This window comes from Paenibacillus sp. GYB003, from assembly GCF_036577625.1.
In the GTDB taxonomy this organism is placed as follows: Bacteria; Bacillota; Bacilli; order Paenibacillales; family NBRC-103111; genus Paenibacillus_AB.
Map to the genome: position 1 here is coordinate 1 of NZ_JARBDC010000051.1, position 44001 is coordinate 44001.

Here is a 44001-nt window from a genome sequence, read left to right on the forward strand (position 1 = left end):
CGGAACCGCGGCCAGCGGCGGCGAGCGAGCGGGAAGCCGCGCGCGGCGGGACGCCGCAGGCGAGGGCGTCCGGCGACCACTGGATTGCCCGCTTGTTTCAAGCGGTCGGCATCGACAATGAGCGCCAGCTGTCGCGCGCGCTTGCGGCCGAAGGGCTTCGTACGCAAACGGCGCTCGCGGGCGCCGACGGTTCCGCGGCGCCTGCGGCCGCTTTGCCGGAACAGCCGCCCGCCGCGGCGGACGTGCACCGTCACCCCGCCGCGGACAGCCTGAAAAGCGTGCTGCTCCAGCTGAGCGCCTCCGACGCGGTGCCGGAGCCGCTTCGCGAAATGGCGCAGCAGACGCTGCAGCACATTACCGGGCAGCAGCTGCTGCTGTCGCCCGATCGCGGGGCGGTGCTGACGCATTTGACGTTGATGCTGCCGATACGCCACGACGGGCACGAGCAGACGTGCGCCGTGCACGTACAGTCCCGCCGGGGCAAGCGGGGCGAGCTCGATGCCCGCAATTGCCGGCTGCTGTTCGATTTGAACATGCGGACGATCGGCTTGACGCTGGTCGACGTGCAGGTGTTCGACCGAAAGGTGCATGTCCAGGTCCACAACGATTTGCCCATTCTCGGCGATCTGCTGGAGCGTTATCGCAGCGAAATCGAAGAAGGGCTTCGCCATAACGGATACGAATGCGTGGCGCTGAAATGCGGTCCGTATCCGCACCCGACAGTGCCCGTGGGGGCGGCGGAAGGGGGCGAAGCGGCGGGCGCGGGCATGTCCGCAGCCGCAACCGCTGCCGCCTATCGCGCGGAGCCGTACAAGGGCGTGGATGTGCGCGTATGAGCAAAGCGGCGGATAACGGCGGCAAAGCCGCAATCAAACGAGCGGTCGCGCTGCGCTACGCTCCCGAGCAAAACGCTTCGCCCCACGTGGTCGCCAAAGGCAAAGGCCGTGTGGCCGAGACGATTATCGAACGGGCGAAGGAGCACGGCGTGCCGCTTCAGGAAGACCCGTCGCTCGTCGAGGTGCTGTCCAAGCTGGACGTGAAGCAGCAAATACCGCCGGAGCTGTACCAGCTCGTCGCGGAAATATTAAGCTTCGTCTATCGGACCGACTCGCGGGCGAAGCCGGGAGGGGACGGCGACCGATGAGCGATCGCAAACGAACGGACGGCCGCGTCAAGCTCGGACGTCAAGGAGAGGATGCGGCCGCGGAGCATCTGCTTGCCCAAGGCTACCGGATCGTGGAGCGCAATTGGCGCTGCCCGACCGGGGAGCTCGATCTGATCGCCGAGCATGGCGGCGTCACCGTATTCGTCGAGGTGCGCTCCCGTCGCGATACGGGCACGTTCGGCAGCCCGGAGGAGTCGATCGACGCCCGCAAAAGGAAAAAAGTCCGGGAGACGGCTCACTATTACTTGTATCGCAATCGTTCCGCAAACGGTCCGTCGCGCTTCGACGTCATTACCGTGACGTTTACGCCGTCGGGGGCGTTTTTGAAGCTGAACCATCTGATCAACGCCTTTTGACCGCGCGGAGCGGAGCGGATCATGCTCCTCTTAAGGCGCGATGCCGAAATGCATGCATTGAAAGCTGTCAAGCCTCGCGCAGACTTGGCGGCTTTTTTTGTCGACAAACATGCTGTACGCATCGATCGGAAGCTTTTTTGGGCATCGCTCGGCAGCGGGGATCCGTTTCGGGAGACGGAACGAATCGCAGTATGCGTATCGGCGGAAAAACGATCGCTTTTTCAGGCTAACGAACCCGGATATCGCTACCCAGCCAAAACATGGAAGAAATCGATCCGAATTGCCGGCAATAGCGATACTGGAGTTCGCAACCAATTTCGAACCTCCGCCTTTTGCTCCAATAACGATTGCTGAGTTCGTCAGCCGTATGTCCGAAAACCGGTAGAAGCGAAGGAAAGTCGAAAGCACCTCGCAGGACCTTAAAGGGGATGCACTCTCGCGGAACGATCACTGCACCTCGGTTTCGTTTGCGCATAAAAATGCCGCCGGAGCTTTATTCCCCGGCGGTATTTCCGACGTTACAATCCAATATTTCCGGGCCTCCCCGTAAAGGCACGTAACGACCGCCCTCGATACCCGCACCGTTATACGGGGCACTACTGTTTTGGGCGGCGGGAATCAGCCTTCGCCCGGAATGGAGCATTTGTTCCGGATAAACCGGATTTGGTTTTCGATCCGGTTCAGCCGTTCTTCGTCTTCTTTCGCCCCGCTCGATTGCGCGCGCAGCTGCTCGGCTTCCTGCAGCAGCTCGTGCAGGTCGTCTCCGGCATTGGCGCAATTATAGTCGCTTTCCAAACGTTCGAGCATCGCATGTCCCTCCGTAACTGCCTTGATTTGCGTTTTGACGCCCGATTATTGTACGCAACTTGCCGGAGCGGTAAACGAACGGTCCCGGTTTTTCGCGAAAAAGGTCCGTCCCGGGTTGACCGTGAAATGCACCTGCAGTCCCTGTGCCGCCGCCGCTAACGCCGATATAATGAATAGATGCATGCAAAAAATGGGAAAAGGAGAGAAAACGCTTTGCACCTGGAGAAATCGATGTCGAACGCCAGGCTCGCCTGCCTGATCGGCGCCTTGCTCGCTTTGCTTCTTGTGGTCGGCACGCGGCCGCAGCAAGCCATGGCTCAAGCCGAGGCGCCGATCAAAGTGTTTGTCGATACGAACCGGATCGGATTTTCCGTCGATCCGCTGCTCGAGGACGGCACGACGCTCGTGCAGCTCAGGCCGCTGTTCGAAGCGATGGGCATCGAGCTGCAATGGGATAACGACAACCGAATCGTGACCGGCAAAACAACCGGGCTCGTCTTCGCCCTGCCGATCGACGGGACGAAAGCGACCGTAAACGGCTCCGAGGTCGCGCTGGAACAAGCGGCGCGCATCGTGGACGGCAACACGCTCGTGCCGCTGCGATTCGTCGGGGAAGCGACCGGGGCGCTCGTCGTCTGGGATGGCGATCGTCGCGAAATCACGTTGTTTACCGAGAAATGGATCCGATCGCTCGGATTGACGAGAAAACAGGCCGAGGATATTCTGGCGAAATGGCAGGCGGAAGGGGCCGGAAGACAGCCGGACGAAACCCCGGCTCCGGTTGACGGTTCGGACGGCGACGATCGAGCCGAACCCGATGAAGACGACGAGGAAACGCCGGCCGCCGTTCCCGCCGATTTGGACCGTTTGCGCGGCATGTATTACGGACTGCGCGAGGATATAGGCGGATTCGAGTGCGGCGGCGTTTGCTGGGACTTTTACACGTTTTTGCCGGACGGGAAAATCGTCGTCGGCGAGCCCGAGCGGGGCGGACCGGAAACGATCGATTGCTCCACGCAAGCGTGCGCCGATTACCGGATCGAAAACGGCAGCCTGATCGTCGACGGTGCCGATACGCATACGATCCGCGTTTCCGAGAAGGGGAACTTGTTCGTCGACGACGTCCTTCTGTCGCCCGTTCCCGCGGCGCAGGACGGTTTGAAGCTGCAGGGCGAATACGTGTACCGGGGATATTCCGGCATGATCGGCATCCATACGTTTTCGAGCGCATGGGAGGAAAAAATCACGTTCCGCAGCGACGGCACGTTCGAGAGCGACGATCTGCAGCTGGGAACGCTGAATACCGGTTCGTCGACGACGAATTCCTCCGCCTCGTCGAAACGTTCGGGGACGTACGCCGTTAAAGGCCATACGATCGCGCTCCATTTCAAAGACGGCCAGGAAGAGGAGCAAGCCTATTTGTTTTTCGTCCATCCCGGCAAAGACGGCAAACCGAACGCGGAAGACGTGCAAATCGGCAGCCGCAACTTTTACGTGGACCGCGACGAATAAATCGGATATCGAGTGAAGAAACCGCCCGGAACCCAGCACGAAGCCGGGCGGTTTGCCGTCTGTTCTGGAACGGGCATCCGTCACGCCTTCCGGTCCAGACACCGGTACTGCAGCGCCTCCGCCAAATGCTCCGTTTCGATCGACTCGCTTTCGGCCAAGTCGGCGATCGTGCGGGCCAGACGCAAGATGCGGTCATGGGCGCGGACGCTCAAACCGAGCGCTTCGAACGAAGCGGCGAGCAGCTTTTCGCCATCCGGCGGCAGCCGGCAATGCCGGCGCAGCAGACGGCCGGTCAATTCGCCGTTGAAGCGGACGGCGGTTCCGGCGTACCGCCGCGCCTGCCGTTCCAGCGTCCGTTCGACCAAGCGGCGCAAGTCGGACGACGATACGGCGCCGCTGTCCGCCGTTTGAAGCGATTCGTATTCGATGCGCGGCACTTCGACGTGCATGTCGATTCGCTCGAGCAGGGGTCCGGATATTTTGGAGCGGTACTGCTGCACTTTAAGCGGAGGGCACGTGCAGGAATACGTCGCCGTGGAAAAGCCCCAATAGCCGCACGGACACGGGTTCATCGACGCCGCGAGCATAAAATGGGTCGGAAACGTAAATACCGCTTTCGCCCGCCCGATCGTGACGCGCCGGTCCTCGATCGGCTGGCGCAGCACCTCGAGCACGCCGCGCGGAAATTCGGGCAGCTCGTCGAGAAACAGCACGCCGCGGTGTGCCAGGCTTACCTCGCCCGGCTTCGGATAGCTGCCCGCCCCGACGAGACCGCCCATCGAGACGGTATGGTGCGGATTGCGAAACGGCCGGCGGCGGATGAGCTTCGTCCGGTTCGGGATCAAGCCGGCCGCGCTGTATATTTTCGTCACTTCGAGCGACTCCTCGTCCGTAAGCGCGGGCAATATCGACGGCAGGCGGCGGATGAGCATCGTTTTGCCCGAGCCGGGCGGGCCGATAAAGAGCAAATTATGGAACCCGGCCGCGGCGATCGTCAGCGCCCGTTTCGCTTGAAATTGTCCGAAAACGTCGGCGAAATCGTCGGCCAGCGCGTCGTCCGGCTCCGTCTCGTCCAATGACAGGCGGGCGCCCTGCGAAACGGCCGCGGAACGAAACAGATCGGTTCCGCTAACGGCGAGCAGCTGCCCCAGGCTTTCGATGCCGACGACGCGCATCCCTTCGATCAGCTGCGCTTCGCGTACGTTTTCGGCGGGCAGCAGCACGTTGCTTAGGCCGCGCTTTTTCGCCGCGTCCACCATGGACAGCACGCCGCGCACGGGGCGCAGCCGGCCGTCGAGCGAAAGCTCGCCGATCGTGAGGCACCGGTCGAGCCCGGGCAGCGCCAGCTGTCCGCTCGCGCAAAGCACGCCAACGGCGACGGGCAAGTCGAACGAGGAGCCTTCCTTGCGCACGTCGGCGGGGGCCAAATTGACCGTAATGCGTTCGAGCGGAAACGCGGCCCCGCTGTTTTTGATCGCGGAACGGACCCGCTCCGCGGATTCCTTGACCGACGAATCGGGCAAGCCCACGATTTGAAACAGGGGAAGTCCGTTGCTGATGTCGATTTCCACGTCGACGATCGTTCCGTCGATGCCGTGCAGGCAAGCGCCGTTCATTCTATCGTACATGCGAAAAAAAGCACCTCTCTTCGTGTCGAATAGTCCGGCGGACGGGCCGGTCGCGCGAAAAAAGGTGCTTCCTTATTTTCTACGGCAACGTATTCGCCATCGCCGCTCCGAAATCCTGCATAAACCGACAAAAAATAATAATGCAAGCGGCAACTGGGGATACTGGAAACGAAAGAGGTGAATGCACATGCAGGATAAACCGTACTTTTGCCCGAATTGCCGGTCGAATCGGACCAAATTCCGGGTGCTGTCCACCGCCTCGCAATCGTTTATGAAAGAAGCGGTAAGCGGGGCGGTTACGGAAATGTCGGAGCCGGTCATGGTCGACGAAGCCGAGCCGACGATCGGCTGCCAAGTTTGCGGCTTTATCGGCAACGAAATGCGCTTCGTGAAGCAGGCGGAACGCGAGCCGCGCGTCATGACGCCGACCGACCCGGTATACCGGTAACGCTCCGGCACGCAGCGCTTCTATAAGTGCGATAGCGCAAGCTTTCCGTCCGGAAGCTGCGCTATTTTTACGTAACCGGCTTCTTTCGGGGCGAAGGGCGCCGCGTTCGATCATTTGTCTTTATAGCGTCCATAACAGAAATCGATAGGAAGTTCACAAAAATTTCAGGAATCTGTCGAAAAAACGTGGTACAATAAATAAGGCATTTTTTCGGCTAACCGCGGGCGGGTTCCGTACCGCTCGACGGGACGGGCATGATGCCTGTATATCCTTTTTTTTGGGGCTCCCGCGCAAAGGTTGACAATCGCTTTGTTGTAAAGCATTCGACGACGAACGTTACCGTTCGGCGAAAGCCGCCGCTTGCGCGGCGGGACGCCGAGGGGGATTTCCGCGTCGCTTTGCGGGGTTTTTTGTATACAACATCACCCAAGACAGTTCGATAGGAGGATTCGGTCAATGAATATCCATGAGTATCAAGGGAAAGAGGTCCTGAGACAGTATGGTGTAGCGGTACCTCAGGGCAAAGTGGCGTTTTCCGTCGACGAAGCCGTCGAAGCGGCCAAATCGCTCGGCACGCCGGTAGTGGTCGTGAAAGCGCAAATTCATGCGGGCGGCCGCGGTAAAGCGGGCGGCGTCAAAGTCGCCAAAAATCTGGACGAAGTGCGTACATACGCCGAGCAAATTCTTGGCAAAGTGCTCGTTACGCACCAAACCGGACCGGAAGGCAAAGAAGTGAAACGCCTCCTCATCGAGCAAGGCTGCGATATCAAGAAAGAGTACTACGTCGGCGTCGTCGTCGACCGCGGAACGGGCCGCGTCGTCATGATGGCATCGGAAGAGGGCGGCACCGAAATCGAAGAAGTGGCTGCCAAAACCCCGGAGAAAATTTTCAAAGAAGTGATCGATCCGGCCGTCGGCCTGCGTCCGTTCCAGGCCCGCAAGCTCGCTTACGCGATCAACATTCCGGCGGAACTCGTGAACAAAGCCGTACAATTCATGACGGCTCTTTATAATGCGTTTGTGGACAAAGACTGCTCGATCGCGGAAATCAATCCGCTCGTCGTTACCGGCGACGGCAGCGTCATGGCGCTCGACGCCAAGCTGAACTTCGACTCCAACGCGCTGTTCCGCCATCCGGACATTTTGGAGCTTCGCGACCTGGACGAAGAGGACGAAAAGGAAATCCAGGCGTCCAAGTTCGATTTGAGCTACATCGCGCTCGACGGCAACATCGGCTGTATGGTTAACGGCGCGGGCCTGGCCATGTCGACGATGGACATTATCAAATATTACGGCGGCGAACCGGCCAACTTCCTCGACGTTGGCGGCGGCGCGACGACCGAAAAAGTAACCGAAGCGTTCAAAATCATTTTGTCCGACCCGAAAGTGAAAGGCATTTTCGTAAACATTTTCGGCGGCATCATGCGCTGCGACGTCATCGCCGACGGCGTAATCGAAGCGGCCCGCCAGCTCGGCCTCGACCGTCCGCTCGTCGTCCGTCTGGAAGGAACGAACGTGGAGCTCGGCAAGAAAAAATTGAACGAATCCGGTCTGAACATCGTGGCCGCCGACTCGATGGCGGACGGCGCGCAAAAAATCGTTTCGCTGGTGAAGTAATTCGAGAGGAGCTGAACATGCGATGAGCATTTTGATCGATAAAAATACGAAAGTCATCACGCAAAACATGACCGGCAAAACCGGTATGTTCCATACGAAGGGCGGCCTCGAATACGGCACGCAAATGGTCGCGGGCGCAACGCCGGGCAAAGGCGGCACGACGGTCGATTTCGCTTTGGAAAACGGCACGAACGTTACGCTTCCGGTTTACAACACCGTCGCCGAAGCCAAAAACGCGACGGGCGCCAACGCTTCCGTCATCTACGTTCCTCCTGTGGGAGCCGCCGATGCGATCATGGAAGCGGTCGACGCGGATCTCGATCTCGTCATCTGCATTACCGAAGGCATCCCGGTCCTCGACATGGTGAAAGTGAAACGGTACATGGAAGGCAAAAGAACGCGCCTGATCGGACCGAACTGCCCGGGCGTCATTACGCCGGGACAAAGCAAAATCGGCATTATGCCGGGCTACATCCATTTGCCGGGCCATGTCGGCGTCGTTTCGCGCAGCGGCACGCTGACGTACGAAGCGGTTCATCAGCTGACGACCCGCGGCATCGGCCAATCGACGGCCGTAGGCATCGGCGGCGACCCGGTCAAAGGCTCCGAGTTCATCGACATTTTGAAGCTGTTTAACGAAGATCCGGACACGTACGCGGTCATCATGATCGGCGAAATCGGCGGAACGGCCGAGGAAGAAGCGGCCGAGTGGATCAAGGCGAACATGAAAAAGCCGGTCGTCGGCTTCATCGGCGGTCAAACGGCCCCTCCGGGAAAACGGATGGGACATGCCGGCGCGATCATTTCCGGCGGCAAAGGAACGGCTGCGGAGAAAGTCGCGACGCTGGAAGCTTGCGGCATCAAAGTCGCTCCGACGCCTTCCGAAATGGGCTCCACGCTCGTCAGCGTGCTCGAGGAAAAAGGTCTGCTCGACAAATGCACCGTCAAAAAATAAGCGAAGCTCCGAAGGTAAGCAACCTTCCGCATCCCGGTTACGGGTACGGAAGGTTTTTTGTTTGCAGGGCGTTTCGGGACACATAAAGAAATCGCGGTTCGGAGCCGGAACGGGGGGGGAATGAGGGAAGTAAGAGAACCATACACACACTATTGGATAAACGGGGGTATAAAGGGGAATAGCGGACTCCAAAGACCGCTATCCCTGCAACGTACGGCAATAGGGGTGCCGACTTCCCGGGAAAATCGGGGGCTCCGAAACGCGCTGCAACGCTACGCCTCACTTTTGGGGGATATTTTATAAAGGGGTGCTTTACTTGATAAACGACCGTAATGTATTATTTGGATTACATGAACTTGCCGGCGTCGGCTGGAAAACGATCGAACGGCTCGTGACCGGCGCGGCCGGCGCGCTGACGGGGCTGCTGGACGCGGAGCCGGCCGATTTCGTCCGCTTCGGCGTAAAGCCGCCTATCGCCGCCGCGATCGGGGAGAGGCTGACCGCCGATTTTATCGCCGAACGGCTGGAGGTGTACGCCCGTGCCGGCGTCTCGTTCGTCGCCGAAACCGACATGCATTACCCGCCGCTGCTTCGGGAAATCGCGCAGCCGCCCTGGGTGCTGTATTACAAGGGCGATTTGCGCGCGCTCGAACGGCCTTGCATCGCCATGGTCGGCACCCGGTCCCCTACCGCGTACGGCCGAAAAGTCGCCTTCGAGCTGGCCCGGGACTTGGCGGCGAGCGGCGTATGCGTCGTCAGCGGCCTCGCCCGAGGTATCGACGCTTGCGCGCATCGCGGCGCTCTCGTCCGGCAAGGAAGCACGGCGGCCGTGCTCGGCTGCGGGGCTGACTTCGCCTATCCGCTTGAAAACGCTTCCCTTTACACGGATATTGCGGAGAAAGGGGTTCTCGTAACGGAATATCCGCTCGGAACGGAACCGAGGCCCGGTCTGTTTCCGCAGCGCAACCGAATCATCTCGGGCCTCAGCCTCGGCACGGTCGTCGTGGAGGCGGCAAGCCGAAGCGGGTCGCTTATAACGGCCGATCAGGCGCTCGAGCAATCGCGAGACGTGTTCGCCGTACCGGGGCCGATTACGTCGCCGAAAAGCTCCGGAACGCTGGAATTGATCCGGCAGGGGGCCAAAATGGTCGCGTCCGCCGACCATATTTTGGAGGAATATCGCGGACTCGCGCATATGGGCGCTTCGAAGGCGGAAACCGCCGCGGCGCAGGCCGAGCCGGCGTCCGGAGACGAGCGCCGGCTGCTCGATCTGCTGTCGGGCGCACCGGTCACGTTCGACGAATTGCTGGCGCTTACCGGTATGGAGTTTGGACATTTGCATTCAGTTCTGTTAAATTTAATTTTGAAAAAAAACATTGCGCCATTACCCGGCTCAGCGTATATGCGAATTTGACGTGTACATCGACCTTAAGCGATACGTATACAAAGGAAACCATTGAATTTGAACCGAAGGGAGGACGGCGAGCCTATGGCAGATTCTTTAGTCATCGTGGAGTCACCCGCGAAAGCGAAAACGATCGGCAAATATTTGGGCAGCAAATTTATCGTCAAGGCGTCCATGGGGCATATCCGGGACCTTCCGAAAAGCCAGATCGGCGTGGAAGTCGAAAACCATTTCGAACCGAAATATATAACGATACGGGGCAAAGGAGCCGTCTTGAAAGAGCTGAAGGACGCCAGCCGCAAAGTGAAAAACGTCTATCTCGCGGCCGACCCCGATCGCGAAGGCGAGGCGATCGCCTGGCATTTGGCGCATTACCTCGAGCTGAGCGAGAAGGAGCCGTGCCGCGTCGTTTTTAACGAAATTACGAAGCAGGCGGTAAAAGACGCGTTCAAGCAGCCTCGGCCGATCGATATGGACCTGGTGAACGCGCAGCAGGCGCGCCGCATTTTGGACCGTCTTGTCGGCTACAAAATCAGCCCGCTGCTGTGGAAAAAAGTAAAGAAAGGGTTGTCGGCCGGCCGCGTCCAGTCCGTCGCCGTCAAGCTCATTATCGACCGCGAGAACGAGATCCGCTCGTTCGTCCCGGAGGAATACTGGTCGATTACGGCGAAGCTGGCTATCAAGGGATCGGAGTTCGACGCCAAATTTTACGGCAAGGACGGAGAAAAGCTGGAGCTGCACCGCGAAGCGGACGTGCAGGACATTTTGAAGCGGATCGAGAAATCGCCGTTCGTCGTCAGCGACGTCAAGGAGAAGGAGCGTCAGCGCAACCCGGCGCCGCCGTTCATTACGAGCTCCTTGCAGCAGGAAGCGGCGCGCAAGCTGAACTTCCGCGCGGCGAAGACGATGCAGATCGCCCAGCAGCTGTACGAAGGGATCGATCTCGGTAAGGAAGGGACGGTCGGCTTGATCACGTACATGCGTACCGACTCGACCCGGATTTCGCCGGTCGCCCAAGAGGAAGCGAAGCAGTATATCGTGGAAGCTTTCGGCCCGGACTATTATCCGGAAGTTCCGCGGGTATATTTGAAGAAAAACGCGAACGCCCAGGACGCGCACGAAGGCATTCGGCCGACCGCTGTCGGAAAGACGCCGGAAGAGCTGAAGCCGTATTTGAGCAGAGACCAGCACCGGCTTTACAAGCTCATTTGGGAGCGGTTCGTCGCCAGCCAGATGGCTTCGGCCGTGCTCGATACGATGACGGTCGACATTCGCGCGGCGGATACGGTATTCCGGGCGGTCGGCTCGAAGGTGAAGTTCCCCGGATTCATGAAGGTGTACGTGGAAGGCAACGACGACGGAACGACCGAGGACGATAAATTTTTGCCGGTGCTGACGCAGGGCGACGAGCTGGAAAACCGCGGCATCGAGCCGAAGCAGCATTTCACCCAGCCGCCTCCCCGCTATTCGGAGGCGCGTCTCGTCCGCGCCCTGGAGGAGATGGGGATCGGACGCCCGAGCACGTACGCGCCGACGCTGGAAACGATCCAGAAGCGCGGCTATGTGGCCATGGAAGAGAAACGGTTCGTGCCGACCGAGCTCGGCGATCTCGTCATCCAGCTGATGGCCGAATTTTTCCCGGAAATATTGAACGTGGAATTTACGGCGCATATGGAGGAAGAGCTCGATTTCGTCGAGGAAGGCAAAGTCGACTGGGTCAAAGTGCTCGACGAGTTTTACGCGACGTTCGAGAAACGGCTCGAGGTCGCCGAGGAAGAAATGAAGGAAGTCGAAATCCAGGACGAAGTGACCGACATCATGTGCGAGAAGTGCGGCAGCCCGATGGTGATCAAAATGGGCCGGTTCGGCAAATTTCTCGCCTGCTCGGGCTTCCCGGATTGCCGCAACGCGAAGCCGATCGTCAAGGAAATCGGCGTCACGTGCCCGAAATGCAAAGAAGGGCACATCGTCGAGCGGCGTAGCAAAAAAGGGCGCATTTTTTACGGCTGCGACAAATATCCGGATTGCGACTACGTTTCCTGGGATAAACCGTCCGGCAAATTATGCCCGAATTGCGACGCGATGCTCGTCGAGAAAAATACGAAAGCCGGCCAGTTTTTGCAATGTCCGGATTGCGGATATAAAGAAGAAAACAATCAGGCGGACGCCGAGGGCGACGCGGATTGACGTCCGCGCCGCGGCGCCGCGCGTTTCGCCCGCCGCAGCGAAGACGGCGCGGGCGTACGATGGAGGATGAATCGATTGACTGACAGAAGCAAAGTGACGGTAATCGGCGCCGGCCTCGCCGGCAGCGAGGCGGCTTGGCAAATCGCGAATCAAGGCGTGCCGGTCGTTCTGTACGAAATGCGGCCGGTTCGCAAAACGCCGGCCCATATTACGGATCGGTTCGCCGAGCTCGTCTGCAGCAATTCGCTGCGCGCGAACGGCTTGACGAACGCGGTGGGCGTTTTAAAGGAAGAAATGCGGCGGATGAACTCGCTTATTATGCGCAGCGCCGACAAGCATGCCGTTCCCGCGGGCGGAGCTCTGGCGGTGGACCGTGACGGCTTTTCCGGCGAAATTACGTCCACGCTGCGGAATCATCCGCTGATCGAAGTGAGGAACGAAGAGCTGACCGATCTCCCGGACGGGATCACGGTCGTGGCGACCGGGCCGCTTACGTCGAAGACGTTGTCCGACAAGCTGAAACGGCTGACGGGCGAAGAATACTTGTACTTTTACGACGCGGCCGCCCCGATCGTGGAAAAAGATTCGATCGACATGAGCAAAGTGTATCTCGCTTCCCGGTACGACAAAGGGGAAGCCGCCTATTTGAACTGCCCGATGACGGAGGAGGAGTTCGACGCGTTTCACGAGGCGCTCGTCGGCGCCGAAACCGCGCCCGTCAAAGAGTTCGAGAAAGAAATTTATTTCGAAGGCTGCATGCCGATCGAAGTGATGGCGAGGCGCGGCAAGCAGACGGCGCTGTTCGGACCGATGAAGCCGGTCGGGCTCGTCAACCCGCATACGGGCAAGCTGCCGTACGCCGTCGTCCAGCTCCGGCAGGACAATGCGGCCGGCACGCTGTATAACCTCGTCGGGTTCCAAACCCACCTGAAGTGGGGGGAACAAAAGCGCGTCTTCTCGATGATTCCGGGGCTGGAAAACGCCGAGTTCGTCCGCTACGGCGTCATGCACCGCAATACGTTCATCAGCTCGCCGAAGCTGCTTCGTCCGACGTACCAATTTAAAGGAAGAGACGACTTGTTTTTCGCCGGACAAATGACCGGCGTCGAAGGGTACGTCGAATCCGCCGCGTCGGGACTGATCGCGGGCATTAACGCCGGCCGGATGGCCAAGGGCGAATCGTGCATCGTGCTGCCGCCGGAAACGACGCTCGGGAGCATGGCGCACTATATTACGTCGGCCGACCCGAACCATTTTCAGCCGATGAACGCCAATTTCGGGTTGCTGCCGCCGCTCGGACAAAAGATTCGGGACAAAAAACGGAAAAACGAGCTGCTTGCGCAGCGAGCGCTTGAAACAATTCAGAATTTTTCATATAATGTACACAATTTAACTTGTAACTAAAGCCTGTCCTATGTTACGATGAACATGTTTTTCGGAGGACGCGGGCAGGCCGAACCGATCCGCCCCGTTGCGGGAAGCAGTCCGTTGCCGCGCGTCTTTAGGGCGGAACCAGAAACGCAAATTAGAACCGAATCTCGGAAACAGCAGCAGATTGAACGTTTGGTGCTGTTTCTTCTTTGTTCGCCTACGTCGATACATACGAGACAGGGAGGGGGACCTTAGCTTGAGCGAGTTTCACGCCACGACGATATTCGCGATTCGTCACGAAGGCAAAGGGGCGATCGCCGGCGACGGCCAGGTAACATTCGGCAACAGCATGGTCATGAAGTCGCAGGCGAAAAAAGTGCGCCGCCTGTACAGAGGAAAAGTTGTCGCCGGTTTCGCCGGCTCCGTCGCGGATGCGATTACGCTGTTTGAAAAGTTCGAGGCGAAGCTGGAGGAGCATCAGGGCAATTTGCTCCGCTCGGCGGTCGAGCTGGCGAAAGATTGGCGGTCGGACCGCGTGCTGCGCCGTCTCGAGGCGATGATGATCGTCATGGACGCGCAAAGCTTGCTGCTTATATCGGGCAACGGCGAAATCATCGAGCCCGACGACGGCATTTTGGCGATCGGCTCGGGCGGCAGCTTCGCGCTCGCCGCGGGACGCGCCTTGAAACGGTTCGCGCCGCAGCTGACCGCAAGCGAGATCGCGAGGGCGTCGCTGGAGACGGCGGCGGATATTTGCGTGTTCACAAACCGGAACATTATCGTGGAAGACATATAACGCGTCCAACCGGGAGGGACTTTCATGGACAATCGCCTACTGACGCCCAGGCAAATCGTTGCGGAACTCGACAAATACATCATCGGCCAGAAGCAGGCGAAGAAGTCGGTCGCGGTCGCGCTCCGCAACCGGTACCGGCGCAATTTGCTGAGCGAAGCGATGCGCGACGAAATCGTGCCGAAAAACATTTTGATGATCGGACCGACCGGCGTCGGCAAAACGGAAATCGCCCGCCGGCTGGCAAAGCTCGTTAACGCTCCGTTCGTCAAAGTCGAAGCGACCAAATTTACCGAAGTCGGCTACGTCGGACGGGACGTGGAATCGATGGTGCGCGATTTGGTCGAGACGGCGATCCGCATGGTGAAGGCGGAAAAAACGGAGAAGCTGAAAGACAAGGCGGAGCAGCTCGCGAACGATCGGCTCGTCGTCCTGCTGGCTCCTTCGGCGTCGTCCGCCAAAACGCAGCGCAACCCGCTCGAGATGCTGTTCAGCGGCGGCAATCAAGGAAACGCGGACAAGGACGAACCGGATCCGGCGCTTGCGCAGCGCCGCCAGCAGCTGAAGGAGAAGCTGCTTCGGGGCGAGCTCGAGGAGCAAATCGTCGAAATCGAAGTCGAGGACGCCGCGCCTTCGATGCTGGACATGTTCGCCGGTCAAGGCAACGAGCAGATGGGCATGAACATGCAGGAGATGTTCGGCAATTTGCTGCCGAAGCGGACGAAGAAGCGCAAGCTGCCCGTGAAGGAAGCGCGCCAGGTGCTCATCCAGGAGGAAGCGCAGAAGCTGCTCGACATGGACGAAGTGATTCAGGAGTCGATCAAGCGGGCCGAACAATCCGGCATCATCTTTATCGACGAAATCGACAAAATCGCCAGCTCCGGACGCGGCGGCGGACCGGACGTTTCCCGCGAGGGCGTGCAGCGCGACATTTTGCCGATCGTGGAAGGCTCGACGATCATGACCAAGTACGGTCCGGTCAAAACGGATTACGTGCTGTTCGTGGCGGCCGGCGCCTTCCATATCGCCAAGCCTTCGGACCTCATTCCGGAGCTGCAGGGCCGTTTTCCGATTCGCGTGGAGCTGGCCAATTTGACCCAGGAAGATTTCGTGCTCATTTTGACCGAGCCGCAAAACGCATTGACGAAGCAGTACACGGCGTTGCTGGAAACGGAAGGCATCCGCGTCGAATTTTCCGACGAGGCGATTGCGGAGCTGGCGAAAATCGCCGCCGAAGTGAACCAGCATACGGACAATATCGGCGCGCGCAGGCTGCATACGATTTTGGAGAAGCTGCTCGAAGATTTGTCGTTCGAAGCGCCGGACATTACGCTCGACCATATTTTGATTACGCCGGAATACGTGCGCGAGAAGGTGGCGGGCATCGCCCAAAATCGCGATTTGAGCCAATATATTTTATAGACGTCCGTTCCGGCGACCGATTGCAATACCGGGAGGCTTGATCATGAGTTTACTTAGCAAGACCCGAAGCTTGAACCGTCTGCTGCAAAAGGCGGCCGGCAACGCGGTCAGTTTCATGGAAATGTCGGAGGTGCTGCGCGATTTGATCGCGGCGAGCATTTTCGTCGTCAGCCGCAAAGGGAAAATTCTCGGCTACGCGGCGGCGGGGCCGTTTTCGAACGAAGCGCTGCACGAGATGATCGTGGAAAACCGCAGACTGCCGGAAGAATACAACAACGTGCTGAAAAAAATCGAAGAAACGTCGTCGAACGGCGATACGGACAGCCCGTACCGCATGTTTACGGACAAAATCCATTCGTTCTTCGACGAGGCGCACGTGACGATCATACCGATCATCGGCGGCGGCGACCGTCTCGGTACGGTCGTCCTGACGCGCAGCGGGGAAGCGTTCATCGACGACGACCTCATCATGGCGGAATACGGCTCGACGATCGTCGGGATGGAAATTTTGCGCGAGCATGCGGAGGAAATCGAGCTGGACGCGAGAAGCAAGGCGGCCGTCCAGGTGGCGGTCAATTCGCTGTCGTACAGCGAGATGGAAGCGGTCGACCACATTATCGAAGAGCTGAAGGAAAAGGAAGGGCTCCTCGTCGCGAGCAAAATAGCCGACCGTGTCGGCATTACCCGCTCCGTCATCGTCAACGCGCTCCGCAAGCTGGAAAGCGCCGGCGTTATCGAAACGCGGTCGCTCGGCATGAAAGGGACGTACATTAAAATATTGAACGATCAGTTGATGCAAAGCGTGGCGAACGCCAGAGCGTAAATCGACATTCGTTTGGGTCAAAGTCCTATCTTTTGGAAAGATAGGGCTTTTTGCTTATTGTAAACTTTTAAGTATAGATGGAATATATATATGGTCCGCATTGTTACAAAAATAGACATTTTACAAAACTTTTTTTAGTCGAAATCGCATATGACAGAAGGAAAACCGTAAAGCGCGAAGAATAAAGTTACATAACTTTTTATGCGAAAGTGGGTATTTGGAATGGCTTTTTGGGACAGTCCGAGCCTGAATTTGATGGAAAGGACGCTGGATGCGGCCACTTTTCGACAAAAAGTGATATCGAATAACGTCGCAAATGTCGACACGCCATACTTTAAACGATCCGACGTTTTGTTCGAAGATCTGCTGTCGAAGGAATTGAAAAAAACGTCGATTCAAGGGAGAAGGACCGACCCCAGGCATATTCCGATCGGAACGGCGGCCGTGCCCGCGCTACCCGAGGTGGCGACGGACGAGAAGACGATGATGAACAACAACCTGAACAACGTCGACATCGACTACGAGATGACGCTGCTCGCGAAAAACCAGCTTCGGTACAATGTTCTGATCGGCCAGGTCGGCCATGAGCTCAAACATTACCGTACCGCCTTGAACGGGGGGAGATAACGGATGAAATTGACGAACGGATTCGATATCAGCTCCTCCGCCTTAACCGCGCAGCGATTCCGGATGGACGTCATCTCGTCGAACATCGCCAACGCCGACACGACGCGCGCGAAGCTTGTCGACGGCAGATGGGTGCCGTATCAGCGCAAGCTTGTCGTCATGGAAGCGAAGGAGCCGTCGTCCTTTGCCAAGCTGCTCGAACGGTCGATGCAGGGAGAGAGCGGCGAAGGGGTTCGGGTGTCGCGCGTCTTCGAGGACGAGGCGCCCTTCAAGCAGGTATACAATCCGACGCATCCGGATGCGGACGAGAGAGGCTACGTGGAAATGCCGAACGTCGACCTTTTGAAGGAAATGGTCGACATGATGTCGGCCACAAGATCGTACGAGGCGAACGTTACCGCCTTGAACGCGACGAAGGCGATGATCGCCAAGGCGCTCGAAATCGGCAAATAAACCGGCTATTCGACATAACGCACGACGCTATTCGCATACATACGGAGGTCCCGAAGCATGATCGATCAAATCGGGTTTTTGCCCAAAAAACCGCTCGTTTCCTTGGACGCCAAGACGGCCGGAAGCGACGGCGCCGCCAAAATCGCCAAAGATTTCGGCTCGTTTTTAAACGACGCGATGAACGGCTTGAACAAGCAGCAGGCCGCACTGGATACGCTTAACGACAAGTTCGTCACCGGAGAAATCGCCGACGCCCACCGGCTGACGATCGCCGCGGAGAAGCTTTCGCTCAGCCTGGAGATGACCGTACAGATTCGCAATAAAGTGATCGAGGCGTATCAGGAGGTCATGAGAACGCAAATTTAAACGCGCTACAAGTCGCAGCAGATTCCCGGGCGGGGTGACATAGTGAACGAGACACTTGTCCAATATCGAGACAAAGCGGCTCAATATTGGAAACAGCTTAGCAGAAATCAGAAGTACATGGTGCTCGGTACAATCGCGATCTTGCTTGCGGTTGTCATCCTGACATCGATCAATTTATCGAAGACCGAATACGTGACGGCGTTCCGCAATTTGCAGCCGAACGACGCCGCGAGCATCAAAAAATATTTGGACGATTCGAAAATCCCTTACAAGCTTTCGCCGGACGGAACGTCGATCGAAGTTCCCGCCAGCCAGGCGCCTTCGATCAAGCTGGACGTCGAATCGCAAGGCCTCAACAAAAACGGATCGCTCGGTTACGGCGCATTCGAGGGCAGCAACACGTTCGGCATGTCGGACAACGAATTCAACGTCAAGCTGATCAACGCGATGCAGGGCGAAATCCAGCAAATGTTCAATCAGATCAACGGCGTCGCCAGCTCGAAAGTGCTCATCACGGTGCCGAAGGAAAGCGCGTTTTTGTCCACGCAGCCGCAGGAGTCGACCGCGTCGGTCGTGCTCACAATCGAAAACGGATACCGGTTCGACCAAGCGCAAATCGACACGATGTACAATCTCGTCGCCAAAACGATTCCGAAGCTGAAATACGAAAACATTACGATTTCCAACCAAAACGGCGAGCTGCTCCCCTATTCGAAAACGAACGGCGCCATCGCCGGGACGTCGAATCAAATTCAGCAGCAATTCCAAGTCAGAAACCAGTTCCAAAACGAATTGCAAAAAAATATAATGAGTTTGCTCGGAAAAATGTATGCGCCCGACAAAGTCGTCGTCAGCGTCGTATCGACGCTCAATTTCGACCAGAAGACGAGCAAGCAAAACCTCGTGACGCCGGTCAATGCGGCGGACGGCAGAGGCATCGAGATCAGCGTGCAGGAAAACAACAAATCGGCCACGAGCAACGGCGCGTCGAACGGCGGAGTGCCGGGAACGGCCAACACGGACGTTCCGACCTACCAGGGCGGTCAAAATGCGGGAGGCTCCTCGCAGTCGGAAGAAACGAACCGAATCGTCAACTACGAGGTGAATCGGATCGCCAACGAGATCGTTTCGAGTCCTTTTATCGTAAAAGATTTGTCGATAAGTGTCGGAATCGAGCCGCCGATCAAAAACGATCCGAACTCGCTCACGCAGGAAATGAAGGACAACATTCAAAAGACGCTCGTCAGCATCGTTTCGGCGACGCTTGCGGACAGCGGACAAACGTTTACCGATGCGGATATCGCCAAAAAAGTGACGCTGTTCGCCCAACCGTTCGCGGTTGCGACGGGAACCGAGCCGGCCGGCGTCAACTACTGGATGTGGGGCGGCATCGGCGTCGCCGCGATGGCCGTCGCGGGCGCGGCCGGTTATATGATCAGACGAAGAAAGCAAAAGCAGCTGGAACTGGTCGAAGAGGAGCTGTCGCCGCCTACGAAGGTCGAGCTGCCGACGATCGATATCGACAACGTTTCGAACGAAAACCAAATACGCAAACAGCTGGAAGGACTCGCGAAGAAAAAGCCGGAGGAGTTCGTCAATTTGCTGCGCACGTGGTTAGTGGATGAATAAGGGGGGTCTACGGTGGCAAAAGCGGTGCAGCAAGGACTGACAGGGCGACAAAAGGCCGCCATTTTGCTCATCAGTCTCGGGCCGGAAGTGTCCGCACAAATCTTCAAGCATTTGCGCGAAGAGGAGATCGAGCAGCTGACGCTGGAAATCGCCAACGTGCGAAAAGTGGATACCGCCGAGAAAGAAGCAATCCTCGCCGAATTTCATCAAATCTGTATGGTGCAGGAGTACATTTCCCAGGGCGGCATTCAGTACGCCAAGGAAATTTTGGAGAAAGCGCTCGGCACGAGCCGCGCGATGGATATCATTAACCGGCTGACGGCCACGCTTCAGGTGCGGCCGTTCGATTTCGCCCGCAAAGCGGATCCGGCGCAAATTTTGAACTTCATCCAGAACGAAAACTCGCAAACGATCGCCCTTATTTTATCGTATTTGCAGCCGGACCAAGCGTCGATCATCCTGTCTTCGCTGCCGCAGGATAAACAGGCGGACGTGGCGAAGCGGATCGCCCTGATGGATTCGACTTCTCCGGAAGTGATCAACCAGGTCGAGCGGGTACTGGAGCAGAAGCTGTCTTCTACCGTGACGACGGACTATACGACCGCGGGCGGCATCGAAGCGATCGTGCAAATTTTGAACGGGGTCGATCGGGGAACGGAGCGGACCATTCTCGATTCGCTGGAAATTCAGGACCCCGAGCTCGCCGAAGAAATCAAAAAACGGATGTTCGTCTTCGAAGATATCGTCAACATCGACAACCGTTCGATCCAGCGCATTATTCGCGATATCGAAAACGCCGATCTGCAGCTCGCGCTTAAAGTGGCGAGCGAGGAAGTGCGGGAGGTCATTTTCCGCAACATGTCGAAACGGATGGCCGAAACGTTCCGCGAAGAGATGGAATATATGGGACCGGTCCGGCTGCGCGACGTAGAAGAAGCGCAAACCCGCATCGTGGCGACGATCCGCCGCCTGGAAGAAGCGGGGGAAATCATTATCGCTCGCGGCGGAGGAGACGATATCATTGTCTAACGTCATCAAAGCGACCCATTACGTTCCGCTCGACGATAAAAAGCTGATCGCCGCCGCGTCGCGGGAGGCGAACGCCGCCGAAGCGAATGCCGAAGAGCCGATCGACGAGAACGGTCCCGACGGGGAAGCCGCCGCTTCCGAAATCGCCGAGGCGATCGCCGCGAAGGAACGAATTATACGCGATGCCGAACTGTTCGCCGAATCCGTCGTCGCGCAGGCGAACGAAGACGCGAACCGGATCCGCAAGGAAGCGAACGAACAAATCGAAGCTTGGTGGGCCGAACGCCGGGCCGACGACGAACGCAAATCGGCCGAAGCGGTCGAAGCCGGCCGCCAAAGCGGCTACGCTCAAGGCTACGCCGAAGCGGAGGCGCAAGTGCGCGAGCAGTACGAACAGCTGCTCGGCGAGGCGCGGACGATCATCGAGAGCGCCGTCCGTTTGAAGCATCAGCTCATTCAAGAATCGGAGCCGTTTCTGATCGAGCTGAGCTGCGCGATCGCGGAAAAGATCGTAGGCCGTCAGCTGTCCGTGGAGCCGGAATGGACGATCGAGCTGATCCAACAAGTGCTGCTTCGCCGGCGGGAGCAGGGCATTATTACGCTGTGCGTGTCCGCCGAGCATTTCCAATTCGTCGTCGACGCGCGGGAAGAGCTGATGCTGGCGATCGATTCGCAAGCCGAACTGCAAATCATTCCCGATCCGACCGTCCGCGACTTCGGCTGCGTCATCCGGTCGTCGTTCGGCAGCATCGATGCGAGAATCGACACGCAGCTGAACGAAATCAAGAAAGGGCTGCAGCAGATCGCCCTTCGAAGCGAAGGAGCTGACGATTATGAGTGACGCTCCCGCCGCGCGCAAGTATGTCGACTTTTTGCGCCATATCGATCCGATTCGGGTCAACGGCAAAGTGACGCAGGTGATCGGCCTGACGGTGGAATCCGAAGGTCCGGACGCCAGCGTAGGCGACGTTTGTTACATCTATCCGTACAAATCGGCGCAGCCGCTCAAAGCCGAGGTGGTCGGGTTTCGCAACAACAAAGTGCTGCTGATGCCGCTCGGCGAGCTGCATTCGATCGGCCCGGGCTGCGACGTGGTCGGGACCGGGAAGCCGCTGACGGTGCAGGTCGGGCACGAGCTGCTCGGCAAGGTGCTGGACGGACTCGGACAGCCGCTCGACGGCTCGTACTTGCCGGCGCGTATGGCGCACTACTCGACCAACGCCGCCGTGAACAATCCGCTCAAGCGTCCGCGCGTCCGCGAGCCGATCAGCGTCGGCGTCCGCTGCATCGACGGCTTGCTCACGCTCGGCAAAGGCCAGCGCGTCGGCATTTTCGCCGGCTCGGGCGTCGGGAAAAGCACGCTGATGGGCATGATCGCCCGCAACACGTCGGCGGATGTCAACGTCATCGGCTTGATCGGCGAGCGCGGACGGGAAGTGCTCGACTTCATCGAACGGGATCTCGGGCCGGAAGGGCTCGCCCGTTCCGTCGTCGTCGTCGCGACGTCCGACCAGCCGGCCTTGATCCGGATGAAAGGCGCTTTGATCGCGACGTCGATCGCCGAATATTTTCGCGACCGCGGTCTCAACGTCATGCTGATGATGGATTCCGTCACGCGATACGCGATGGCGCTTCGCGAAGTCGGGCTCGCCATCGGGGAGCCGCCGGCGACAAGAGGGTACACGCCGTCGGTATTCGCGAGCTTGCCGAAGCTGCTCGAAAGAGCCGGTACCGGACCGAAAGGGTCGATAACGGCGTTTTATACGGTGCTCGTCGACGGCGACGACATGAACGAGCCGATCGCCGACACGGTTCGCGGCATTTTGGACGGCCATATCGTGCTTGACCGAAGTCTCGCCCATCGCGGCCATTATCCGGCTATCAACGTGCTGGCCAGCGTCAGCCGCTGCATGAAAGAAATCGTTTCGGAGCGGCAGACGGACGCGGCCGACCGGTTAAAGCGGCTGCTTGCTACCTATAAAGATTCGGAGGACTTGATCAATATCGGGGCGTACCAGAGAGGGTCCAACGAAGAAATTGACCGTTCTCTCGATTATATTCAGACGATCTGGGATTTTTTGCGGCAAAAGACGAGCGAAAAAATTAGCTATGACGAAGCTTGCAAGCAGTTGATCGACCAATTCGGCGGAGGCTGACACGCATGCGATTCCGATATCCGTTGCAAAAATTGCTGGATTTGAAAACGAACGAGAAGGAGCAGGCCGAATGGCTGCTGTCCGAAGCGATCGGCGAGCTGCGGCAAGAGCGGCAGGCGCTGTCGGCGCTGTCGGACGAATACGGGCGGGCGAGCGAGGAGCTTGAGCTCGCTTCGTCGCGCCGGACGACGATTTCGCAAATTCAGCTGCTCGAGCTTTACATGCAAAGCCTCGACCGGCAAATGCGAACGAAATCGAAGGACGTCGAGCGCGCGGAAGCGAACGTCGCGGAAAAGCAGCAGGCGCTAACCGGCAAAATCATGGAAGAAAAAGTGTGGACGAAAGCGAAAGAAAAGGCGAAGCTGCAGTTTACCGCGGCGCTGCTCAAAAAAGAACAGGAAGAGTTGGACGAAATCGCCCTTACCCGCCGCGTACAGACGATCGGTTAGCTTACATACGGAAAGGTGGCCCTAGCGACATGGCGAATACGGAAGCGGAGAAATCTTCATACGGAGCGTTCGAACGGTTTTTGTTTTTCGCGACTCCGATCATTTTCACGCTCGTGCTGCTCGGCGTCATGTTCATGCTGTTCGATTCCAACGTGATGAACGGCGTGCTGAGAGCGGCCAACAAAGTTCCCGTGTTGGAGAAATTCGTGCCCGATCCGAAAACGAAAGAGAAAGTGACGCTCCCGTCCGCGACGTCGGGAACGGCCGCCGCGCCGGAATCCGATTCCGCCGCGCTCGAGCAGCTGAAGGCGCAGCTGGCCAAAGCCCAGTCCGATCTGGAAAGCGCGACGGCGCAAAGCCAGCAAAAAGATCAAACGATCAAAGAGCTGAAAACGCAGGTGACCGACCTGGAAGAAAAGCTGAAGACGAAAACGCAAACGGACGAAGAGTACCGGGCGCAGACGCAGCAGCTCGCTTCCATCTATGCGGGAATGATGCCGAGCAAGTCGGCCCCGATTTTGGAGGCGCTCACGCTGAAGGAGCGGGCGCTCGTGCTGAGCGAAATGAAGCCGGCCGACCGCGGCAAAGTGCTCGAAAGAATGACGCCGGCCGTCGCCGCGGAAACGTCGATCCAGCTCAAGGACGTCGTGCCCGTCAAAGATTTGCAAATCGCGGCGCTCCAGGAGCGGCTCGACGTCAACAAGCAGCAGGAGCAAAAGGCGGCGCCGTCGATGACGAAGGACAATCTCGGCCAAACGTTTTCCCAGATGGTGCCGAAAAGCGCGGCAACGATTTTGATCGAAATGTACGGCACGAATCAAACGCGGGTGCTCGACATTTTGAAGGCGATGGACAATGCGGGGCGGGCGAAGGTGCTCGCCGCGATATCGGACGCGAACAAGCAGACGGCCGCCGCGCTGAGCGCGAAGCTGGCGGAGTGACCGTTACGGCCTTCTCGTGAAAGGAGGTGAAACCTATGATAAACGTATCGTTCATGTCGCCGAATTCGTTGCAGCCGGGCGTCGGCTTCGGTTCAGGCGTCGGAACGGCCAAAGGGACGGGGGCGAACGGCTTCGGCGGCGACGCGGGATTTGCCGCAGCGCTCGTTCATGCGCTGCTCGGTCAACAGGCGGCCGGTTCTTCGGAGCTGACGGGCATGCTGCCGGCAGGATTGTTCGCGAAGGTGATGTCGGCGGAAGCGGGCGATCGCGATTCGCAGCTCGGCGAACTGCTGGCCGGCTTGATCGGACGGACGGACGCGGGCTTACAGACGGATGCGAACGGCTCGAACCGCTCCGAGCTGACCGGCGCCATGCTGATCGGCATGCTGGAGAAGCTGCTGCAGGGCGATTCGGCGTCCGGCGATCCGAAGCCCGGCGACCTGCTCGCGAGCTGGCTCGACGGCTTGCAAGACGGGCAATCGGGCGATAAGGAAGACGTTTTGAACGACATGATGGCTTTATCGGATTTGGCCCAAGCGATCGTAACGCAATGGCAGCCGGTCGAGCCGCGGTCCGACGATCAGGCGGAACAAGCTTCGATATCAATCGAAACGATCGAACCGGACGCTGCCCGTACCGAACGGACGGCGGACTTGCTCCAAACGCTGAGGCAGCTGGCGGAGCTGGCGAAAACGAATCCGGACGAGCCGGAATTGATCGGCCTCGTAAAAACGTTCGAGCAGATGATTCAAACCGACGTCCTGGAGAGGAACGTATCATCCGCAAGCGGCACAGCGCAGCTCCAAGCCGCGGTTCAGGCGAATGCCGATCCGTTGGCAGCCGGACATACGAACGGCGCGGCGGTTATCCCGTTTCCGACACCGGCCAAACCGAAGCAGGCGGAAAGCGGCATGCCGCACAAAACGGCGGTCGTCCCGCAAACGCTGCTTCGCGCAGCCGACCTGAAGGAGCGGCTTGAGGCGCTCGCGGCGAAGGCAAGCCTTCTGCCTCATATCGCGACGGTTCAATCCGGCGGCGAGCGGGAGTCGGTCGAAGCGCTGCAAGCCGAAGCGGCGGAGACGAATGCGGACGGCGCGGACGGAATGCCGCTGCAGGCGCATCATGCGGCCCGCCATGTGACGGCGGCGACGGCTCAAACCCAACCGCAACCGCAAACGCATGTCGTTCATGCCGACCGGTTCGCGGACGAGATGGCGCAAGCGCTCAAATCGTTGAAGGTAAGCGCGGCCGGCGGGCTGTCGGAAGTGCGGATTACGCTTATGCCGGAGCATCTCGGGCATGTCGACGTCAAAGTGACGATGCATAACGGTCAAGTCGTCGCCCAATTCGCGGCGGACTCGGCTCACGGCAAAGAAATGCTCGAAGGCCAGCTGTCGCAGCTGAGAGCGATGCTGCAGACGCAGGGGCTCCAGGTCGACCGGCTTGAAGTGACGTTGTACGATCCGCAGCAAAACGGCGCGTTCCAGGATGCCGGAGAGCAGCGGCAGTCGCAGTCCGATCGCAGAGGGAAGCAAGAGTCCGCGGACGGAGGCGAATCGGCGGGCGATTTCTTGAAGCAGCTGGAAAGCGCGGCCGGTATCGGACCGAAAGCGGCGGACGGCTTCGACGTTACGGCTTAACCGCACGTCATCGTCCATTTGGAGGGATTTCGATTGGCAACAGTTGCCGTTTCGAACGGAACGTATTATTACAAAAATGGCGTCGAGAAGCAGAAAACCGGCTCGAGCAGCCTGGGAAAAGACGAATTTTTGAAAATATTGGTCACCCAGCTGTCGAACCAGGATCCGACGCAGCCGCTTCAGGATAAAGAATTCATCGCGCAGATGGCGACGTTCACATCGGTCGAGCAGCTTACCAACATGGCCGGCGAAATGAAGCTGCTGCGCCAATCGATCGGCTTCAGCTCGGCGCTGATCGGCAAAACGATCGGATGGACGAAGGTCGATTCGAACGGGGACGAACAGAATATGTCCGGCGTCGTCGAATCGATCAAGCTGAAAGACAACAAGCAGTTCGCCCTCGTCGGCGAAAACGAAGTGCCGGTCGATCAAATAACCGAGATTAAAAATTAGCAGGTGTTTGCCATGACCGATCGAATGACAGTCGGACAACTGTACCCGAACGCCGTTACGCCGGCCGCGTCCGCGAAACGATTCGATGCGGGCGTACGTCCTAAAAACACGGCCCCGTCGTTTCAGGACGTGCTCAGCGACAGCCTCGTGCGGATCAGTCACCACGCCGGCGTCCGGCTGCAGCAGCGCGGAATCGAGCTGAAACCGGAGCAGATGGATAAAATCGGTTCGGCGATCGAGAAGGCGGCGGCCAAAGGCGCGAAGGAATCGTTAATTTTGATGGACAATATGGCGATGATCGTCAATGTGAAGAGCAAAACGATCGTCACCGCGATGGACGGCTCGGCGATGAAGGACAACGTGTTCACGCAAATCGACAGCGCCGTCATCATTTAAACCCGTTTTTTTACAGGCCGGCCCTCATACGGAAGCCTGGGGCTGCGGATCGCTTGAAGCGGCCCATACCGACCGCATGTACATAACGTTTAGGAGGAACCCGAATGCTTAGATCGCTATATTCCGGCGTATCCGGGATGAGAGGCTTTCAAACGAAGCTGGACGTTATCGGCAACAATATCGCGAACGTCAATACGATCGGCTTCAAAGGCAGCCGCGCGATGTTCAAGGACATTTTGAGCCAAACCGTAGCCGGCGTAACGGCGCCTCTCGACGGCAACGGCGGCGTGAACGCCAAACAGATCGGACTCGGCGTGACGCTGGCCGCCATCGACACGATTCATACGCCGGGAAGCGCGATGACGACAAACGTCGTAACCGACGTGCGCATCGACGGCGACGGATTTTTCGCCGTTCGCGACGGCGAGGACGGCGGCATTTTCTTGACCCGCGACGGCAACTTCAAGATTGACGCGGCGGGCCAAATCGTAACGTCCGACGGATACCGGGTAATGGGCGCCGACGACGTGTTGCCGGCCATCGATACGGCGGCCGTTACCGCGTTCTCGATCGACCAGAACGGCCAGTTCATCGGCGTCAACGTCGACGGCACGTCGGCGCCGATCGACGGGATGCAAATCGCGCTCGTCAAAGTGACGAACCCGTCCGGCCTGGAGAAGGTCGGAGGCAATATGTACCGGGTCACCCCGAACGCGATGGAAGGCGACATCGTCTTCTCCGCTCCGAACGATCCCGCCGTCGGTACGGGGGCGATCATTTCCGGACAGCTGGAAATGTCGAACGTCGACCTGACCGGCGAATTTACGGAAATGATCGTCGCGCAGCGCGGCTTCCAGGCGAACTCCAAAATCATTACGACATCGGACGAAGTGCTGCAGGAAGTGCTCGGCTTGAAACGATAACGACGGTTGACGGGGCGAGGGGGTCTCCCCCTCGCCGCCGGCAAGCCGCAGCGCGGATGACGGGAGGGAAGCCATGATACCGGTAACGAGACTCAACGGCAGCAAGCTGACCATTAACGCTTTGTTGATCGAGACGATCGAAGAAACGCCGGACACGCTCATCACGCTGACGACCGGGAAAAAATTTATCGTAACCGAGAACGTATCGGACGTCGTAAGCTTGGTGAAAGCGTACATGAACCAGATCGGATCGATCCGAGTCGCCGTTAAGAATAATGACCCGGGGGGCTCATAGTCATGTTCAAGAACAAAATGCTGCAATGGTTAATCATGATCCTCATCGCCATCACGTTGATCGCGCTCGCCAGCTTTATCCTGTGGGAATATTTGGACGCGAAATCGCAGCCGAGCGACCCGCTGGAGAAAGCCGCCAATTCGGTCGAAGACGTGAAGGCCAAAAAGATGACCGCGCAGCAGGAAAAAGAAAACAGCGTGGAAATCAAAGAGATTTTGACCAACTTGACGGGTAAACATTACGTCAAAGTGAGCTTCTCCTTCTTGCTCGACAATGCCAAGGCGAAAGAGGAATTCGAGCTGCTTACGCCGCGGGTCCGGGCGATCATCCTGCAGACGCTCGCCGATTTGACCGCGGAGCAGGCCAGCGGCTCCAAAGGCCAAGATTTGATCAGTACGACGCTTATTAACAAAATAAACCCGATTTTATCCAAAGGTAAATTGGTGCGTGTCGACATTACGGACATCAACATCGTGAGTAATTAAGCGTAGCCGCGGATAAGGGGGTGATGGAATTGGTAGACGTACTATCGCAAAACGAAATCGACGCCCTGCTCGCGGCGCTGTCGTCCGGCGAAATGGACGCCGAGGAGCTGAAAAAGGAAGAAACGCAGAAAAAGGTGCGCGCGTACGACTTTAAACGCGCCGTCCGGTTTTCGAAAGACCATATTCGCAGCTTGACGCGAATTCATGAAAATTTCGCCCGTTATTTGACCACTTATTTTTCGGCGCAGCTTCGGACGTTCGTGCAAATCAACGTCGTCCAGGTGGAGCAGCTGCCGTACGACGAGTTCATACGATCCATACCGAAAATGACGATTTTAAATATATTCGAGGCGGAGCCGCTCGAAGGACGCATGGTGCTGGAGGTGCATCCGAACGTCGCCTTTGCGATGCTGGACCGGATGCTCGGAGGGCCCGGCAGCTCGCCTCCCAAAATCAACGCGCTGACGGAAATCGAAACGATCGTCATGGAGCGCATTTTCAGCCGGGCGTTCGACAGCCTGCAGGAAGCCTGGAAAACGGTCATCGACTTGTCGCCGAGGCTGGAGGCGCTGGAGACGAATCCGCAGTTCATGCAAATCGTTTCGCCGAACGAAACGATCGCGCTCATATCGCTTACGACGAAAATCGGCGATACGTCGGGAATGATCAACCTTTGTATTCCGCACGTCGTCATCGAGCCGATCATGCCGCGATTGTCCGTGCATCACCAATTTTTGTCCCAACGCAAAAGCCGCGCTCCGGAAGAAGTGGAGGCGCTGCAGGAACGGGTTTACAAGGCGAAGCTTCCGGTCATCGCGGAGCTCGGCGAATCGGTCATTACCGTCAAAGAGTTTTTGCATTTGGCCGCCGGGGACGTCATTTCTTTAAACAAGCAGGTTGACGAAGGGCTGCATATCAAAGTAGGGGATAAACTCAAATTTATCGGAAGTCCGGGAACCGTTAAAGACAAACTCGCCGTGCAAATCACGGAGATTGTCAGCGAAGGGGAAGAAGAACATGACGAGTAAAGATTATTTATCGCAGGAGGAAATCGACGCCCTGCTCCGGCAGACGAGCGAAGATTTCGGCGGCGGTTCGTTGTCGGTCGGCGGTCCTTCGGTAGACGATTACCTCAGCCCGATCGAGCAGGACGCATTGGGGGAAATCGGCAACATCACGTTCGGCAGCGCGGCGACCGCCCTATCGACGCTTCTCGGCAAAAAGGTCGATATCACGACGCCGAAAGTGTCGGTCATCGCCCGCGCGGAGCTCGAGTACGAGTTCCCGAAGCCGCATGTCGCCATTCACGTCAACTACGTCGACGGCTTCGACGGCATCAACTTGCTCGTCATCAAAACGAGGGACGCGCAGGTGATCGCCGATCTGATGATGGGCGGCACGGGCAACGTGACGGACGATATGGAGCTTTCGGACATTCATATCAGCGCCGTTCAGGAAGCGATGAATCAGATGATGGGCTCGTCGGCGACGTCCATGTCGACCATATTCAACCGGTTCGTCAACATTTCTCCCCCCGGCATCAACATTCTGGACCTGCAAAACGGGGAAGGCAAAGAGCAGCTGCCGCGCGAAGACGTGTTCGTCAAAATATCGTTCCGGCTCATTATCGGCGATTTGATCGATTCGACGCTCATGCAGCTGCTTCCGGTATCGTTCGCGAAAGATATGGTTTCGACGCTGCTCGGCGGCAGCGGCATGGACCAACCGCCCGCGCCTGCGCCCGCTCCGGCCGCATCGGCACCGGCTCAAACGCCGCCGCCAACGCCGAAACCGGAACCGACGCCCGGCTACGCGAACCCTGCGCCGGCGCCGCAAATGCCCGGGCCGCATTACGAGGATCCGTACGCGCAGCAGCCGATCATGTACCAGCAGCAAATGCCGCAGCAGCCGATGATGCAGCAGCCGCATATTCCGGCCAACTACGGAGGCGTTCCCGGTCGCAGCGTCAACGTGCAGCCGGCGCAATTTTCCAGCCTGGGCGGTCCTTCCGTTCATGCGGACGAAACGAATTTGAATTTGCTTCTCGATATCCCGCTCAAAGTGACGGTCGAGCTGGGGAGGACGAAGAAGCTGATCAAAGACATATTGGAGTTTTCCCAAGGATCGATTATCGAGCTCGATAAGCTTGCCGGCGAGCCGGTCGATATTTTGGTGAACAACAAGCTGATCGCCAAAGGCGAAGTCGTCGTCATCGACGAAAATTTCGGGGTGCGCGTGACCGACATCATCAGCCAAATGGATCGCATTCAAAAATTACAATAATTTTGGGAGGAAGACGGAACAATGGCTAACAAAATCTTAATCGTAGACGATGCAGCATTCATGCGAATGATGATTAAGGACATCCTGACCAAAAACGGGTACGAGGTTGTCGGGGAAGCGCAGGACGGGGCCGTGGCGGTGGAAAAATATAAAGATTTGAAGCCCGATCTCGTCACGATGGACATTACGATGCCGGAAATGGACGGGATCGCCGCCCTGAAGGAAATCAAAAAATTCGACGCGGGCGCGAAAGTGATCATGTGTTCGGCCATGGGTCAGCAGGCGATGGTCATCGACGCGATTCAAGCCGGCGCCAAAGATTTTATCGTCAAACCGTTCCAGGCGGACCGCGTCATCGAAGCGATCAAGAAGACGTTGGGGTAACGTCATGATCGCGGGGGAACGGGCAAAACGGCTCCGCATGCGTATCGGGCTAGCCGCCGCGGCCTTATGCTCGATCGCGTTCATGCGGAGCTTCGCGACGACCGCTTATGCGGACGAAAGCCCGAATCCGGATCCGTTTCGTTCCGGAACGGGTTTGCCGGCCGCTTCCGGCGATTCCGGGGCGATGTTCGTCGCGATGGCGAAAGTGATTTTTTTCCTTATTCTTATTATCGGCATCTTCTTGGTTATTATGAAGGTTTTGGCCAAAAAAAAGTGGAGCTGGACGTCGGGCCGTGCGGTTTTCCACTCGCTCGGGGGATTGACGGTCGGGCCGAACAAATCGGTGCAAATCGTGGAAATCGGCAGGTCGCTTTACGTTCTCGGAGTCGGCGACGACGTCAAGCTGATCCACAAAATCGACGATCCCGAGGAAATCGCGTACATCACCGCCAGCCTGTCGCCGGACTCCGCGTCGGGAGCGTTCGGCTGGCAGAAGCTGCGCGACCTGCTCGGCGGCCCGACGAAACGCGAGACGCAAACGGTGGAGGATGAAACTGAGGTGGCCGCTACTTTTCAAAGCGTGTTCCAGTCGAAGTTGAAGCATATGGCGGACCGCAAAAAAATAATGGAAGATTTGCTGCAAGACGATCGCGGCGCCGATCGCGACAGCCGGAAGCTCGATCCATGAAACGGCATGCCGCGGCGCTAGTCGCTTTACTCGCGGTATGGCTGTCCTATCCGGGACAAGCGTTCGCCGCCGACCCGATCCCCGGCATCGATATCAACATCGGCAGCGGGGAAGGAGCCGCAGGCGCGACGAATACGGTCACGCTTATTTTGCTCATTACGGTGCTCAGTCTCGCGCCGGCGATCTTGGTGCTGATGACGAGCTTCACCCGGATCGTCATCGTGCTCGGCTTCGTGCGAACGGCGCTCGGTACGCAGCAGATGCCGCCGAACCAGGTGCTGATCGGACTCGCCCTGTTTTTGACGCTGTTCGTCATGTCGCCCACGATCGCTCAAATGAACGAGACGGCGATACAGCCTTACCTGAGAGGGGAAATCACCCAATCGGACGCGCTGACGAAGGCGGCTCTGCCGTTAAAAAAATTTATGGCGGCGCAAACCCGCGAAAAAGATTTGATGCTGTTTTTGAACTATGCGAAGGCGGAGAAGCCGAAAGGCATCGAAGACACGCCGCTCACCGCGCTCATCCCGGCGTTTGCGATCAGCGAGCTGAAGTCGGCGTTTCAGATGGGCTTCATGATTTTCATCCCGTTTCTCGTCATCGACATGGTCGTCTCGAGCACGCTGATGGCGATGGGTATGATGATGCTGCCGCCGGTCATGATTTCGCTGCCGTTCAAAATATTGCTGTTCGTGCTGGTGGACGGCTGGTACTTGGTCGTCAAGTCGCTGCTCGTAAGCTTCCATCCGCCCGTCTAACGGGAACGGGGGAAGCCGAATCGACACCGGAAAGGAGAGGGAGGCCGTGAGCTCCGAATTCGTTATCCGCATCGCCGGCGAAGCCGTTTATACCGTATTGAAAGCAAGCGCGCCGATGCTTCTGCTCGCGCTCGCGGTAGGCCTTCTCATCAGCGTTTTCCAGGCCGCCACGCAAATTCAGGAGCAGACGCTCGCGTTCGTGCCGAAAATCGTCGTCGTCCTGCTGTCCATCCTGATGTTCGGACCGTGGATCCTGCAAACGCTCGTCGACTATACGTTCCATTTGCTGGACAACCTGCACAAGTTTATCGGGTAAGGAGCCTCCGTCATGGAACAGTGGATTCCTTACTTGCCGAACTGGCTGCTCATTTTTTGCCGCATCACCGCGTTCATGCTGGCCGCTCCGGTATTTTCGACCCGGGGCATTCCGTCGCAATGGAAAATCGGCCTTTCGGCGATCATCGCGTTTTTGGCGTTTCCCGCGGCGGGTTTGCAAGAGCCGACCGTCATCGACGGACTGTTCGTCTTGTCGATCGTGCGCGAGGCGCTCGTCGGGCTGCTGCTCGGCTTTACCGCCTACCTATTTTTCACCGCGGTGCAGATCGCCGGCTCGTTCATCGACATTCAGATGGGCCTCGGCATCGCCAACGTGATCGATCCGATGACCGGCGCGCAAAGCCCGCTGATCGGCAATTTCAAGTTTATTTTGGCGATGCTGCTGTTTATGACGTTCAACGGGCACCATTACTTGTTCGACGGCTTGATCCGAAGCTATGAATGGATACCGCTCGGCAACGGACTTTTTGCCGCCATTGAGGGCGGGAGCGTGCACGAATCGCTGCTGCGGTCGTTTTCCGGCGTGTTCGCGATGGCGCTGCAAATGTCCGCTCCGCTCGTCGTCGCGCTGTTTTTGACCGACGTCGGGCTCGGCATCTTATCCAAAACCGCTCCGCAGTTCAACATTTTCGTCGTCGGCGTCCCGATCAAAATCATCGTCGGATTTTTGCTGCTCGTGCTCGTGCTGCCCGGCTTCGTTTATTTGTTTCAAGATTTGTTCGGCTCCATGTTCCAATCGCTCGACCAGCTGACGAAGCTGATCGGGAATGCGCCGAAATAATGCCGCAGCCGTTTGGGGGTGAATGACGTGTCGCGTTTTACGCTGCCGCTCGATCTGCAGCTGTTCGCCGGCGAAAAAACGGAGAAGGCGACGCCCAAGAAGCGGCAGGAAGCCCGCCGCAAAGGGCAGGTCGCCAAAAGCATGGAGCTTCCGTCCTCGCTCATTTTGTTCGGCGTCGTGTTGCTGCTGTTCGGGTACGGCACCCTGATGCGCGGGAAAATCGAAACGTTGTTCGTCTCGACGTTTCACGATTATATGGACATGGACATGACGCTGAACAACGTATCGTCCTTGTTCGGACGGCTTATTTTCGAAGGGATGGTGCTGCTGGCCCCGATCTTCGGAGCGGCCGTGGCGATGGCGCTGCTCGCTTCGTATTCGCAGATCGGCTTTCTCATGACGGCGGAGCCGTTCAAGCTGTCGTTCAGCAAGCTCGATCCGATCAAAGGGATCGCCAATTTGTTCAAGCTGCGCGCGCTCGTCGAGCTGCTCAAGTCGATCTTGAAAATGACCGTCATCGGACTCGTCGTCTTTTACACGATATGGAGTTCCCGCGATCAGCTGATCGAGATGGGGCGCTGGCCGCTCGTTCATACGTTTTCGTACACGGCCCGGCTCATTTTGATGCTCGGCGTGGAAATCGCCGTCATCCTGCTCGTTCTCGCGTTGTTCGACTATATGTACCAACGGTACGAATACGAGAAAAACCTTCGGATGTCGAAGGACGAGGTGAAGCAGGAATTCAAAAATTCCGAAGGCGACCCGCTCATCAAGGGCAAAATCCGCGAAAAGCAGCGGCGGATGGCGCTGCAGCGGATGATGCAGGACGTGCCCAAGGCGGACGTCGTCATTACGAACCCGACGCACTTCGCCGTGGCGATCCGCTACGATCCGAAGCAATCCGAAGCTCCGGTCGTCATCGCCAAAGGAATGGATTATATCGCGCTCAAAATTCGCCAGGTGGCGGAGGAGCACGGCATCGTCAAAATGGAAAACAAGCCGCTGGCCCGCGCGCTGTACGATCAGGTCGAAATCGGGCAAACGATTCCGGCCGATCTGTTTCAGGCGGTGGCCGAAGTGCTGGCTTACGTATATAAGCTGAAAGGGAAAACGACCGTCACTTGAATCCGGAAGCCGGCATCGATTGACGGGGGAGTTCACGGAAAAGGAAAGGAGGGCGCTATCGATGCGAACGAGAGATTTGTTCATATTGTCGGGCATCATCGGGATCATTCTCATGATGGTCGTCCCCATTCCTCTCGCCCTGCTCGACTTTTTGCTCATTGTCAACATATCGATAGCGCTCATCATTATTTTGATCGCGATGAACACGCAGCAGGCGCTCGACTTTTCCATCTTTCCGACGCTCCTGCTCATTACGACGCTGTTCCGGCTCGCGCTCAACGTATCGACGACGCGGAACATTCTTAGCGAGGCGGAAGCGGGAAGCGTCGTCGAGACGTTCGGCTCGTTCGTCGCCGGCGGCAATATCGTCATCGGCTTCATAGTGTTTTTAATCCTCGTCGTCGTTCAGTTTATCGTCATTACGAAAGGCTCGGAACGCGTGGCCGAAGTCGGGGCGAGGTTTACGCTCGACGCGATGCCGGGCAAGCAGATGGCGATCGACGCCGATCTCAATTCCGGCCTGATCAACGAGCAGGAGGCGAAGGAGCGGCGCAAAAAGATCGAGCGCGAGGCGGACTTTTACGGCGCGATGGACGGCGCCAGCAAATTCGTCAAGGGCGACGCGATCGCCAGCATCGTCATCCTGTTCATCAACATGATCGGCGGCCTTATTATCGGTGCGACGTATCACGGCATGTCGCTCAGCGAATCGCTGCAAACGTTCTCGATTCTGACGATCGGCGACGGCCTCGTCAGCCAAATTCCGGCGCTGCTCATTTCGTCGGCCGCCGGCATCATCGTGACGCGCGCCGCCTCCGAAGGCAATCTCGCGACCGACTTGACCGCGCAGCTGTTCAGCTATCCGAAGCTTCTGTACGTCGTGGCGGCGACGATCCTGTTTCTCGGCTTGTTCACGCCGATCCATCTCGTGACGACCGTGCCGATCGCCGGCTTGCTCGCCTTGGCCGCCTACCGGATGCAGCGCAACTTGTCCCGCCGGGCGGAGGAAACGGAGCAGCTGGTCGAGGAGCAAAAAATCGAAGAAGTGCGCAGTCCGGAAAGCGTCGTGTCGCTGCTCGCGGTCGATCCGATCGAATTCGAATTCGGATACGGCCTCATTCCGCTCGCGGATACGAATCAGGGCGGCGATTTGCTCGACCGGATCATTTTGATTCGCCGGCAGTGCGCGCTCGAGCTCGGGCTTGTCGTCCCGGTCATCCGCATCCGCGACAACATTCAGCTGCGGCCCAACGAATACGTAATCAAAATCAAAGGCAACACGGTGGCGCGCGGCGATTTGCTGATGGGTCATTATTTGGCGATGAGTCCCGGCATCGAGGACGATTCGATCGTCGGCATCGAAACGACCGAACCGGCGTTCGGCCTGCCGGCGCTCTGGATCGACGAAGCGATGAAGGAACGCGCGGAGCTGTCCGGCTATACGGTCGTCGATCCGCCGTCGGTCGTCGCCACCCATTTGACCGAAGTCGTCAAACGGCACGCGCACGAGCTGCTCGGACGCCAGGAGACGAAGACGCTCGTCGAAAACGTCAAGGAAACGTACCCGGCGCTCGTGGACGAGCTCATTCCGAACGTGCTTTCGATCGGCGACGTACAGAAAGTGCTGGCCAAGCTGCTCAAGGAAAAAATATCGATTCGCGACCTCGTGACGATATTCGAGACGCTCGCCGATTACGGCACGTACACGAAAGATCCCGACATTTTGACCGAATATGTGCGGCAAGCGCTGTCCCGGCAAATTACGAACCAGTACGCGAGCTCGGGACAATCGCTCAAAGTCGTCACGATCGGGCCGGCGCTCGAGAAAAAAATCGCCGACAGCGTGCAGCAGACGGAGCACGGCTCCTATTTGGCCATCGATCCGGTCTCGTCGCAAACGATATTCCAGAACATATCCGAACAGGTCGGCAAGCTCGTACAGCAGGGCCAGCCGCCGGTCATATTGGCTTCGCCGACGATTCGGATGTATTTGCGCCAGCTGCTCGAAAGAACGATGCAGGACATTACCGTGCTTTCGTACAGCGAGCTTGAGCCGCAAGCCGAAATTCAAAGCGTAGGGGTGGTGAACTTATGAGAGTGAAACGGTACGTAGTCGATTCGATGCCGGACGCGCTGCAAAAAATTCGCGCCGATCTCGGCAAGGACGCGGTTATTCTGAACACGAAGGAAATCCGCTCCGGAGGCTTCCTCGGCTTGTTCGGCAAAAAGAAAATCGAGGTGATCGCCGCAACCGACTCCAGCCAGCCTCAGCCGGCCGCCTCCGTTCCGGCGTCGCTGCCGAGGCAGGCCGTTTCGGCGGGCTCCGCTTTCGCCTCGCATATGGAGGAGGCGGTCGCCGTCGCCGCCAGGGAATCGTCCGCCGCCCCCGTCGCCGTGGCGGCGTTCGGCGCGCCGATCGCTCCGCCGCCGCCGAAAGCCGCGCAGGCGGCGCCGCGAATCCGGGGGAAGGACGAGCTGCTGCTCGACGAAATCAAGCAGATGAAAGAGATGGTCGCCAGGCTGTCGAGCGGCCAGCCGAACGGGCCGGCGTATCCGGAGCCGATCGCGAAGTACGAGCGCACGCTGCTCGATCACGAGATCGCCCCGGATCTCGTCGAGCGGCTGCTGCAGGGGGCCGCGGAGCGGTTCGAGAGCGAAACGTCCCCGAAGACGGAGGAGTTCGCCCGCGAATGCGTCCGGGACCAGCTGAAGGGCATTTTGCATGCGCCCGGCCCGAAGGGCATTGCCGCCGATACCCGCATCGCCCACTTCGTCGGACCGACCGGCGTCGGCAAGACGACGACGATCGCCAAGCTCGCGGCGGAGCAGGTGCTGAAGCATAACCGGAAAGTCGGTTTCATTACGTCGGATACATACCGAATCGCCGCGGTCGAGCAGCTGAAAACGTACGCGACGATATTGAACGTGCCGCTCGAGGTCGTTTTTTCGCCTCAGGAGCTCGCGCGCGCGTTTCAACAGCTGCAGGATCGCGACATTATTTTCATGGATACGGCCGGACGCAATTTTCGAAACCAGATGTACGTTTCCGAGCTGAATTCCCTTCTGCAGACGAATGGGCGCAGCGAGACGTATCTCGTCCTGTCGCTCACGTCGAAATATAAAGACATGAAGGCGATCACGGACAATTTCGCCAAATTCCGGCTCGACAAAGTGCTGTTCACGAAAATGGACGAGACGCAGTCGTACGGCTCCATCGTCAATTTGCTGTACGATTTTCCGCTCCGGCTCTCCTATACGACGAACGGCCAAAACGTGCCGGAAGACATCGCCGTGACGAATGAAGACCGATTGATCGACTTGCTGCTGGAGGAACGCGATTCATGAGCGATCAAGCGCAAAGCCTGCGAAACATGGTGCGGACGCAGTCCGATTCTCGCGCGCGGAATACGAGAATCGTTACGGTGACAAGCGGCAAGGGCGGAGTCGGAAAATCGAACTTTACGCTCAATTTCGCGCTCGCGCTGCAGAGAAAAGGATTCAAAGTGCTGGTGTTCGATGCCGATATCGGTCTCGCCAACATCGACCTGCTCATGGGCGCATCGCCGAAATACAGCTTGTACCATCTGCTTAAGCGGGAAAAAAGCATTTGGGACATCATTTACAAAGGGTACCACGATCTGGAGTTCATCGCCGGCGGCTCGGGCTTCAACGATTTGATCCGGCTGAGCGAGGCGGAAATCGACTATTTCGCCCAGCAGGTGAACGAGCTGAACGGCCATGTCGATTTCATCATTTTCGATACGGGCGCCGGTCTTTCCAAGGAGACGCTCAAATTTATCGTGGCCGCCACGGAAACGATCGTCGTCACGACGCCCGAGCCGACCGCGATTACGGACGCTTACGCGATCATCAAAATGGTCAGCGCGATGGGGCACGAGGTGCGGTTCCGGCTCGTCGTCAACCGGGTCGCCGAAGCGAACGAAGGGAAGCAAACGGCCGACAAGATCGGCCTGGTCGCCAAGCAATTTTTGAATCTGGATATCGAGGCGCTCGGCTTCGTGGAAGATGACGTCAGCGTCAGCAAGGCGGTCAAAAAGCAAGTTCCGTTCACCGTCGCCTACCCGACGTGCCCGGCTTCGCGCAGCATCGAACGTCTCGCCGACCGGTTCGTGACCGGAGAGGCCGCTCCGGAAGCGCCGAGCGGGGGAGTGAAAAGCTTTTTAAACAAAATGATAAAGCTGCTGAAATAGGCGACCGGCAAAACGATGACATCTAGATGGGGTGAATGATATGACAAAGCATACCGTTTTGGTTGTCGACGATTCCGTCTTCATGCGCAAAATCATCTCCGACCTGATCAAGGAGGACGGCCGGTTCGAGGTGATCGACACCGCGAAAAACGGCGTGGAAGCCGTCGACAAAGCGAAACGCCTTAAGCCGGATGTCATTACGCTCGACATCGAAATGCCGGAGATGAACGGGCTCGAAGCGTTGAAGCGCATCATGGCCGAGCACCCGATACCGGTTATTATGCTCAGCAGCTTGACCGAGGAAGGAGCGAAGGAGACGATCGCCGCCCTGGAAATCGGGGCCGTCGATTTCGTGCGCAAGCCTTCGGGCTCGATCTCGCTCGACTTGTTCAAAGTCAAGTCGCTGCTTATCGACAAGCTGTCGATCGCGGTGCAAACCCGCGTCATGCGTCCGTTGTCCGCACCGTCCGCACCTTCCGCTCCTGCTGCGACGACCGCCGTCGACCGCGCAAGCGCTCCGCTTTCGCGGCCGAAGGAATGGACGGCATCGCCGGGCGGCGACCGGATCGAAAGGGTCGTCGCGATCGGTACGTCGACCGGGGGGCCGCGGGCGCTGCAGCAAGTCGTCTCGGCGCTGCCCGAACGGTTTCCCGCCCCCGTGCTGATCGTTCAGCATATGCCTCCGAACTTTACGAAGTCGCTCGCCGCGAGACTCGATTCGACCTCGCGCATTCACGTAAGGGAAGCGGCCGACGGGGAACGGCTTCATAACGGCGTCGTTTACATCGCGCCGGGGGGCTGGCATATGATCGTCAAAAAGGACGACGCCGGTTATAAAATACGCCTTTCCAAAGACGCGCCGCGCAGCGGACACCGCCCTTCGGTCGACATGCTGTTCGAATCGCTGCTGCCGTTTCGGGAGCTGAAGCGGCACGCGGTGCTCATGACCGGCATGGGCAGCGACGGGTCGAAAGGGATGCAGGCGCTCCGGCAGGCGGGCGCGATCGCGACGATCGCCGAAGCGAGCGAAACGTGCGTCGTCTACGGCATGCCCCGCGCCGCCGTCGAGCTCGGGTGCGTGACGCATCAGCTTCCGCTTCACCAGATCGCCGCGAAGCTGACGGAGCTCGTCGCGCCGGAGCAGTCGAAGCAGTAAACGATAAAACAGGGGGTGCCCGCCGTATGGAGATGAATCAATATTTAAGCATGTTTATCGACGAGTCGAGGGAGCATTTGCAGGCGCTGAACGACAACATGCTGAAGCTGGAAGCGAGTCCGGAAGACACCGGCATCGTGCAGACCATTTTCCGCTCGGCCCACACGCTCAAAGGAATGTCCGCCACGATGGGCTTCGAAGACATGGCGTCGCTGACCCATGAAATGGAAAACGTGCTCGACCTGGTACGCAACCATAAGCTGGCGATGAATCCGTTTATTTTCGACGCGATATTCAAAAGCTTGGACAGCCTCGACGCGATGGTCGAAGATATCGTGGCCGGCGGCACGGGCAAAGCCGACGTTTCGGCGATCGTCGCCGTGCTGAAATCGATCGTTTCCGGCGATTACGGGAACGGCGGCGGCGCGGGAGCCGCAGCCGCTCCGTCCGCGGCGTCCGATGCGGAGCTGGACGAATTCCAATATTCCGTATTGATGCAGTCGCTCGAATCGGGACTGCAAGTGTACCGGGTCGAAGTGTCGGTCGATCCGTCTTGCGTGCTCAAGGCCGCTCGCGCCTACATGGTGTTCAACGTGCTCGAACAAAACGGCGAAATCGTCAAATCGACTCCGTCGGTCGAAGATATCGAGAAAGAAAAGTTCGACACTACGTTTTCCGTCTACGTGCTGTCCGAAACCGGTTCGGACGAGCTGCAGCGGCAAATCGGCAACATCAGCGAAATCGTGGCGGTGACGGTCGAAAAGCTGGATGCGGACGGCTTGAAGCGCCGCATGGAGCGCCCGTACGAACAGGCCGCTCCGGCCGAAGCGTCGGCCGCCCGGAAGGAGGCCGCTCCGGCGGCTCCGGCGGTCAAAGCCGAAACGGCCGCGCCGAAAGCGGCCGGCGGCGCCGCGGTCGCTTCCCGGACGATCCGCGTCGACATCGAGCGTCTCGACGTGCTGATGAACTTGTTCAGCGAGCTGCTGATCGACCGCGTCCGGCTGGAGCAGCTCGCCAGCGAAGTGCGCCGGAACGACTTGACCGAGACGGTCGAGCATATGGCGCGGGTCAGCAGCGATTTGCAAAATATCGTGCTGAAGCTGCGGATGGTGCCGGTCGACAACGTATTCAACCGGTTTCCGCGCATGGTTCGCGATTTGGCCAAGTCGCTCGACAAAAAGGTCGATTTGATCATTACGGGCGCGGAAACCGAGCTGGACCGGACGGTCATCGACGAAATCGGCGATCCGCTCGTCCATCTGCTTCGCAATTCCGTCGACCAAGGCGTCGAAACGGTGCCGGAACGGCTGGCGGCGGGCAAGCCGGAAACGGGGACGGTCCACCTGCGCGCTTTCCATAGCGGCAACCACGTCTTTATCGAAATCGAGGACGACGGCAAAGGGATCAACCGCGACAAAGTGCTGGAAACGGCCCTGAAGCGCGGCGTCGTGACGCCCGACCAAGCCAAGTCGCTTTCCGACGAGGAAGTATACCTGCTGCTGTTCGCGGCCGGATTCAGCACGGCCGATAAAATATCGGACATTTCCGGGCGGGGCGTCGGTCTCGACGTCGTCAAAACGAAAATCGAATCGCTCGGCGGCCATGTGCAGGTCAGCTCCAGGCTCGGCGCCGGCACGAAGTTTTCCGTCCAGCTGCCGCTCACGCTGTCGATCATTTCCGCCATGCTCGTCCGTCTCGGCAGCGAAAAGTACGCGATCCCGCTCTCCTCGATCGTCGAAACGGCGGTCGTGCGCAAGGAGCAAATCCGCAGCGTGCACGGCAACAAAATGATGGAATTCCGCAGCGGCATCATTCCGCTTTTATCGCTGAGCGCGCTGTTCGAGGTGCCGGACTATTCCGAAGCGGACGAGAACGAGACGGAAATCGTCGTCATCCGCAAGGGCGACAAGCTGGCGGCGCTTATGGTCGAGGAGTTTATCGGCCAGCAAGAAATCGTGCTCAAGTCGCTCGGCAAATATTTGACGAATTTGTTCGCCGTATCCGGGGCGACGATTCTCGGCGACGGTCAAGTCGCGCTAATTATCGATACGAACGCACTGATTAAATAATGGAGGGATTCAGCATGGCAGAAGAACTCAAAGTAATCGTATTTTCGCTTGCGCACGAACAATACGGCGTCGAGGTGGACAAGGTGCGGACGATCGAACGGATGCAGCCGCTCACCCGCGTGCCGAAAACGCCCGCCTTCGTCAAAGGCGTGATCAACCTGCGCGGCGTCGTCGTGCCGGTGATCGATCTGCGCGGCCGGTTCGGGCTGCCCGAAGCCGACTACACCGACAATTCGCGCATCATTATCGTCGGCGTGGGCGACCTGGAGGTCGGCATGATCGTCGATACGGCGAACGACGTGGTCGACGTGGACGGCGACGCGATCGAGCAGCCTCCGGAAATCGTCGGCGGCATTCGCGCCAAATATTTGCGCGGTCTGGCCAAGCTCGGCGAAGGGAAGCTGCTCGTCCTGCTCAATCTGGAGGAAGTGCTCAATAAAAGCGAAATCGTGCAGCTCGAGCTGTTCGGGGAATAACGATGCGGGATTTCCAACGGTTCGAGGACTTTCAGCTGGACGTGCTGAAGGAAGTGGGCAACATCGGCGCCGGCCATGCGGCTACGGCCTTGTCCAAGCTGCTCGCCCGGCCTGTCGACATGCAGGTGCCTCTCGTCAATATGCTGCCGTTCGAAGAAATCATCGAACTGCTCGGCGGCTCGGAGCAAATCGTGCTGACGATTTTTTTGCGCGTAACGGGCGACGCCCCCGGCAATATGTTTTTTATAATGACGCGGCAATCGGCCAAAAAACTGCTGAAGCATTTGGCCGGCATCGAAAGCGAGGACGACGATTCGTATACGGACATGGAGCTTTCGGCGCTGAACGAAATCGGCAACATTTTGGCCGGCTCGTACGTGTCCTCGCTCGCGGATTTTACGAAGCTGACCATGATTCCTTCCGTCCCGTCGCTGGCGATCGACATGCTCGGCGCCGTCGTCAGCTACGGACTGATCCAGTACGGGGAAATGGGAGACAACGCATTGTTCATCGATACGAAGTTTTTGGAAGGGAATGATGCCGTGGAAGCCCATGTGTTCTTCGTGCCGGATCCCGAATCGTTCGGCAAACTGTTCGGCGCCCTGGGAGTGCCTCTCGAATGACCGCGGACACATACATAAAGGTAGGCATGGCCGATTTGAACGTGACGTCGGGGACGGGCATTTTGAAAACGACGGGGCTCGGGTCGTGCGTCGGCGTCACGCTGTACGATCCGAAGGCGAAGGTGGCGGGGATGGCGCACGTGATGCTTCCGTCGTCGGACATCGCGAAGGAGGGCAGCCTCAATATCGCCAAATACGCGGATACGGCCATTCCCGAATTGGTCGACCGGATGGCGCGTCTCGGCGCGGCCCGTTCGCGAATGGTGGCGAAGCTGGCGGGAGGCGCGCAAATGTTCGCGTTCGGCACGACGAGCGACACGATGCGGATCGGCCCCCGGAACGTCGAATCGTGCAAAGCGCGGCTGAAGCTGCTGGACATTCCGGTCGTCGCGGAAGATACCGGGGGAAGCTTCGGACGGACGATCGAACTGCATACGGAAAACGGGATTCTCGTTTTGCGAACCGTACAACAAGGAGTCAAGGAACTTTAGCCATGATCGGGACTGTGCGCTGGAATTTGGTTGTCGGTTTTTTCGGTTTTTTGCTTACGTTCTTCCTGTCCGCATCCGCCAACTTTATATGGCGGGCGCTGCTTCACGGCACATACAGCTTTTTGATCCTGTTTGCCTTCGTATTTGCCATGCGCTGGGTACTCGGGACGCTGGTCGGATTGAAAAGCGTAACGGTCGCGGGCGCCGCCCCCGTTGCGGGTCAGACCGTCAACGAAACGACTCCCGACGATCAGGAGCAGTTGAACGAGCTGCTCAAGGAACAGCTGGG

At 58.3% G+C, this 44001-nt stretch carries 47 protein-coding genes and 1 pseudogene; 46 read left to right on the forward strand and 2 right to left on the reverse strand.

Translation table 11 applies throughout. From position 1 onward, the window contains the following. The 4 genes and pseudogenes from PV407_RS16735 to PV407_RS16750 form a co-directional block, all read left to right on the forward strand. Positions 1–836: pseudogene (locus tag PV407_RS16735) on the forward strand (hypothetical protein); the annotation flags it as partial. Next, positions 833–1144 (forward strand): EscU/YscU/HrcU family type III secretion system export apparatus switch protein, encoded by a 312-nt coding sequence (locus PV407_RS16740; RefSeq protein ID WP_332091065.1) that lies wholly within the window; start codon positions 833–835, stop codon positions 1142–1144. The pseudogene PV407_RS16735 and the gene PV407_RS16740, both read left to right, overlap by 4 nt. Then, positions 1141–1521: a YraN family protein gene (locus PV407_RS16745; protein WP_332091066.1), complete on the forward strand. Its 381-nt coding sequence runs from the start codon at positions 1141–1143 to the stop codon at positions 1519–1521. The genes PV407_RS16740 and PV407_RS16745 overlap by 4 nt, the downstream gene beginning before the upstream one ends. Before the next feature lie 48 nt (positions 1522–1569). Further along, positions 1570–1875, forward strand: a complete 306-nt coding sequence (locus tag PV407_RS16750) for a hypothetical protein (RefSeq protein ID WP_332091067.1) — start codon at positions 1570–1572, stop codon at positions 1873–1875. Between the two features lie 264 nt (positions 1876–2139). Here the strand turns inward: PV407_RS16750 and PV407_RS16755 are convergent, their stop codons facing one another. Next, the gene (locus PV407_RS16755) at positions 2140–2328 is read right to left on the reverse strand and encodes a DUF2524 domain-containing protein (RefSeq protein ID WP_332091068.1); all 189 of its coding nucleotides are present in this window, start codon (positions 2326–2328) and stop codon (positions 2140–2142) included. Positions 2329–2541: 213 nt separating this feature from the next. On the opposite strand from PV407_RS16755, the gene PV407_RS16760 reads away from it, so the two are divergent. Beyond that, on the forward strand, positions 2542–3840 hold the full coding sequence (locus PV407_RS16760; protein ID WP_332091069.1) for a copper amine oxidase N-terminal domain-containing protein: 1299 nt from the start codon (positions 2542–2544) through the stop codon (positions 3838–3840). Positions 3841–3920: 80 nt separating this feature from the next. On the opposite strand, the gene PV407_RS16765 is transcribed toward PV407_RS16760, so the two are convergent. Continuing rightward, on the reverse strand, positions 3921–5468 hold the full coding sequence (locus PV407_RS16765) for a YifB family Mg chelatase-like AAA ATPase (protein WP_332091070.1): 1548 nt from the start codon (positions 5466–5468) through the stop codon (positions 3921–3923). A gap of 187 nt (positions 5469–5655) precedes the next feature. Here PV407_RS16765 and PV407_RS16770 point away from each other — a divergent pair, with 187 nt between their 5' ends. The 41 genes from PV407_RS16770 to PV407_RS16970 form a co-directional block, all read left to right on the forward strand. After that, entirely contained in the window at positions 5656–5916 is a 261-nt protein-coding gene (locus PV407_RS16770; protein WP_332091071.1) for a hypothetical protein, read from the forward strand. A 456-nt stretch (positions 5917–6372) separates the two neighbouring features. Next, positions 6373–7533 (forward strand): ADP-forming succinate--CoA ligase subunit beta, encoded by a 1161-nt coding sequence (sucC, locus tag PV407_RS16775; RefSeq protein WP_332091072.1) that lies wholly within the window; start codon positions 6373–6375, stop codon positions 7531–7533. Between the two features lie 22 nt (positions 7534–7555). After that, positions 7556–8488: a succinate--CoA ligase subunit alpha gene (gene sucD / locus PV407_RS16780; protein WP_332091073.1), complete on the forward strand. Its 933-nt coding sequence runs from the start codon at positions 7556–7558 to the stop codon at positions 8486–8488. Between the two features lie 316 nt (positions 8489–8804). Beyond that, positions 8805–9902, forward strand: a complete 1098-nt coding sequence (gene dprA, locus PV407_RS16785) for a DNA-processing protein DprA (protein WP_332091074.1) — start codon at positions 8805–8807, stop codon at positions 9900–9902. Positions 9903–9977: 75 nt separating this feature from the next. Next, the gene (topA, locus tag PV407_RS16790; RefSeq protein WP_332091075.1) at positions 9978–12080 is read left to right on the forward strand and encodes a type I DNA topoisomerase; all 2103 of its coding nucleotides are present in this window, start codon (positions 9978–9980) and stop codon (positions 12078–12080) included. A gap of 75 nt (positions 12081–12155) precedes the next feature. Further along, entirely contained in the window at positions 12156–13484 is a 1329-nt protein-coding gene (trmFO, locus tag PV407_RS16795; RefSeq protein WP_332091076.1) for an FADH(2)-oxidizing methylenetetrahydrofolate--tRNA-(uracil(54)-C(5))-methyltransferase TrmFO, read from the forward strand. Between the two features lie 223 nt (positions 13485–13707). Next, entirely contained in the window at positions 13708–14247 is a 540-nt protein-coding gene (gene hslV / locus PV407_RS16800; protein WP_332091077.1) for an ATP-dependent protease subunit HslV, read from the forward strand. A 24-nt stretch (positions 14248–14271) separates the two neighbouring features. Continuing rightward, a complete protein-coding gene (gene hslU, locus PV407_RS16805) occupies positions 14272–15666 on the forward strand; it encodes an ATP-dependent protease ATPase subunit HslU (protein WP_332091078.1) in 1395 nt (464 codons plus the stop codon). Positions 15667–15709: 43 nt separating this feature from the next. Next, on the forward strand, positions 15710–16489 hold the full coding sequence (gene codY, locus PV407_RS16810) for a GTP-sensing pleiotropic transcriptional regulator CodY (RefSeq protein ID WP_332091079.1): 780 nt from the start codon (positions 15710–15712) through the stop codon (positions 16487–16489). Between the two features lie 222 nt (positions 16490–16711). Beyond that, positions 16712–17116: a flagellar basal body rod protein FlgB gene (flgB, locus tag PV407_RS16815; protein WP_332091080.1), complete on the forward strand. Its 405-nt coding sequence runs from the start codon at positions 16712–16714 to the stop codon at positions 17114–17116. 3 nt (positions 17117–17119) lie between these two features. Then, positions 17120–17569 (forward strand): flagellar basal body rod protein FlgC, encoded by a 450-nt coding sequence (gene flgC / locus PV407_RS16820; RefSeq protein ID WP_332091081.1) that lies wholly within the window; start codon positions 17120–17122, stop codon positions 17567–17569. 57 nt (positions 17570–17626) lie between these two features. Then, positions 17627–17935, forward strand: coding sequence for a flagellar hook-basal body complex protein FliE (gene fliE / locus PV407_RS16825; protein WP_332091082.1), 309 nt, complete (start codon positions 17627–17629; stop codon positions 17933–17935). A 42-nt stretch (positions 17936–17977) separates the two neighbouring features. Further along, positions 17978–19564: a flagellar basal-body MS-ring/collar protein FliF gene (gene fliF / locus PV407_RS16830; protein WP_332091083.1), complete on the forward strand. Its 1587-nt coding sequence runs from the start codon at positions 17978–17980 to the stop codon at positions 19562–19564. 12 nt (positions 19565–19576) lie between these two features. Beyond that, positions 19577–20593 carry a flagellar motor switch protein FliG gene (fliG, locus tag PV407_RS16835; protein ID WP_332091084.1) on the forward strand — a complete coding sequence of 339 codons (1017 nt, stop codon included), beginning with the start codon at positions 19577–19579 and terminating at the stop codon, positions 20591–20593. Continuing rightward, positions 20586–21434 carry a FliH/SctL family protein gene (locus tag PV407_RS16840; protein ID WP_332091085.1) on the forward strand — a complete coding sequence of 283 codons (849 nt, stop codon included), beginning with the start codon at positions 20586–20588 and terminating at the stop codon, positions 21432–21434. The genes fliG and PV407_RS16840 overlap by 8 nt, the downstream gene beginning before the upstream one ends. Beyond that, entirely contained in the window at positions 21427–22749 is a 1323-nt protein-coding gene (gene fliI / locus PV407_RS16845) for a flagellar protein export ATPase FliI (protein WP_332091086.1), read from the forward strand. Before PV407_RS16840 ends, fliI begins: the two co-directional genes overlap by 8 nt. A gap of 5 nt (positions 22750–22754) precedes the next feature. Then, on the forward strand, positions 22755–23198 hold the full coding sequence (gene fliJ, locus PV407_RS16850) for a flagellar export protein FliJ (RefSeq protein ID WP_332091087.1): 444 nt from the start codon (positions 22755–22757) through the stop codon (positions 23196–23198). Positions 23199–23227: 29 nt separating this feature from the next. Continuing rightward, positions 23228–24139: a MotE family protein gene (locus PV407_RS16855; protein WP_332091088.1), complete on the forward strand. Its 912-nt coding sequence runs from the start codon at positions 23228–23230 to the stop codon at positions 24137–24139. A gap of 35 nt (positions 24140–24174) precedes the next feature. Beyond that, positions 24175–25779 carry a flagellar hook-length control protein FliK gene (locus PV407_RS16860; RefSeq protein WP_332091089.1) on the forward strand — a complete coding sequence of 535 codons (1605 nt, stop codon included), beginning with the start codon at positions 24175–24177 and terminating at the stop codon, positions 25777–25779. 33 nt (positions 25780–25812) lie between these two features. Then, positions 25813–26232, forward strand: coding sequence for a flagellar hook capping FlgD N-terminal domain-containing protein (locus PV407_RS16865; RefSeq protein WP_332091090.1), 420 nt, complete (start codon positions 25813–25815; stop codon positions 26230–26232). Between the two features lie 12 nt (positions 26233–26244). Next, positions 26245–26628, forward strand: coding sequence for a TIGR02530 family flagellar biosynthesis protein (locus PV407_RS16870; RefSeq protein WP_332091091.1), 384 nt, complete (start codon positions 26245–26247; stop codon positions 26626–26628). A 104-nt stretch (positions 26629–26732) separates the two neighbouring features. Next, positions 26733–27551 carry a flagellar hook-basal body complex protein gene (locus PV407_RS16875; protein ID WP_332091092.1) on the forward strand — a complete coding sequence of 273 codons (819 nt, stop codon included), beginning with the start codon at positions 26733–26735 and terminating at the stop codon, positions 27549–27551. A gap of 73 nt (positions 27552–27624) precedes the next feature. After that, positions 27625–27846 carry a flagellar FlbD family protein gene (locus PV407_RS16880; RefSeq protein ID WP_332091093.1) on the forward strand — a complete coding sequence of 74 codons (222 nt, stop codon included), beginning with the start codon at positions 27625–27627 and terminating at the stop codon, positions 27844–27846. 2 nt (positions 27847–27848) lie between these two features. Next, positions 27849–28331: a flagellar basal body-associated FliL family protein gene (locus PV407_RS16885; RefSeq protein ID WP_332091094.1), complete on the forward strand. Its 483-nt coding sequence runs from the start codon at positions 27849–27851 to the stop codon at positions 28329–28331. A gap of 29 nt (positions 28332–28360) precedes the next feature. Next, positions 28361–29359 carry a flagellar motor switch protein FliM gene (gene fliM, locus PV407_RS16890; protein ID WP_332091095.1) on the forward strand — a complete coding sequence of 333 codons (999 nt, stop codon included), beginning with the start codon at positions 28361–28363 and terminating at the stop codon, positions 29357–29359. Further along, the gene (gene fliY / locus PV407_RS16895; protein ID WP_332091096.1) at positions 29349–30614 is read left to right on the forward strand and encodes a flagellar motor switch phosphatase FliY; all 1266 of its coding nucleotides are present in this window, start codon (positions 29349–29351) and stop codon (positions 30612–30614) included. Before fliM ends, fliY begins: the two co-directional genes overlap by 11 nt. 21 nt (positions 30615–30635) lie before the next feature. Further along, positions 30636–30998 carry a response regulator gene (locus PV407_RS16900; protein ID WP_332091097.1) on the forward strand — a complete coding sequence of 121 codons (363 nt, stop codon included), beginning with the start codon at positions 30636–30638 and terminating at the stop codon, positions 30996–30998. Positions 30999–31035: 37 nt separating this feature from the next. Further along, positions 31036–31686, forward strand: a complete 651-nt coding sequence (locus tag PV407_RS16905; RefSeq protein ID WP_332091098.1) for a flagellar biosynthetic protein FliO — start codon at positions 31036–31038, stop codon at positions 31684–31686. Further along, positions 31683–32444: a flagellar type III secretion system pore protein FliP gene (gene fliP, locus PV407_RS16910; RefSeq protein WP_332091099.1), complete on the forward strand. Its 762-nt coding sequence runs from the start codon at positions 31683–31685 to the stop codon at positions 32442–32444. Before PV407_RS16905 ends, fliP begins: the two co-directional genes overlap by 4 nt. Positions 32445–32490: 46 nt before the next feature. Continuing rightward, positions 32491–32760 (forward strand): flagellar biosynthesis protein FliQ, encoded by a 270-nt coding sequence (gene fliQ, locus PV407_RS16915; protein WP_332091100.1) that lies wholly within the window; start codon positions 32491–32493, stop codon positions 32758–32760. Between the two features lie 12 nt (positions 32761–32772). Beyond that, the gene (gene fliR, locus PV407_RS16920) at positions 32773–33561 is read left to right on the forward strand and encodes a flagellar biosynthetic protein FliR (RefSeq protein WP_332091101.1); all 789 of its coding nucleotides are present in this window, start codon (positions 32773–32775) and stop codon (positions 33559–33561) included. Positions 33562–33588: 27 nt separating this feature from the next. Beyond that, positions 33589–34686, forward strand: a complete 1098-nt coding sequence (flhB, locus tag PV407_RS16925; protein WP_332091102.1) for a flagellar biosynthesis protein FlhB — start codon at positions 33589–33591, stop codon at positions 34684–34686. A 61-nt stretch (positions 34687–34747) separates the two neighbouring features. Next, a complete protein-coding gene (gene flhA / locus PV407_RS16930) occupies positions 34748–36781 on the forward strand; it encodes a flagellar biosynthesis protein FlhA (RefSeq protein ID WP_332091103.1) in 2034 nt (677 codons plus the stop codon). After that, positions 36778–38031, forward strand: coding sequence for a flagellar biosynthesis protein FlhF (gene flhF, locus PV407_RS16935; protein ID WP_332091104.1), 1254 nt, complete (start codon positions 36778–36780; stop codon positions 38029–38031). Before flhA ends, flhF begins: the two co-directional genes overlap by 4 nt. After that, positions 38028–38897, forward strand: coding sequence for a MinD/ParA family protein (locus tag PV407_RS16940; RefSeq protein ID WP_332091105.1), 870 nt, complete (start codon positions 38028–38030; stop codon positions 38895–38897). The genes flhF and PV407_RS16940 overlap by 4 nt, the downstream gene beginning before the upstream one ends. 40 nt (positions 38898–38937) lie before the next feature. Beyond that, entirely contained in the window at positions 38938–40053 is a 1116-nt protein-coding gene (locus tag PV407_RS16945) for a protein-glutamate methylesterase/protein-glutamine glutaminase (protein WP_332091106.1), read from the forward strand. 26 nt (positions 40054–40079) lie between these two features. Further along, the gene (locus tag PV407_RS16950) at positions 40080–42122 is read left to right on the forward strand and encodes a chemotaxis protein CheA (protein WP_332091107.1); all 2043 of its coding nucleotides are present in this window, start codon (positions 40080–40082) and stop codon (positions 42120–42122) included. Positions 42123–42136: 14 nt separating this feature from the next. Beyond that, positions 42137–42598 (forward strand): chemotaxis protein CheW, encoded by a 462-nt coding sequence (locus PV407_RS16955; RefSeq protein ID WP_332091108.1) that lies wholly within the window; start codon positions 42137–42139, stop codon positions 42596–42598. A gap of 2 nt (positions 42599–42600) precedes the next feature. Next, the gene (locus PV407_RS16960) at positions 42601–43221 is read left to right on the forward strand and encodes a chemotaxis protein CheC (RefSeq protein ID WP_332091109.1); all 621 of its coding nucleotides are present in this window, start codon (positions 42601–42603) and stop codon (positions 43219–43221) included. After that, the gene (locus PV407_RS16965) at positions 43218–43712 is read left to right on the forward strand and encodes a chemotaxis protein CheD (protein WP_332091110.1); all 495 of its coding nucleotides are present in this window, start codon (positions 43218–43220) and stop codon (positions 43710–43712) included. Before PV407_RS16960 ends, PV407_RS16965 begins: the two co-directional genes overlap by 4 nt. Before the next feature lie 2 nt (positions 43713–43714). Further along, positions 43715–44001: hypothetical protein (locus PV407_RS16970; RefSeq protein ID WP_332091111.1), on the forward strand; the 287-nt coding region annotated here is incomplete at its 3' end.

Coding starts and splice junctions, on each gene's coding strand:
- fliI (WP_332091086.1), top strand. CDS start 21,427: ATGAGTGACGCTCCCGCCGCGCGCAAGTATGTCGACTTTTTGCGCCAT.
- PV407_RS16860 (WP_332091089.1), top strand. CDS start 24,175: ATGATAAACGTATCGTTCATGTCGCCGAATTCGTTGCAGCCGGGCGTC.
- PV407_RS16740 (WP_332091065.1), top strand. CDS start 833: ATGAGCAAAGCGGCGGATAACGGCGGCAAAGCCGCAATCAAACGAGCG.
- flgC (WP_332091081.1), top strand. CDS start 17,120: ATGAAATTGACGAACGGATTCGATATCAGCTCCTCCGCCTTAACCGCG.
- topA (WP_332091075.1), top strand. CDS start 9,978: ATGGCAGATTCTTTAGTCATCGTGGAGTCACCCGCGAAAGCGAAAACG.
- codY (WP_332091079.1), top strand. CDS start 15,710: ATGAGTTTACTTAGCAAGACCCGAAGCTTGAACCGTCTGCTGCAAAAG.
- PV407_RS16880 (WP_332091093.1), top strand. CDS start 27,625: ATGATACCGGTAACGAGACTCAACGGCAGCAAGCTGACCATTAACGCT.
- PV407_RS16770 (WP_332091071.1), top strand. CDS start 5,656: ATGCAGGATAAACCGTACTTTTGCCCGAATTGCCGGTCGAATCGGACC.
- PV407_RS16750 (WP_332091067.1), top strand. CDS start 1,570: ATGCATGCATTGAAAGCTGTCAAGCCTCGCGCAGACTTGGCGGCTTTT.
- PV407_RS16905 (WP_332091098.1), top strand. CDS start 31,036: ATGCGTATCGGGCTAGCCGCCGCGGCCTTATGCTCGATCGCGTTCATG.
- PV407_RS16870 (WP_332091091.1), top strand. CDS start 26,245: ATGACCGATCGAATGACAGTCGGACAACTGTACCCGAACGCCGTTACG.
- PV407_RS16855 (WP_332091088.1), top strand. CDS start 23,228: ATGGCGAATACGGAAGCGGAGAAATCTTCATACGGAGCGTTCGAACGG.
- PV407_RS16765 (WP_332091070.1), bottom strand. CDS start 5,468: ATGTACGATAGAATGAACGGCGCTTGCCTGCACGGCATCGACGGAACG.
- fliE (WP_332091082.1), top strand. CDS start 17,627: ATGATCGATCAAATCGGGTTTTTGCCCAAAAAACCGCTCGTTTCCTTG.
- sucD (WP_332091073.1), top strand. CDS start 7,556: ATGAGCATTTTGATCGATAAAAATACGAAAGTCATCACGCAAAACATG.
- fliJ (WP_332091087.1), top strand. CDS start 22,755: ATGCGATTCCGATATCCGTTGCAAAAATTGCTGGATTTGAAAACGAAC.
- fliP (WP_332091099.1), top strand. CDS start 31,683: ATGAAACGGCATGCCGCGGCGCTAGTCGCTTTACTCGCGGTATGGCTG.
- flgB (WP_332091080.1), top strand. CDS start 16,712: ATGGCTTTTTGGGACAGTCCGAGCCTGAATTTGATGGAAAGGACGCTG.
- PV407_RS16940 (WP_332091105.1), top strand. CDS start 38,028: ATGAGCGATCAAGCGCAAAGCCTGCGAAACATGGTGCGGACGCAGTCC.
- PV407_RS16875 (WP_332091092.1), top strand. CDS start 26,733: ATGCTTAGATCGCTATATTCCGGCGTATCCGGGATGAGAGGCTTTCAA.
- PV407_RS16885 (WP_332091094.1), top strand. CDS start 27,849: ATGTTCAAGAACAAAATGCTGCAATGGTTAATCATGATCCTCATCGCC.
- PV407_RS16955 (WP_332091108.1), top strand. CDS start 42,137: ATGGCAGAAGAACTCAAAGTAATCGTATTTTCGCTTGCGCACGAACAA.
- fliR (WP_332091101.1), top strand. CDS start 32,773: ATGGAACAGTGGATTCCTTACTTGCCGAACTGGCTGCTCATTTTTTGC.
- PV407_RS16900 (WP_332091097.1), top strand. CDS start 30,636: ATGGCTAACAAAATCTTAATCGTAGACGATGCAGCATTCATGCGAATG.
- PV407_RS16745 (WP_332091066.1), top strand. CDS start 1,141: ATGAGCGATCGCAAACGAACGGACGGCCGCGTCAAGCTCGGACGTCAA.
- PV407_RS16755 (WP_332091068.1), bottom strand. CDS start 2,328: ATGCTCGAACGTTTGGAAAGCGACTATAATTGCGCCAATGCCGGAGAC.
- hslU (WP_332091078.1), top strand. CDS start 14,272: ATGGACAATCGCCTACTGACGCCCAGGCAAATCGTTGCGGAACTCGAC.
- sucC (WP_332091072.1), top strand. CDS start 6,373: ATGAATATCCATGAGTATCAAGGGAAAGAGGTCCTGAGACAGTATGGT.
- fliY (WP_332091096.1), top strand. CDS start 29,349: ATGACGAGTAAAGATTATTTATCGCAGGAGGAAATCGACGCCCTGCTC.
- PV407_RS16960 (WP_332091109.1), top strand. CDS start 42,601: ATGCGGGATTTCCAACGGTTCGAGGACTTTCAGCTGGACGTGCTGAAG.
- flhF (WP_332091104.1), top strand. CDS start 36,778: ATGAGAGTGAAACGGTACGTAGTCGATTCGATGCCGGACGCGCTGCAA.
- PV407_RS16945 (WP_332091106.1), top strand. CDS start 38,938: ATGACAAAGCATACCGTTTTGGTTGTCGACGATTCCGTCTTCATGCGC.
- PV407_RS16965 (WP_332091110.1), top strand. CDS start 43,218: ATGACCGCGGACACATACATAAAGGTAGGCATGGCCGATTTGAACGTG.
- PV407_RS16950 (WP_332091107.1), top strand. CDS start 40,080: ATGGAGATGAATCAATATTTAAGCATGTTTATCGACGAGTCGAGGGAG.
- flhA (WP_332091103.1), top strand. CDS start 34,748: ATGCGAACGAGAGATTTGTTCATATTGTCGGGCATCATCGGGATCATT.